We start from the raw sequence: 57,052 nt of genomic DNA, 5'->3' as shown, positions 1-57,052 counted from the left end.
CCCCCTAGCGTGCGCCGCATGGACATCAAGACGACCGAGAAGACCGGGCCCGCCGGGCAGGCGGAGCCCACCGAGCGGGACGAGAAGGACGGCGGGGCGGCGGAGGCCGCGACCACCGGGGGCCCCGCCGACGACCTCGCCGACGCCAAGGACGCGGATCTCGACGCCGATCCCGACGCGGATCTCGACGCCGAGGAGGGGGTCTTCGCCGGCAAGGAGACCGGCTCCGGCGTCGGTGCCGGTGCCGCCGCCGTCGTCTCCGCCGCCCTCGGCGCCGTCGCGCTCACCGGCACCTGGGCCGGCAAGGTCGTCTCCGAGCGCGAGACGCTCGTCGGGCAGATCAAGACCTCCGGCTCGGGCACCCCCACCCAGCAGATCAGCGAGATCTACGGTGACGCCTGGCACAGCACCGCCCTGGTGAACGGCGTCTTCGCCCTGATCGCCCTGATCGTCGCCGTCGCCGTGCTCGTCCTGCCCCGGCACCCCTCCTGGGTCCGCGCGGTCGCCGTCGCCGGCGCCGTCCTGGGCGGCCTCGGCCTCCTCCTGTCGGTCGGCACCTACTTCGACCTGTTCCTCTCGCTCCCGACCGCCGGCTCCTGAGCCCGCCCCGGGCGGCCGGGGCCGGCACGGGCGTGTGATCATCGACGCGTTGCGTTCCTCCGCCCGCGAGGTGATCTCCTTGACGAAGGTGGCACTGCGTTCCTACGCACTGTTGCCTCGGCAGTACGACGAACGGAAGGTGCTGGCCACCACGATCGATCCGCGTGGCCGGGCCCTCTGGCTGATCTGCCCCGACGCCCGTTTCCCCCGCAGGTGGGCGGGCCGGGACGTGCCGGTACCCGTCGCCCTGCCCTTCGACGCCCTCGTCGTGATCGACGACGGGGGCAGGGTCCGGGAGCGGACCCTGCACGGGGTGGCCGTGGATCCGGACGCCTTCGACGTCCTTCCGGACGGCGGGTTCGTCCTCTCCGGCGCCATGGGACCGAACGCGCCGTCCGGCCAGACCTTCGGCCCGGACGGCCGCCCCCGGCGCCGCTTCCCCCTGGGGACCCGCCTCACGCACCTGGTGGCGGACCACCGGACCGGCTTCTGGACCGGGTACGCCGACGAGGGGGTCTACGGCGGCGACCACGTCAGCGCGGGCGGACTGGTCCGCTGGGACGGCAGGGGCAACCGCGCGGGGGACGTACGCCCCCCGGAGCCCCACCACCATGTGGCGGAGATCGGCGCCCTCAACGTCTCCCGCTCCACCGCCCACGCCGTGTACCGGCCGGGCACCCCGCTCCTCGAAACGGGCCCCGGCGGGATGCTCCGCGTCCGCGCCCTGCCGGTCTCGGACCCCTTCGGCCTCGCGGTCGACGGCGACCGGCTGCTCCTGCTCGGGGGAGCCGAGCGGGGCACGGGCGCCGCGGCCCGGGCGCAGGCCGTCCACCACCTCCGGCTGACGGACGACGGAGCCGTCCTCGTCGGCCGCGAGGAACTCGCCTTCCCGAACGGCGACCCCGTCAGTCGCTACGCCCGCCCCGTCTGCCGGGGCCCGAACATCTTCCTGCGCACCCTCCGCACGCTGCGGCAGTGGTGGGTCCTGACCCTGCCCCCGGGCGCCTCGCCGATCACGCCCTAAGGCCCCCCGCGTCCCGAACATAGGGCACTCGCCCGATGCGGCCGGGCCCCCTGGGGGACGACCGTGAAGGCGTCGCGAGAAGCGACGCCGACACCGGATCGTCCAGGGAGCACACGATGTTCGAGTACGAGATCGACCGCATGAACCACGCCCAGCTCGTCCGCGAGGCCGCCGCCCGGCGCCTGTCCCGCGAGGCCGCCGAGTCCGCCGGCCGGGAGGCGCGCCGCTCCGGCCGCCGGAACGGGGGCCGGAACGCGGAGAGCCCGGTGGACGACGGCGGCCCCGACCGCTTCGCCCGGGCCGCGTGACCTCCGCGTGACGCCCGCTCCGCGCACGGCGCGCGACCCCGGTGCGGGCCACGGCCCCCGTACGGCATGCGACCTCGGTACGGCACCCGGCCCCCGTACGGCACCCGACCGCCGTACGGTCCCCGGCCCCCGTACGGCGCGCGATCCCGGTGCGGCCGGTGTCCTCGGCACCACCCCCGTCCCCCGTACGACCGCCCCCATAGGCGCCTGTGCGATGCTCGGCCCCGTGGAGAACAGGTCCGTCAGCCCCGTCTTCGTCGGCCGGGCCGGCGAACTCACCGCCCTCACCGAGGCGCTCTCCCGCGCGACCGCGGGAGAGCCACAGGCCCTGCTCATCGGCGGTGAGGCGGGCGTCGGGAAGACCCGGCTCATCGAGGAGTTCACCGGCACGGCCCGCGACCGGGGCGCCGTCGTCGCCCTCGGCGGCTGCGTCGAGCTCGGCGCCGACGGACTGCCCTTCGCGCCCTTCTCCGCCGCCCTGCGCGCGCTCCGCCGCCGGCTCCCCGACGAGCTGACCGCCGCCGCCGACGGACAGCACGGCGAACTCGCCCGGCTGCTGCCCGAGCTGGGCGACCCCGGCGGCCACGACCCCGCCGACGAGGACTCCACCGCCCGCCTCTTCGAGCTGACCGTACGGCTCCTGGAACGGCTCGCCGCCGACCGCACGCTCGTGCTCGTCCTGGAGGACCTGCACTGGGCCGACACCTCCACCCGCCACCTCTTCACCTACCTGCTGCGCACCCTGCGGCGCGGCCGGATCGTGGTCGTCGCCAGCTACCGCGCCGACGACATCCACCGCCGCCACCCGCTGCGCCCCCTCCTCGCCGAGCTCGACCGGCTCCGCACCCTCCGCCGCATCGAACTGCCCCGCTTCACCCGCACCGAGGTGCACCGCCAGCTCACCGGCATCCTCGCCGCCGAACCCGACCCGGGCCTCGTCGAGGAGGTCTTCGAACGCTCCGACGGCAACGCCTTCTTCGTCGAGGAGCTGGTCGTCTCCCACGAGGCCGGCTGCGCCCCCGGGCGGCTCGGCGACTCCCTGCGCGACCTCCTCCTCGTCCGGGTCGAGGCCCTGCCCGAGGACGCCCAGCGGGTCGTCAGGATCGTCGCCGAGGGCGGTTCCACCGTCGAGTACGGGCTCCTCGCCGCCGTCGCCCGGCTCGCCGAGGACGACCTCATCGAGGCGCTGCGGGCCGCCGTCGGCGCCAACATCCTGCTCGCCGTCCCCGACGGCGACGGCTACCGCTTCCGGCACTCCCTCGTCCGCGAGGCCGTCAGCGACGACCTGCTGCCCGGCGAGCGCTCCCGCCTCAACCGCCGCTACGCCGAGGCCCTGGAGGCCGACCCCGCGCTCGTCCGGGCCGACGAGCGCGCCACCCGGCTCGCCACGTACTGGTACCACGCCCACGACCCGGCCAAGGCCCTGCCCGCCGTCCTGCGCGCCTCCGTCGCCACCCGCAAGCGCCACGCCTACGCCGAGCAGCTCCGGCTCCTCGAACGGGCCATGGAGCTCTGGGACGAGGCCCCCGCCGAGGTCCGGGCCTCGCTGCGCCCCATCGACTACGCCGAGTCCTACCCGCCCTGCGGCTGCGACCCCGACACCACCCCCCTGCGCCACCTCGACCTGCTCGCCGAGGCCGCCGTCGCCGCCCGGCTCAGCGGCGCACGCGAACGCGCCCTCAAGATCGGGAAGACGGCGCTGCGGATCCTCGGCGGCGAGGAGGAGCGCGACCCCCTGCGCGCCGCCTGGTTCTGGACCGAGAAGGCCCGCCTCCAGTCCAACCTGGGCCGGGGCGACGGACGCGAGGAGATCGCCCGCGCCCAGGAGCTCGTCAAGGGCCTGCCGCCCTCCGCCGTCCACGCCGTCGTCCTCGTCGGCGCCGCCGGCTGGGGCATGCTCCGCGACCCCGGCCCCGACGCCCTCACCGCCGCCGAACGCGCCGTCGAGTATGCCCGCCTCGTCAAGGCCGAGTCGATCGAGCTCAACGCCCGTCTGACCCTCGGCACCATCAGGGTCGCGGCCGGCGACGTGGAGGCCGGCCTCGCCGAGATGCACGCGGTACGGGAACGGACCGGCGCCCTCGGCCAGTTCACCGAGACCGCGCGCGCCCACATCAACATCTCCTCCGCCCTGGAGTTCCTCGGCCGCTCCCACGAGGCCGTCGAGGTCGCCGAGGGGGGCATCCGCCTCGCCCGCAGGTACGGGCTCGTCGACAGCGTCGGCTGGGCCGAGGCCAACCGGGCCGAGTCCCTCTTCTCCCTGGGCCGGTGGGACGAGGTCCGGGAGGCCGCCGAGCGGCTGCTGCGCTCGGCCACCAGCACCAAGCCCCGGGGCTCGGCCTCGCTGCGGCTCGCCCAGCTCGCCGCCGCCCGGGGCGAACCGGGGGCCGCCGCCCGCCACCTCGCCGACGCCCGCGCCGTCTACGGCACCCGCGACCCGATCCCGCAGTACACCCTGCCCATGGCCCAGGTCGCGGTCGCCGTGGCCGCCGCCGAGGGACGCGTCGCCGACGTCCGGACCGAGCTGGCCGCCGCCGAGCGGGGCGGCTTCCCGCCCGGCACCCACCGCTACGGCTGGCCGCTCGTCCTCACCGCCGTCACCGCCGAGGCCGACAGCCGGGGGCTGCCCGCCGCCGACGAGGGCCGCGCGGAGGCGCTCGCCCTGGTCCGCCGCTGCCTGCGCGCCCTGGCCGCCCCGGTCCCCGTCTGGGCCGCGTACGCCCGGCAGGCCTCCGAGGAGCTGGCCCGCGCCGAGGACCGCGAGACCGCCGCCCGCTGGGCCGGGGTCGTCGCCGGTTTCGAGCCGCTGGACCGCCCGGCCCAGCTCGCCCGCGCCCGCTACCGCCTCGCCGACGCCCTGCTCACCGAGGGCGGCCGGCGCGAGGAGGCCGCCGCCCTGCTGCGCGAGGCCCGCGCCGCCGCCGAACTGCTCGGCGCCCGCCCGCTCCGCGAGGACGTGGACCTGCTCGCCGCCCGCGCCCGGCTCTCCCTCGCTCCCGAGGAGCGGCCCCCGGCACCGGCGGAGCCCGGGGACGACGCCTTCGGCCTGACCCCCCGCGAGCAGGACGTGCTGCGCCTGGTCGCGGCCGGCCGCACCAACCGCCAGATCGCCGAGGAGCTGTTCATCTCACCCAAGACGGCCAGCGTCCACGTCTCCCACATCCTCGCCAAGCTCGGGGTCGCCGGCCGCGGCGAGGCCGCCGCCCTCGCCCACCGCCTGCACCTCGTCGCCGCGCCCCGCTGACCCGCCGCCGGGATCCCCCTCCGCGCGGGGGACCCGTATCGTCACCCGCCCCGACCGCAGGTCTATCGGGCCGCGCCCCGGATCCGCGTCCCCCTGGTCCTCCCGGGTCAGGGCGAGGCGCTGCCGCTCCTCCTCGGTGTGCCGGCGCCCCGGCGCGAAGAGCTCCGCCATCGGATCGAACACGGTCCCGCCCTCCTCACTCCGCCCGGAGGCGGAGGATCCTGTCGTCGCCGGGCCCGGGCGTCCCCCGGGTGTCGGTCTCGCTCGTCACCAGCCAGAGCCGGTCGCCGCCCGTCGCGAGCACGGTCCGCAGCCGTCCGTACTCGCCTTCGAGGAACGCCTCGGGCTCCCCGGAGCGTTCCGCGCCGGAGAGCGGGATCCGCCACAGCCGCTCCCCCCGCAGCCCGGCCATCCAGATCGCGCCCCGCGCGTACGCGATCCCGCTGGGGGAGGCCTCCGAGGTCGGCCACTGGGCCACCGGGTCCGTGAACCCCTCCTTCCCCGCCCGTCCCTCGGCCTCCGGCCAGCCGTAGTTCCGCCCGGCCTCGACCAGGTTCAGCTCGTCCCAGGTGTTCTGCCCGAACTCGGCCGCCCACAGGCGCCCGTCCGCGTCCCAGGCGATCCCCTGCACGTTCCGGTGGCCGTACGAGTAGACCGGCGAGCCCGGGAAGGGATTGCCCGGCGCCGGCTTCCCCTCGGGCGTCATCCGCAGGACCTTCCCGCCCAGCGACTCCCGGTCCTGCGCCAGACCGGTGTCACCGGTCTCGCCGGTCCCCGCGTACAGCATCCCGTCGGGGCCGAACGCGATCCGCCCGCCGTTGTGCGTGAACCCCTTGGGGATGCCGGTCAGGACCGGCTCCGGCGGGCCGAGCCGGTCGCCGGCCCCGCCCCCGTACCGCATGCGCACGATCCTGTTGTCCGAGGACGCCGTCAGGTACGCGTACACCCAGCCGTCCCGGACCGCGAGGCCGAGCAGGCCGCCCTCGCCGGCCGGCACGACCCCCGGCACCTCCCCGAGCGGCGTCTTCGCACCGGTCCGTCCATTGATCCTGGTGACCGCCCGCTCGTCCCGCGAGGAGACGAGCAGGTCGCCGCCGGGCAGCTCCGCGAGCCCCCAGGGCGACTCCAGGCCCTCGGTCAGCGTCCCCGCCACCGTCACCCGGCCGCCGGCCGGGGGAGCGGCGGCGGTCCCGGAGGCCGATGCCGACGGGGGCGTACGGGGGCGCTCCTCCGCGCTCCCCGAGGACGCGCTCCCCGGGGAGCAGCCCGCCGCCAGGACCAGCGCGGCGACGCCCCCCAGGGCCTTCACGACGACAGGACGTTTCATGGCGCGCTCCCCTTCGGAGGGTCCGGCGGGCTCGACGGGTCGAACGGCATCCCTACCCCTGAGAACACCTCCCGGCCCGGCGGGGTTCCCGGCAGGGCCACCGACGGGTCCCCCACGGGGGAGTCCGGGAGGACCGGGACGGCCGGTCCAGGGGAGTCCGCATCCGGTCCCGGGCCACCCGGTCCCGGAGCCCGCGTCCGGTGCGTCCGGGCCGCTCAGTCCCAGGATCCCCGGGGCGCCGGGAGCGTCGCGATCTCCGTCAGGTCCTCCGGCGTCAGCCGCAGCGAGGCCGCCGCCGCGTTCTCCACCGCCCACCGCTCCCGCTTCGTCCCCGGCACCGGCACCACGTGCCGCCCCCGGCCGAGCACCCACGCCAGGGCCACCTGCGCCGGGGTGACGTCCGCCCCGTGCCGCGCGGCCACCCGCCGCAGGCCCGCCACGAGCGGCTGGTTCGCCGCCATCATCTCCGCCGTGAACCGGGGGTGCCGGGCCCGCGGGTCGTCCGGCTCGAAGCCGCCGCCCGGGGTCAGCGTCCCGGTCAGGAACCCGCTGCCCAGCGGCATCGCCGCCAGGAAGCCGACGCCCCGGGCCGTGCACCAGGGCAGCAGCCGCGCCAGCGCCTCCTGCGACCACACCGACAGCTCGGCCTCCACCGCCGCCACCGGGAACACCTGCTGGATCCGTTCGAGCTGCCGGATCGTTCCCTCGTAACCGTCGCGGACCGTGCCCCGGCGCCCGGTCCGGGCGCCGACGGCGCAGAGCCCGAGCGCCCGCACCTTGCCCGCCGACACCAGCTCGGCCATCGCGCCCCAGGTCTCCTCGACCGGCACCTCGGGGTCCGCCCGGTGCAGCTGGTACAGGTCGATGACGTCGGTCTGGAGCCGCCGCAGCGAGGCGTCGCAGGCCCGACGCACGTACCCCGGGCGCCCGTTGGCCACCACGTGCTGGTCGCCGACGAGCAGTCCGCACTTCGTCGAGACGAACGCCTCGGCCCGACGCTCCTTCAACACCCGTCCCATCAGCAGCTCGTTGGTGAACGGGCCGTACATGTCGGCGGTGTCGAGCAGGCTCACCCCGGCGTCGAGGGCCGCGTGCACGGTCCGCAGCGAGCGGTCCCCGCGCTGTTGCGAACGGCTGTACGCCCAGCTCATCGGCATGCACCCCAGGCCGATCGCACCCACGTCGAGCGCCGTCGCCCCGATAGTCCTGCGCTCCACCTGCCGGTACCCCTCCCTGTGCCGCCCCCCAAAGTAACCAATGGGGCGCGGGGTTCTTCGCATAGCCTCCCGGACATGAGATGCGAAGACACGACCGCTGACGTGTGGCTTCCGATTCCCGCGGCCGAGATCGAAGATCTTCCCGAGCCGGGCGAGTCGGGCCTGAACTACCTTTTCTGGGACGGCGGGCCGGAGTTCCCGGCCGATCCCGCGCACTGCGCCTTCTACGTCGTCCCGTACATGAAGGGCTCCGAGATCGCCGTCCGGCCGCTCGCCGGGATGACCTCGGTCCGGGTCGTGCAGACCCTGTCCGCCGGCATCGACCACGTCACCCCCGGCATCGGCTCGCTGCGGCCGGGCGTCGCCCTGTGCAACGCCAAGGGCGTGCACGAGGCCAGCACCGCCGAGCTCACGCTCGCCCTGATCCTGGCCTCGCTGCGCGGCATCCCCGGGTTCGTGCGCGGCCAGGACGCCGAGGAGTGGCGGGACGGCTTCTACCCGGCGCTCGCCGACAAGTCCGTCCTGATCGTCGGGTACGGCTCGATCGGCGCCGCGATCGAGGACCGGCTCGCACCCTTCGAGTGCGCGCGGGTGGTGCGCGTCGCACGCTCCGCACGCACCACAGGGCGCGGCCCGGTCCACGCCCTGGCCGACCTGCCGGCCCTCCTGCCGGAGGCGGACGTCGTCGTCCTCTCCACCCCGCTCACGCCCGCCACCAGGCACCTCGCCGACGCCGGGTTCCTCGCGCGGCTGAAGGACGGGGCACTCCTGGTGAACGTCGCCCGGGGGCCCGTCGTCGACACGAACGCGCTGCTCAAGGAGGTCGAGAGCGGCAGGATCACGGCGGCGCTCGACGTCACGGACCCGGAACCGCTGCCGGCCGGACACCCTTTGTGGCACGCTCCCGGTGTCCTGATCAGCCCCCACGTGGGGGGTTCCACCTCGGCCTTCATGCCGAGGGCGAAGCGGCTGGTCGCGGGACAGCTGCGGCGGTTCGCGGCGGGCGACGACCTGGCCAACGTCCTCCTCACCACCGGCTGAGCCCCGTCCGGACGCGGCGGCCGGACGCCGCCGCGGGGCGTCGCCGGGCGCGGTCGGACGGCGCACGCCCGGCGCACACCGGACACAACTCCCCTGGTCGTCACGGAGAGTACTGCGACCCTGTCCCTGAGTGACCAACCTGGTGTATCGTCCCGGAGCGGGGGACTGCGTCGAGTACGGGCTGACGCCGGGGAGCGAAGTGACGGGACATCAGATTCCGAGGGGGGCGACGGGTGGAGCACGGCCTGAGGACCGACGATCCGACGCGACGGCACCGCCGTCCGCCGGCCTTCCGGCCCTCGCCGCCGGCCTCGTGTGCTCGGTGCCGGACCAGGCCGCGCCGCACCGGTCGCCCGGCCCCCCGGGGCCGACGGACACCGGCGGGCGCGCGGTGGCCGGGGGCGTCGCGCCCCCGGGCCGCGGCCCCGCCCCCGGCCGCCGCGACTGCGACGGGCACGCCCCCGGGGGTGCCGACGAGCCGCCCGCCCGGCCGCACGACGCGGCCGCGTGCGGGAGCCCGGCGCCGGAGGGCCCGGTGAGCGCGCCCGGGGCCGTCCTCGTGCGCCGCCCCGTCGGCGACGGCGATCCGGGGCCCCCGCCCCCCGGGCGCCCCGGCGCCGGGGCGGTCCTCGCCCAGATCGCCCTGGGGCTCCTCTGCGCGGGCTACACGACCGGCGCCTCCCTCGGCTGGGGCTCGCCGGAACTGGCGCTCTTCATGGGCGACTTCGGACTGAGCGCCGCCGCCCTCACCGCCGCGGTCTCCTGCTACCTCTACGCCCGGGCCCACCGCGGCAGCGCCCGCCCCGCCTGGCTGCTCTTCGCCTTCTCCTCGTTCATGGCCGCCGCGGGGAACGCGGTGTGGGGCTGGTACGAGGTCGTCCTGCGCGCCGAGGTGCCGGACTTCTCCGTCGCCAACCTCTTCTTCCTGCTCTTCGCGCCGCCCGCCATCGTCGGTCTCCTGGTCCTGGCGAAGAAGCCCGCCAACCGGGCCGGCTGGGTCTGCCTGGCGCTCGACACCTGGCTCATCGGCGGCTCCCTGCTCACCCTCTCCTGGAGCCTGGCCCTCGCCCGCACCGCCCACTTCGGGGGCGAGTCCGTCGCCCGCGCCGCGCTCTCCCTCGCGTACCCCCTGCTCGACATCGTCCTCGTCAGCATGGTGCTCGTCCTGCACTTCCGGCGCTCGCAGGCCAACCGCTCCGCGACCAACACCGCGATCGCCGCCCTCGCCCTCACCGTCCTGTGCGACGCACTGTTCACCTCGCCGCTGCTCCGCGAGAACTACGCCTCGGGACAGCTCCTCGACGCCGGCTGGTTCGCCGGCTCCCTGCTGCTGGCCTACGCGCCCTGGGGGGTGCGCCGGCTCCCGGACGGCGCGGCCGCCGCGCGCGGCCCGGGGCTCCACAGCCGCCCGGTCGCCGGCTCGCTCGCCGCCCTCACCCCGTACCTCGCCGCCGCCGTCTGCACCCTCGGCATCCTCTACAACGTGGTCGAGGGTCGCCGGGTCGACCGCGTCGTCGTCCTCACCGGCTGCGCGGTGGTGCTCGCCCTCGTCGTGCGGCAGGGCATCATGCTCCTCGACAACATCGCCCTCACCCACGAGCTGGCCCACAAGGAGAACCACTTCCGGTCGCTCGTGCAGGGCTCCAGCGACGTCATCATGATCGCCGCGCCCAACGGCAGGCTGCACTACGTCAGCCCGGCCGCCTCCGGGGTGTACGGGCGGGACGCCGACGAGCTGATCGGCACCGAGCTCGCCGCCCTCATCCACCCCGACGACCTCGGCGCCGTCGTCCACGAGGTGCGGCGGTTCCTGGCCGCCCCGCCCGCCGACGAGCCCACCACCCGGATCGAGTGCCGCTTCCGCTCGGGCCGCGGGGGGGACTGGCTGAACGTCGAGTCGACCGTCAGCCGGCACCAGGGCGGCCTGATCTTCAACAGCCGGGACGTCACCGAACGCGTCCGCCTCCAGGCCCAGCTCCAGCACAACGCCGAGCACGACCCGCTCACCGACCTGCCCAACCGGGCGCTCTTCACCCGGCGGGTCCGGCAGGCCCTCGGCGGCCGCCGCTCCTCCGACCCCGGCACCGCCGTGCTCTTCATCGACCTCGACGGCTTCAAGGGGGTCAACGACCGCCTCGGCCACCAGGCCGGCGACGAGCTCCTCGTCCAGGCCGCCCGCCGCCTCCAGGACTCCGTACGGGCCGGCGACACGGCCGCCCGGCTCGGCGGCGACGAGTTCGCCGCCCTCATCCTCGGCGACGGCGGCAGCGACCGGACGGCCCGCAGGAACCAGGTCCACGAGATCGCCGACCGGCTCCGGCTCACGCTCTCCCGGCCGTACCGCCTGGACGGCGGCCAGGAGGTGCGGGTCGCCGCCTCCATCGGCGTCGCCTTCGCCGAGCCCGGCGTCGACGCCGGCGACCTGCTGCGCAACGCCGACCTCGCCATGTACCGCGCCAAGGCCGCCGGCAAGGACCGCGTCGAGCTCTACGCCCCCCAGATGCAGGCCGAGGTCGTCCGGCGGACGGAGCTGGCCGCCCGGCTGCGCACCGCCCTCCACGACGGCGAGTTCGCCCTGCTCCACCAGCCGGTCGTCGACCTCGCCACCGGCCGGATCGCCGCCGTCAGCGCCCAGGCCCGCTGGCGCTCCGCCCAGGGGATCCTCTTCACCCCCGCCGAGTACCTCCGCGTCACCGACGACGGCGACCGCACCGCCGAGCTCGGCCGCTGGCTCCTCGAAGAGGCCGTGGAGCAGGCCGCCGAGCGGGCGGGAATCGGCCATCGCACGCCGGTCTCCATCCGTCTCTCCGCCCGGCGCCTCCTGGACCGCTCGCTGCCGCTCGGCTCCGTCGAGTCCCTGCTCACCCGGCACGGCCTGCCGTCCGGCTCGCTGATCGTCGAGCTCGCCGACAGCGACCCCCGGATCCCGCTCGACGAGCTGGAGCAGCGCCTGGCGGTCCTGCGCAGGCTCGGAGTGCGGATCGCGCTCGACGGCTTCGGCAGCGGACACGTGGCGGTCAACGCCCTGCGGCGGCTCCCCGTCGACATGCTGAAGCTGGACCGGGAGCTCGTCGAGGGCGTGGTCGAGTCCGCCCGGCTCCGCAAGATCACCCGCGGTGTGCTCCGCATCGCCGGCGAGCTCGGCATGCGGACGGTCGCCGACGGCGTGGACGTGCCGGAGCAGGTCGTCGCCCTGCGGGCCATGGGCTGCACCCACGCCCAGGGCATGGCCTTCTCGGGTCCGCTCGACGAGTACCGGCTGCGCAGGGCCCTGGTCAGGGACGAGTACCCGCTGCCCGGAGCGGTCCCCGTGCGTGTCGGAAACCACCCCCCGATCCGCTCACATAATGAGACGCCCGTCCCACCCACTTGACAGTGCAGCGGGCTGAGGGAGAGGGTCAGTGCCATGCGCACCCGAATTCTCGTACTTGGAAAGCGCGTCGGCTGAAGCAGGGCCACCGTAGGCCCGGCTTAGAACGCACCCGACGCGCTCCCCTCGCTTGCCTCACGGCACGAGGGGTTTTTTGTTGCACCGGCTCCCTTTGAAATCGCCGCAAACCTTCGTAAAACACCTCGCAAAAACCCTCTGCTTCGAGAAGAGATGCTGATGACCGAGCAGGCCACCGGGCACCATCCGCAGCCGCGGCCCCGTAACGGCGCGCTGCCCACCCCCGTCGAGCACGTCACGGGCGCGCAGTCCCTCATCCGCTCTCTCGAAGAGGTGGGCGCGGACACCATCTTCGGCCTGCCCGGCGGCTGCATCCTCCCGGCCTACGACCCGCTGATGGACTCGCAGAAGGTGCGCCACATCCTGGTCCGCCACGAGCAGGGCGCGGGCCACGCCGCCACCGGCTACGCCCAGGCGACCGGCAAGGTCGGCGTCTGCATGGTGACCAGCGGTCCCGGCGCGACCAACCTGGTCACCCCGATCGCCGACGCGCACATGGACTCCGTCCCGCTCGTCGCGATCACCGGCCAGGTCGCCTCCAAGGCCATCGGCACGGACGCCTTCCAGGAGGCGGACATCTGCGGCATCACGATGCCGATCACCAAGCACAACTTCCTGGTCACCAAGGCCGAGGACATCCCGCGGACGATCGCCGAGGCCTTCCACATCGCCTCCACCGGCCGCCCCGGCCCGGTCCTGGTCGACATCGCCAAGGACGCCCTCCAGGCGAAGACCACCTTCTCCTGGCCGCCGCAGACCGACCTGCCCGGCTACCGCCCGGTCACCAAGCCGCACGCCAAGCAGATCCGCGAGGCCGCCAAGCTGATCAGCGCCGCCAAGCGGCCCGTCCTGTACGTCGGCGGCGGCGTCATCAAGTCCGGCGCCACCGCCGAGCTGAAGATCCTCGCCGAGCTCACCGGCGCCCCGGTCACCACCACCCTGATGGCCCTCGGCGCCTTCCCCGACAGCCACCCGCTGCACGTCGGCATGCCGGGCATGCACGGCTCCGTCACCGCCGTCACCGCGCTGCAGAAGGCCGACCTGATCGTCGCCCTCGGCGCCCGCTTCGACGACCGCGTCACCGGCAAGCTCGACAGCTTCGCCCCGTACGCCAAGGTCGTCCACGCGGACATCGACCCGGCCGAGATCGGCAAGAACCGCACCGCCGACGTCCCGATCGTCGGCGACGCCCGCGAGGTCATCGCCGACCTGGTCCAGGCCGTCCAGGCCGAGCACAGCGAGGGCAACAAGGGCGACTACGCCACCTGGTGGAGCGACCTGAACCGCTGGCGCGAGACCTACCCGCTCGGCTACGACCTGCCGGAGGACGGCAGCCTCTCGCCGCAGCAGGTCATCCAGCGCATCGGACAGCTCGCCCCCGAGGGCACGATCTTCACCGCGGGCGTCGGCCAGCACCAGATGTGGGCCGCCCACTTCATCGACTACGAGCAGCCGGCCACCTGGCTGAACTCCGGCGGCGCCGGGACGATGGGCTACGCCGTCCCCGCCGCGATGGGCGCCAAGGCCGGTCTGCCCGACCGCCCCGTCTGGGCCATCGACGGCGACGGCTGCTTCCAGATGACCAATCAGGAGCTCACCACCTGCGCCCTGAACAACATCCCGATCAAGGTCGCCATCATCAACAACGGCGCCCTCGGGATGGTCCGCCAGTGGCAGACCCTCTTCTACAACCAGCGCTACTCCAACACCGTCCTGCACTCCGGTCCCGACGAGCTGAAGGCGAACCGGGGCACCCGCGTCCCCGACTTCGTCAAGCTCTCCGAGGCCATGGGCTGTGTCGCCCTGCGCTGCGAGGACCCGGCCGACCTGGACAAGGTCATCGCCGAGGCCAACGCCATCAACGACCGGCCGGTCGTCGTCGACTTCATCGTCCACGAGGACGCCCAGGTCTGGCCGATGGTCGCCGCCGGCACCTCCAACGACGAGGTCATGGCCGCCCGGGGCGTCCGTCCCGACTTCGGCGACGGCGAAGACGACTGAGTACGCAGAGCGACAGCGAAAAGGAAGAGACCCCGACATGTCCACCAAGCACACGCTCTCCGTCCTCGTCGAGAACACGCCCGGCATCCTCGCCCGGATCGCCGCCCTGTTCTCCCGCCGCGGCTTCAACATCGACTCGCTCGCCGTCGGCGTCACCGAGCATCCCGACATCTCCCGCATCACCATCGTGGTCAACGTCGAGGGACTGCCCCTGGAGCAGGTGACCAAGCAGCTCAACAAGCTGGTCAACGTCCTGAAGATCGTCGAACTCGAGCCCAGCGCCGCGATCCAGCGCGAGCTCGTCCTGGTGAAGGTCCGCGCCGACAACGAGACCCGCTCCCAGATCGTCGAGATCGTCCAGCTCTTCCGCGCCAAGACCGTGGACGTCTCGCCCGAGGCCGTCACCATCGAGGCCACCGGTTCGAGTGACAAGCTGGACGCCATGCTCAAGATGCTGGAGCAGTTCGGCGTCAAGGAGCTCGTCCAGTCCGGCACGATCGCCATAGGGCGTGGCGCCCGGTCCATCACCGACCGGTCCCTGCGGTCCCTCGACCGTTCCGCCTGAGCCCCGACCGGTCCGTCTGACGAGACCGCACGTCCTTCCTTCCCCCGCCCGCCGTACGGTGGGACGCAACACCAGCACACCAAGGAGAATCCCAGTGGCCGAGCTGTTCTACGACGCCGACGCCGACCTGTCCATCATCCAGGGCCGCAAGGTCGCGGTGATCGGTTACGGCAGCCAGGGGCACGCCCACGCGCTGTCGCTCCGTGACTCGGGTGTCGACGTCCGCGTCGGTCTGCACGAGGGCTCCAAGTCCAAGGCCAAGGCCGAGGAGCAGGGCCTGCGCGTGGTCACGCCCGCCGAGGCCGCCGCCGAGGCCGACGTCATCATGATCCTCATCCCGGACCCGATCCAGGCCCAGGTCTACGAGGAGTCCATCGCCCCGAACCTGAACGACGGCGACGCCCTCTTCTTCGCGCACGGCTTCAACGTCCGCTTCGGCTTCATCAAGCCCCCGGCCGGCGTCGACGTCGCCCTGGTCGCCCCGAAGGGCCCGGGCCACCTGGTCCGCCGCCAGTACGAGGAGGGCCGCGGCGTCCCCGCGATCGCCGCCGTCGAGCAGGACGCGACCGGCAACGCCTTCGCCCTGGCGCTCTCGTACGCCAAGGCCATCGGCGGCACCCGCGCCGGCGTCATCAAGACCACCTTCACCGAGGAGACCGAGACCGACCTCTTCGGCGAGCAGGCCGTCCTCTGCGGCGGTGCCTCGGCGCTGGTCAAGGCCGGCTTCGAGACCCTGGTCGAGGCCGGCTACCAGCCGGAGATCGCCTACTTCGAGTGCCTGCACGAGCTGAAGCTCATCGTCGACCTCATGTACGAGGGCGGCCTGGAGAAGATGCGCTGGTCGGTCTCCGAGACCGCCGAGTGGGGCGACTACGTCACCGGCCCCCGCATCATCACCGACGCCACCAAGGCCGAGATGAAGAAGGTCCTCACCGACATCCAGGACGGCACCTTCGCCAAGAACTGGATGGACGAGTACCACGGCGGCCTGAAGAAGTACAACGAGTACAAGAACCAGGACGAGCAGCACCTCCTGGAGACCACCGGCAAGGAGCTGCGCAAGCTCATGAGCTGGGTGAACGACGAGGAGGCGTAAGCCCTCCGGAACGGGGCCGGACACGTCGTCCGGCCCCGTTCCACGTGGTTGGACACGCCGTCCAACCACGGAAGGGTGATCCTTCCAACGAGGCGCATGAACCGTGCCTTCGCACCACTACACTGCTCAACAACATACGCGTCAGGCCCACAGCGTCGTGCGCTTTCACGCGGCAAGCCCCCTCCACCGCCTGCGGCCGTCGGGACGGCCGTCCGCACTGGACCTGTGAGGACTCACGTGAGCTCGAAACCTGTCGTACTCATCGCTGAAGAGCTGTCGCCCGCCACCGTCGACGCGCTGGGCCCGGACTTCGAGATCCGGCACTGCAACGGCGCCGACCGCGCCGAGCTGATCCCCGCCATCGCGGACGTGGACGCGATCCTGGTCCGCTCCGCCACCAAGGTCGACGCCGAGGCCATCGCCGCCGCGCAGAAGCTGCGCGTGGTCGCCCGCGCCGGCGTCGGTCTGGACAACGTCGACGTCTCCGCCGCCACCAAGGCCGGCGTGATGGTCGTCAACGCCCCGACGTCCAACATCGTCACCGCCGCCGAGCTCGCCTGCGGCCTCCTCGTCGCCACCGCGCGCAACATCCCGCAGGCCAACACGGCGCTGAAGAACGGCGAGTGGAAGCGCTCCAAGTACACCGGCGTCGAGCTGAGCGAGAAGACCCTCGGCGTCGTCGGCCTCGGCCGCATCGGCGTCCTGGTCGCCCAGCGCATGTCCGCCTTCGGCATGAAGATCGTCGCGTACGACCCCTACGTGCAGCCGGCCCGCGCCGCCCAGATGGGGGTGAAGCTGCTGACCCTGGACGAGCTCCTGGAGGTCGCGGACTTCATCACCGTCCACCTGCCGAAGACCCCGGAGACCCTCGGTCTCATCGGCGACGAGGCGCTGCACAAGGTCAAGCCCTCCGTCCGCATCGTCAACGCCGCGCGCGGCGGGATCGTGGACGAGGAGGCGCTGTACTCGGCGCTCAAGGAGGGCCGGGTCGCCGGCGCCGGCCTCGACGTGTACGCCAAGGAGCCCTGCACGGACTCCCCGCTCTTCGAGCTCGACCAGGTCGTCTGCACCCCGCACCTCGGCGCCTCCACGGACGAGGCCCAGGAAAAGGCCGGCATCGCCGTCGCCCGCTCGGTGCGCCTGGCGCTCGCCGGCGAGCTGGTTCCGGACGCGGTCAACGTCCAGGGCGGCGTCATCGCCGAGGACGTCAAGCCCGGTCTGCCGCTCGCCGAGAAGCTCGGCCGGATCTTCACCGCCCTCGCGGGCGAGGTCGCGGCCCGGCTCGACGTCGAGGTCTACGGCGAGATCACCCAGCACGACGTGAAGGTGCTCGAACTCTCCGCTCTCAAGGGCGTGTTCGAGGACGTGGTCGACGAGACCGTGTCGTACGTCAACGCCCCGCTGTTCGCGCAGGAGCGCGGCGTCGAGGTGCGCCTGACCACCAGCTCCGAGTCGCCCGACCACCGCAACGTGGTCACCGTGCGCGGCACCCTCGGCAGCGGCGAGGAGGTCTCGGTCTCCGGCACCCTGGCCGGCCCCAAGCACCTCCAGAAGATCGTCGCCGTCGGCGAGTACGACGTGGACCTGGCGCTCGCCGACCACATGGTCGTGCTGCGCTACGAGGACCGCCCGGGCGTCGTCGGCACGGTCGGCCGGATCCTCGGCGAGGCCGGTCTGAACATCGCCGGCATGCAGGTCTCCCGCGCGGAGGAGGGCGGCGAGGCGCTCGTCGTGCTCACCGTGGACGACACCGTCCCGGCGGCGGTGCTCTCGGAGATCTCGGCGGAGATCGGCGCCACCTCGGCCCGCTCGGTCAACCTGATCTGACGCGCGGCCCCGCGCCCCGCGCCCCGCACCCGGTCGTCGGCCGCTCGTCCCGTACGAGAGCCCGGCGGCCGGGCGCCGTGCTGTCACGGGCGCTTCAGTGCCAGGGGATGTGCTTCCAGGGGCTGCCCTCGTGTTCGGTGAGGACGCGGTGGCCGGTGACGTTGTCCTCGTACCAGGAGCCGTACTCCTCCTCGTCGAACCGCAGCACCCTGCCCAGCGCGTAGCCCGCCGAGAAGTCCTCCCAGGACGTGTACGCCGCCCTGCTCAGCGCACCCGCGTGGACGATGGCCCGTTCGGCCTCGTGCGGGGTGCAGAAGCGGGCCGAGAGCCCCCAGCGGGCCACGTTCACCGCCCGGCCGTAGTCGTACGCGACCGTCCTGCGCACCCGCCCCTCCGGGGGCAGCAGGCCGTCGGCCCGGAACCGGGCCTCAGGAACTGGATGGGACTGCCCGGGTTCACCACCAGGGGCCGGGGCGCCGCGTCGTTCCAGTGGAACGTGGCGATCCACCGGAGCGAGACGCAGTGGAACACCCAGTCCGGGTGCCACGGCGGCAACATCCCGCGCGTGATCACGGTGCGGTGACCCGGCTCCGGGTACGAGCGCCAGTGGACGCGCTCCGGATCGGCGTCGACCTCCGCCTTCGGCGCCAGGACGAACAGGTCCGTGCTCGCCAGCACTTGTGCCGCGGCGTCGGTGTCGTTGCGCACCGCGGCCTCGTACAGCCGGTGCTCGACCTCTGTCGGCGGGACCCAGCCGCCGAACGCTCCCCCTGTGCTCATGATCCGATCCTAAAAAACCTCTACAGCCGGGCCGACTTCAGGGACATGTGGAGCAGCAGCCGGTCCTCGCCGTCGTCCAGGTCCAGGCCGGTGAGCTGCTCCACCCGGGACAGCCGGTAGTAGAGGGTCTGCCGGTGGATGCCCAGGGCCGCCGCCGTGCGCCCCGCCTGGCCCGCGTGGTCGAGGTACGCCTCGGCCGTGCGGGCCAGTTCCGCGTGGGCGGGGGCCAGCAGCGGCGCGACGACCGGGTCGACCTCGGGGTGGTAGAGCGCCGCCAGGAGCCGGTACGGCCCGATCCCGGCCCACTCCGCGACCGGGCCCAGCTTCGGCTGCGCCGTCGCGGCACGGGCCGCCGTGCTCGCCTCCCGCCAGGCCGCCGGGAGCTCCGCGAGGCCCCGCCGCGGCGTGGCGATCCCGGCCGGGGCGTCCCCGCGCAGCCGCTCGGCGGCCGAGCGGGCGGGGGAGGGGTCCTCGGCCGTGCGCAGCCGTACGAGGAGGGCGAGGGAGGCGGCGTCCGGGAGCGCGGCGACCGCCGCCGCGCCGGGGACGGCCCGTACCGAGGGGGTCTCGCCCTGCCACGGAGTCACGCACACGACGGCGTGCAGGCCGTCCGCGCTGGGCCCCAGGGCCGCCCGCAGCGCCGCGACGGCCATGTCGTTCTGCCAGCCGCGCCCGGCGGTCAGGGCCGCGGCGAACTCCCGCGAGAGGTCCGCGCCCGCCCGCTCCTCGTCGGCGAGGAGGCCGCCGATCCGGGCGGCCACCTCCATGGCCGCCGTGAGCTGCTCGGGCGGCGGCCCCGGCTCGGCGTCGAGCAGCCACACGTACCCGAGGACGACACCCCGATGGCGTACGGGAAGGCAGATCCGGTCCCGGAAGACGCCCGCGTCCGGGGAGGCGGGGATGCGGACCGGGCCCTCCGCCCGGGTGATGCCGAAGCCCTCGAACCAGGCGCGGACCGCCGGGGTCGACCCCCGGGTCAGGATCGACCGGGTCCGGACCGGGTCCATCGCCGTGTCGTCGTCGCTGTCGTGGGCACCGAAGGCGATCAGCCCGAAGTCGCGGTTCTCCAGCGTCGCCGGGGCCCCGAGGAGTGCGGAGATCTCGTCCACCAGGTCTTGGTAATCGCCCTTCACCGACCCATTCTCGCACCCCCTCAGACAGATGTATGAGAGGCGGGCCACGGATGCGTGACAGCTGTAGGTGGCGGACGATCGGACCGATTCGTAGGTTTCACAGTGGTTATCCGTGCTGTTCCGGTTCGTTCGCTTCGGCGGCTTCATCCGGCTACGGCCCCGTTCTACCCTTGCCCCCTGGAGGTGCCCCGTGCTGGGTCCCGTGATCCTCGCCGCGTCGCGCAGCGACAAGATGCGCCGTTTCGTGTCGGCCGCGCCCGGGACCAAGCAGGTCGTGGCACGCTTCATCGCCGGCGAGACCGTGGACGACGTCGTCCCGATCGTGCGGGAGCTGAGCGAGCGCGGCCTGGAGGTCACCCTCGACGTCGTCGGCGAGGACATCACCACCGTCGAGCAGTCGTACGCCGCCCGGGACGCCTACCTGGAGCTCATCGGCCGCCTCAAGGAGCTGGGCCTCGGCGAGCGCGCCGAGATGTCCGTGAAGCTGTCGATGTTCGGCCAGTCGCTGAGGATCGAGGGGGGCGAGCCCGAAGGGCTCTCGGCCGAGGGTGGTGGGCGACGGGAGGGCGGCCACGAGCTGGCGCTCTCCAACGTCCGGCCGGTCGTCGAGGCCGCCGCCGAGATCGGCACCACCGTCACCCTGGACGCCGAGGACCACACCACCCTCGACTCGATGTTCGCCATCCACGAGGAGCTGCGGAAGGACTTCCCGCAGACCGGCTGCGTCATCCAGGCCTACCTCTTCCGCACCGAGGACGACGCCCGCCGCCTCGCCGCGAACGGCTCCCGCGTCCGGATCGTGAAGGGCGCCTACAAGGAGCCCGCCTCCGTCGCGATCCAGGAGAAGCCGGAGATCGACAAGGCGTACGTCCGGATCATGAAGATCCTGATGGAGGGCAAGGGCTACCCGATGATCGGGTCCCACGACCCGCGCCTGATCTCCGTCGGCCAGGAGCTGGCCCGCCGCGCCGGGCGCAAGCCGGACGAGTACGAGTTCCAGATGCTGTACGGCATCCGGAGCGAGGAGCAGAACCGCCTCGCCGCCGAGGGCCACCGCATGCGCGTCTACACCGCGTACGGCACCGACTGGTACGGCTACTTCATGCGCCGCCTGGCGGAGAAGCCGGCCAACCTCCTCTTCTTCGTCCGCTCCATCCTCACCAAGGGCTGAGCCCCACCACCCCTCCGAAGGAGTATCGAGACTCATGGACGCTGTGACCCAGGTCCCCACTCCCGTCAACGAGCCGGTGCACGGCTACGCCCCCGGCTCCCCCGAGCGCGCCCGTCTGGAGCTCAAGCTCAAGGAGCTGGCCGAGAACCCGCGCGAGCTGCCGATGACCATCGGCGGCGTGAAGCGCCTGGGCGGCGGCGAGGAGTTCGAGGTCGTCCAGCCGCACAACCACCGGTCCGTCATCGGCACCTTCCGCGGCGCCACCCGGCAGGACGCCCAGGACGCGATCGACGCCGCCCTGGCCGCCGCCCCGGCCTGGCGCGCGATGTCCTTCGACGACCGCGCCGCGATCATCCTGCGCGCCGCCGAGCTGCTCGCCGGCCCGTGGCGCGAGACGCTGGCCGCGTCCACCATGCTCGGCCAGTCCAAGACCGCCCAGCAGGCCGAGATCGACACCCCGTGCGAGCTCGTCGACTTCTGGCGCTTCAACGTGGCGTACGCCCGTCAGATCCTGGCCGAGCAGCCCCCGGCCAACTCGCCGGGCGTCTGGAACCGTCTGGACCACCGCCCGCTCGAAGGCTTCGTCTACGCGATCACGCCGTTCAACTTCACGGCCATCGCGGGCAACCTGCCCACCGCCCCCGCCCTCATGGGCAACGTGGTGGTCTGGAAGCCGTCCCCGACGCAGACCCACGCCGCCGTGCTCCTCATGGAGCTCCTGGAGGAGGCCGGCCTGCCCAAGGGCGTCATCAACCTGGTGACCGGCGACGGCATCGCCGTCTCCGAGGTGGCCCTGAACCACCGCGACCTGGCCGGCATCCACTTCACCGGCTCGACCAAGACCTTCCAGCACCTGTGGAAGACGGTCGGCAACAACATCGAGAACTACCGCTCGTACCCGCGGATCGTCGGCGAGACCGGCGGCAAGGACTTCGTCGTCGCCCACCCCAGCGCCGACCGCGCCGTCCTGAAGACCGCGCTGACCCGCGGCTCCTTCGAGTACCAGGGCCAGAAGTGTTCCGCGTCCTCGCGCGCCTACGTCCCGGCCTCGATCTGGAACGACGGCTTCAAGGAGGAGTTCGCGGCCGAGGTCGACGGCATCACCATGGGTGACGTCACCGACCTGTCGCACTTCATCGGCGCCGTCATCGACGACCGCTCGTTCGCCAAGAACAAGGCGGCGATCGACCGCGCCAAGTCCGACCCGAGCTGCACGATCGTCGCGGGCGGCACCTACGACGACTCGGTCGGTTACTTCGTCCGCCCGACCGTCATCGAGTGCACCGACCCGGAGAACGAGGTCTTCACGACCGAGTACTTCGGCCCGATCCTCGCGATCCACGTGTACGACGACAGCTCTGCCGAGAAGTACGACGAGATGCTGACCCAGATGGAGTCGGTCTCGGACTACGCGCTCACCGGTTCGGTCATCGCGAACGACCGCGCCGCCGCCGCGTACACGATGGAGAAGCTCCGCTACGCCGCGGGCAACTTCTACATCAACGACAAGTCGACCGGCGCCGTCGTCGGCCAGCAGCCCTTCGGCGGCGGCCGCGCCTCCGGCACCGACGACAAGGCCGGCGCCCCGCAGAACCTGATGCGCTGGACGCTGACCCGCGCGATCAAGGAGACGCTGGTCCCGCCGACCGAGTACGGCTACCCGCACATGGGCTGACGCCCACCGGCCGCGCGAGCGGCCCCTGCCCCCGGGCAGACACCCTGCCCCCTTCGGGCAGACCCCTGACACCGCTCCCGACCCCGGTCCCCCAACCGAGGTCGGGGGCGGTTTCCATTCGAGAGGCTTACGCTGCTGGGAGGGGGTCGGTGAGGAGGCACGACATGCCCGGTTCAACGACACTCGGCCCCGGCCACGGGGTCGACGCGATCGAGCACCTCGACGCGCTGCGGATGATGTCCCTGATGAAGGAGCTGCACCGGCTGCTGACCGGGCCGGGGCCCGACCGGCTCACGGACGCGCAGGTCGCGACCCTGCTCGCGGGTGAGGGCCACCATCGGGAAGGCTTCACCGACTGGGTGGAGCGCATGGCCCGCGACCTGGAGAAGGCTACGGCCTGACGAGGACGCGCCGCGCGAGGAAGTCGTCGATCAGCGAGGCGATCGCCGGCGCGTGGGTCTCCAGGGCGAAGTGGCCGGTGGGGAGGAGGTGGACCTCGGCGTCCGGGAGGTCGCGGCGGAAGGCCTCGGCGCCCGCCGGGACGAAGACCTGGTCGCCCTCGCCCCAGACGGCGAGGAGGGGGACCCGGGAGGTGCGGAAGTACTCCTGGAAGGCCGGGTAGAGGGCGAAGTTGGAGCCGTAGTCGGCGATCAGGGCCAGCTGGATGCCGTCCTGGCCCTCGCGGGCCATCAGGGCGGCGTCGTGGTGCCAGGCGTCGGGGCTGAGGAGGTCGCGGTACTCGGCGGGGACGCCCGTCTCGTACTGCCACCGGATGCCGTCCGGGGAGCGGATGGCGCGGACCGGCTCCTCCGTCTTCGGAGTGCGCTCCTCGATCAGGGCGAGGACCGGGGCCCAGGCCTCGGCGCCGAGGCCCTCCTCGTACGCGTTGCCGTTCTGGGTGACGATCGCGGTGATCCGTCCGGGGTGGGCGAGGGCGAGCCGGAGGCCGATGGGGGCGCCGTAGTCCTGGACGTAGAGCGCGAACCGGTCCAGGCCGACGGCCTCGGTGAACTCGGCCGTGAGCGAGGCCAGTTCGGCGAAGGTGTAGGGGAAGTCGTCGGCCGAGGGCGCGGCGCTGCGGCCGAAGCCCAGGTGGTCGGGGGCGATCAGGCGGTAGCGGTCGGCGAGCAGGGGGATCAGGTCGCGGAACATGTGCGAACTGGTGGGGAAGCCGTGCAGCAGGAGGAGGGCGGGGGCGTCGGCCGGGCCCGCCTCCCGGTAGGCGATCTCGTGTCCACGGACGGTGACGGTGCGGTGGTGGGTAGGCAGTACGGACATCATCTAACCCCTTAGAGTCGAGTGAACGGTTAGGTGTCGGCACGATGATTCCAGCAGGCCGGGAGTAACCTGTCAATTCACTTTCAAGGGTTAATGCGGTGTGGGAGGGTGAGACGCATGACCGTGAGGACCGCGCCCACCCATGAACTCGGAGCCGCCCGGCTCCGCTCCGTACGCGAGATGCTCGACCTCGCCTTCGACGGGAACTTCGACGACGAGGACTGGGACCACACCCTCGGCGGCCTCCACGCCTGGATCGAGGACGGGGAGGGGATCGCCGCCCACGGCGCCGTCGTCATGCGCCGGCTGCTCCACGGGGGGCGCTCGCACCGCGTCGGGTACGTGGAAGGCGTCGCCGTCCGGGCCGACCTGCGCCGCAAGGGACTCGGCGGGGCGGTCATGGCCGAGCTGGAGCGGGTGATCGACGGGGCGTACGCCTTCGGGGCGCTCGCCGCCTCGGACGCGGGCGCCGCCCTCTACCGGGGGCGCGGCTGGCAGGTCTGGGAGGGGCGCGTCGAGGCGTTCACGCCCGACGGGATCGTCCACCTCCCGGAGGAGGAGGGGGGCGTCTTCCTGCGCCCGGCGGGCGCGGGGCCCCTGCCGGACCCCGCCGCCCCGCTCGTCTTCGACTGGCGGGACGGCGATGTGACGTAAAAGGGGTGCGGCGATGTGACGTAGCGGGGCGCAGGGGCGTGACGGTGCGTCAGGCCCCGTCGCTCCCCGCCGCCGCGCGGTCCGCGTGGACGCGGCCCTTCTCCGTCTCCTTCTTCGCCGTGTACGTCATGCCGATCGCGTAGCCGAGGCCGAGCAGCGCGATCGTGTACCCCGGCAGCCCGAGGCCGGCCAGGGCCACCGCCAGGCAGCCGAGGACGGCGAGCGCCCAGACCGCCAGCATCGCCTTGCCCCGGCGGCTGAGGAACAGCCACCCGTGCGGGCGGGCCGGCAGCGCCTCCAGGCCTCCTCCGGGGCCCGCGGTCGCCGCCTTCGGGCGCTTGAAGTAGCCGTACGTCAGCCACTCGCCGCACAGCTCCCAGCCCTCCGGTTCGAGCTCCTCCAGGACCCGGGCGCGGCGGCGGTCCGTGATCACCTCGCGGCGGTACTCCCAGGCGAGCGCGGCCCCCGGCGCACGGCGGCAGACGAACCGGCCGAGCGCGTCCAGCGACTCCACCTCCCAGCCCTGGTCCCCGTGGACGGCCAGCATCCGGCGGTCGTTGAAGAAGTCCGCGGTCCACGTCCAGTGCTCCGCCGCCCCGTCCGGCTCCCCGGGCGCCGGGGCGAGCCCGCCGAGCCGGGCCGCGAACCGCGCGGCGGGCCCGAACTCCTCCTCCGGCGCGGACCCCGTCTCCGCGAGGTGCCCGCGCAGCTCGGCGGCGGTCCGGTCGATCTGCTCCTCGGACACGCCCGCCGCGCGCAGCGCGCCCGTCAGCTCCTCGAAGTAGGCGTCGGTGGTCATGGTGCTGCTCCCCCTGCGTGCAGTTGTGTCCGTACGGCCCGGTGGAACTCCGTCCAGGCCGCGCCCTCGGCCGCCAGGTGCGTCCGGCCCGGGTCGGTGAGCCGGTAGTAGCGGCGGCCCGGCCCGCGCTCGGCGGCGCGGAACTCGGCCTCGACCAGACCGGCTTCCTCCAGGCGGTTCAGCACGGGATAGAGCGTCCCGCCCTTGATCTCGCCGAGGCCCGCCCCGGCGAGCGCCTTCGCGATCTCGTACCCGTAGCTCTCGCCGTCGGTCAGACAGGAGAGGACGAGCAGGTCGAGGACTCCCTTGAGCCAGCTGGATCTGCGGTCTGCGGCCATGTGCCCATCACACCACTACCTAGGTAGGAAAACAACCTAGGTGGGTACGCCGAGTCAGACCGTGACGAGCATCTTCCCCAGGTTCTCGCCCCGCAGCATCCCCAGGAACGCGTCCACCACGTGCTCGAAGCCCTCCGCCACCGTCACGTCCAGCGGCAGCGAACCGTCGCGCAGGCGCGGGACGGCGAGGTCGTACAGCTCCTCCAGGGCGTCCATGTGGTTCCGGACCAGGAACCCTTCGAGCCGGATGCTCTTCCCGACCAGGTCGAAGAGGTTGCGCGGGGCCGGCGGGGGAGCGGAGAGCGAGTGGTACTGGGCCACGGCGCCCACCCAGGCGATCCGGCCGTGCTCGCGCAGCGAGCCGATCGCGGCCTCCAGGTGCTCGCCGCCCACCCCGTCGAGCACCGCGTCGAGCCCGTCGGGCGCGGCCTTCGCGAGCGACTCCGCCACCGGCCCGTCGTGGTGGTCGAAGGCCGCGTCGAAGCCGACCTCCTCCGTCAGGTACGCCACCTTGCGCGCCGAACCCGCGCTGCCCACCAGACGGCCCGCGCCGAGCAGCCGGGCGAGCCGCCCCGCCGCCGTGCCCACCCCGCCGGCCGCCGCCGAGACGAACAGGTCCTCGCCCGCCCGGAGCCGCGCGATCCGGGTCAGGCCCACGTAGGCCGACAGGCCCGTACCGCCGAGCAGGCTCAGGTGCGCGGCGAGCGGGACGCCGGGACCGAGGTCCGGGACCCGGCGCACCTCGTCCGGCGCCACCACGGCATGGGTGCGCCAGCCCCTGCGGTGCAGGACGAGGTCGCCCGGGCGCAGCGACGGGTCGCGCGAGTCGAGCACCCGGCCCAGGGCGCGGCCCTCCATCGGGGAGCCCAGGGTCCACAGTTCGTCCGTGTCCATCGCCTCGCGGTGGTACGGGTCGACCGAGAGCTGGAGGTTCCCGACGAGCGCGGTGCCCGGCCCCGGGACCGGCAGCGGTTCCTCCGTGAAGGAGAACAGGCCGGGGGTCGGGAAGCCGGCGGGACGGGCGGTCTGCCGGACGGTGATCATGGTGTCGTTCGTCATGCCGCCGACCGTAGGAGGCGGCCGGCGGCCCGGGCAGGGGGTAGCGTCGATGGCTCCGGCGGATCCATGAAAGTCGCTCATGGACGCAGGTGGGGGCGGATGCGCCGGCTCCGCGACGAGGTTGCGTGCGCAGGCGCGCAGGCGCGCAGCCACGTAGGTGCGCAGCCACGTAGCCACGCAGCCACGTAGGCACGTAGCCACGTAGCCACGTAGGCACGCAGATACGCAGATACGCACGAAGGGGAGGCGCCGCGCATGAACGGGTCCGGGAGCAAGGCCGTCGATCTGGCCCCGCACGAGCTGCGCGTCCTCGTCGCCGTCGGGCGCGAGCGCGGCTTCTCGGCCGCCGCCGTCGCCCTCGGCACGACCCAGTCCGCCGTCTCGCACTCGGTGCGCGGCAGCGAACGCAAGCTGGGCGCCGTCCTCTTCGAGCGCGGCCGGACCGGCGCCACCCCGACCCCGGCCGGGGAGCGGGCCCTCGCGTACGCCCGGCGGGTGCTGCGGCTCCTGGAGGTGATGGCCGCCGAGGTGCGCGGCGCGGAGGCGGGCGCCCCGGCCGTCCCCGCCGGACCGCTGCGGATCGCGGCCTTCCGCAGCGCCGCCCTCCACCTGCTGCCCCGCGCCCTGGGGCGGCTCGCGGCGCGGCACCCGGAGGTGGTGCCCGAGGTGCGGATCGTGCGGGAGGTGGGGCGCGGCACGGCCGGCGAAGTCCTCGACGGGCGGGCCGACCTGGGGATCGCGACGCTCGGCACCACCTCGCCGGTGCCGCCGGAGCTGGTCGGCGGCGTCCTCCTGGAGGAGGGGTACGCCCTGGTGCACCCGGCCGGGCACCCGGCGCCGCGCACGCTCCCGCTGATCGACTGGACGGAGAACTGCACCTCGTACACCCGGGAGTGGTGGGCCGGGCAGGAGTGGCTGCCGCCCGCGACCGTGGAGGCCGAGGACGACGGGACGGTGCTCTCGATGGTGGGCACCGGTTTCGGGATGGCCGTGATGCCGGAGCTCTCCCTGGTCGGGGCGCCGCCCTCGGTGCGGATCACCGATCTCGGACCGGACCGCCCGACGCGTTCGGTGGGCTACGTCACCACCCCCGAACTGGCCTCTTCTCCCGCCGTGCGGGCCCTGATCCGGGAGCTGCGGGCCGTCGCGGGGTGACCCTCGGTGTCCCGCCGTCTCAGATAGTAGGAAGTCCGAGTAATTGTGGAGACAGATGCGGTGGCCTGCCCTAGCTTTGTAGGAGCCGAACGTCTCGCTCCATCAGCGAATGGCGGTCGAGAGCGCGACGCCCCGTGCAGGCAACCCCTGCGGCGGCGCTCCCCGCCCCTTCCGGCGCCTTCGATCACCACTGATCTCAAGGAGTCGATTCCCCATGGCCGCTCAGACCGCCCGCCGCGTCCGCCACTCCGCCACTCGTCCCGCCGACGAGGCCCGTCAGAACGCCGCCGCCGCCCTCCAGCGCGCCCTCGACCGCCGTGACAACGGCGGCTCCACCGGCCACTGATCCGCCCCGCCCCTCCAGGGGGCTGCCCCTTCGGACGTTCGTCCACATGGTGGACGTTACGTGTCAGACGATGGGACGACCAGTAGGGTGCCGACATGTCTCACAGCATCGATCTCGCAGTCATCCCCGGCGACGGCATCGGCCAGGAGGTCGTGGCCCAGGGCCTCAAGGTCCTCTCGGCCGTCCTTCCCCAGGACGTGAAGCTGGAGACCGAGGAGTACGACTTCGGCGCCACGCGCTACCACGCCACCGGTGAGACCCTCACCGACGCCGACCTGGACTCCCTCAAGAAGCACGACGCCATCCTGCTCGGCGCCATCGGCGACCCGTCGGTGCCCTCCGGCGTCCTGGAGCGCGGCTTCCTCCTGAAGCTCCGCTTCGCCTTCGACCACCACGTGAACCTGCGTCCCTCGAAGCTGCTCCCCGGCGTGGCGACCCCGCTCGCCGGACAGCCCGAGATCGACTTCGTCGTGGTCCGCGAGGGCACCGAGGGCCCGTACACGGGCAACGGCGGCACCATCCGCAAGGGCACCCCGCACGAGGTCGCCACCGAGGTCTCGGTCAACACCGCCTTCGGCGTCGAGCGCGTGGTCCGGGACGCCTTCGCCCGCGCCCAGGCCCGCCCGCGCAAGAAGCTCACGCTGGTCCACAAGAACAACGTGCTGACCTTCGCCGGCCACCTCTGGACGGACACCTTCCACCGGGTGGCCGCCGAGTTCCCCGAGGTCGCCACCGACTACCTGCACGTCGACGCCGCGACGATCTTCCTCGTCACCGACCCGGCCCGCTTCGACGTGATCGTCACCGACAACCTCTTCGGCGACATCATCACCGACCTCGCCGCGGCCGTCTCCGGCGGCATCGGCGTCGCCGCCTCGGGCAACATCAACCCCAGCGGCGACTTCCCGTCCATGTTCGAGCCGGTCCACGGCTCCGCGCCGGACATCGCGGGCCAGGGCAAGGCCGACCCCACGGCCACCGTCCTCTCCGTCGCCCTCCTGCTGCGCCACCTCGGGTACGAGTCCGAGGCCGTCCGGGTCGAGGAGGCCGTCGCGGCCGACCTCACCGAGCGGGGTGACGCCGTCCGCACCACGGACCAGATCGGCGACGCGCTCGCCGCGCGAGTAGCGAGCTGACCCGCGCCGACTGACACACGACATCAGCCGCCGGGTCGCACAGCGCCCGGCGGCTGTTCCACGCGCGGCCGCGGGGTGCGCACCCCGAAAGAACCCCGGACCGCGCCAGCCTGTTTCACGCACCGGTCCCCGCGCGCGATAATCGAACGCGGGGCCGCCGTATGCGGGCACCGTCGGACGTCCACTCCGTCAGGGACAAGCCGTCTCCGACAGCGGCGTACGCGCGCGGTCCTCTCCCCACGACCGGTGAAGGACACGCACTCATGACGACGCCCACGATCGAGCTCAAGCCCTCCTCCAGCCCGCTGTCCGACGCGGAGCGCGAGGCGATCCTGGCCAACCCGGGATTCGGCCGCCACTTCACCGACCACATGGTCACCATCCGGTGGACCGACGGCCGCGGCTGGCACGACGCCCAGCTCGTCCCGTACGGCCCGCTCGCGCTCGACCCGGCCACCAACGTCCTGCACTACGCGCAGGAGATCTTCGAGGGCCTGAAGGCCTACCGCCGCCCCGACGGCTCGGTCGCCAGCTTCCGTCCCGACGCCAACGCCCGCCGCTTCCAGGCCTCGGCCCGCCGTCTCGCCATGCCCGAGCTGCCGGTCGAGACCTTCGTCGAGGCCTGTGACGTCCTCGTCCAGCACGACAAGGCGTGGGTCCCGGAGCACGGCGGCGAGGCCTCGCTCTACCTGCGCCCGTTCATGATCGCGACCGAGGTCGGCCTGGGCGTCCGCCCGGCGAACGAGTACCTCTTCGTGGTCATCGCCTCCCCGGCCGGCCCGTACTTCCCCGGCGGCGTGAAGCCCGTCTCCATCTGGCTCTCGGAGAACCGCGTCCGCGCCGTCCCCGGCGGCGTCGGCGACGCCAAGACCGGCGGCAACTACGCGGCCTCCCTGCTCGCGCAGGCCGAGGCGGCGGCCAAGGGCTGCGACCAGGTCGCCTACCTCGACGCCGTCGAGCACAAGTGGGTCGAGGAGCTCGGCGGCATGAACCTGTACTTCGTGTACGGAAACAAGATCGTCACCCCCGTCCTCACCGGCTCGCTGCTCGCCGGCATCACCCGCGACTCGCTGCTCAAGCTGGCCGCCGACCTGGGACTGGAGGCCGAGGAGGGCCGCGTCTCCATCGACCAGTGGCAGGCCGACAGCGAGAACGGCACCCTGACCGAGGTCTTCGCCTGCGGCACCGCCGCCGTCATCACCCCGGTCGGCACCGTCAAGTCCGAGCGCGGCGAGTGGACCCAGTCGGGCGGGGAGCCCGGCGAGGTCACCATGAAGCTGCGCGAGGCGCTCCTCGCCGTCCAGACCGGCAAGGCCGAGGACAACCACGGCTGGATGCACGAGCTGGGCTAGCCGCTACGGCTCCACCCGCGCCGGGGTCTCCGGGGCCGTCACGGTCCCGGGGGCCCCGTTCGGCGTCAGTACGGCGTACAGCGCGCCGCCCACGATCCCCGAGAGGACGAAGCTGCAGTCGATCCCGCCCGTCAGGGCGAGCAGCGGCCCCTCGTAGAGCGGCGTCGACACCGCGGCCAGGCCGACCGCCGCGCCGATCGCCCAGGAGGCGGTGGCGCGCGGGTGCCAGCCCGCCGCGTACCAGTAGATCCCGCCGCGCGAGCGCCGGTTGTAGACCTGGAGCGCCTCCGGGTCGTAGACGCCCCCGCAGCGCGCGTGCCCGATCAGGGTGATCACCGCCCACGGGGTGCCGATCGCGGTGAGCAGCAGCACGAACGAGGTCATCGTCGTCTGCGCGTCCGAGGCGAAGTGGCCCAGGAAGACGAAGGCGGTGGCCACCGCCGCGACCACGAGGGTGGCGCGCGCCCGGGTGGTCCGGGGCAGGATCGCGTCCAGGTCGAGCCCCATGGAGTACAGCATCAGACCGGCGTTGCCGACGGTGCCGGCCGTGGCCGCGACGAGCAGCGGCACCAGGTACCAGCCGGGCGAGGCGGCGACGAGCGGGCCGGCGTAGTCGAGCGCCCCGCGGGCCGCGAGCGCCGTGTACGTGCCGAAGAGCTGCGGGACGAGCAGGCCCACGACCAGGCCCAGACAGGTCGCCCGCCACACGGTCCCGGCGTCGTACCGCTCGGGGGAGACGTACCGCGTGTAGTCGCCGAGCAGGGTGATGAAGGCGACCGGCCCGCTGAGCCCCGCCGCCACCGCCGAGAGCAGCCAGGTCGGCCAGAAGGAGCCCAGGAGGTACGGGGTGTCCGGCACCGCCGCCGTCGTGAAGTCCCCGGCGTACGCGGCCAGGCCGACGGCGAGGAGCGCGGTCATGCCGACCGCGAGCACCTTGCTCAGCCGCAGCAGCAGCCGGTAGCCGTACACCGCGGCGACCACCGTGCAGGCGGCGAGCAGCGCGTAGACGACGGCGTGGGCGGCGCCGCCCGTGGGCAGGCCGGTCAGCCGGGCGAGGGTCCCCACCACGACGTCGCCGCCGATCCAGAGGGTCAGGGCGGTGTAGCCGAGCGAGAGCAGCAGCCCCACCACCGAGCCGACGAGCCGGCCGCGGACGCCGAAGAAGGCGCCGGAGGAGGTGGAGAGGTTGGTCGCGGTGCGCAGGGAGACCAGCGCGAGCGGGGCGGTGACCGCGACGCCGACGAGGGTGCCGGTGACGACGGAGGTCACCGAGGCCCACAGGCCCAGGCCGAAGGAGACGGGGAGCCAGCCGAAGACGATCACCCCCAGGCAGAGGTTGGAGCCGAGCAGGATCGAGACGAGGTCGCGGGGGCCGCTGGTGCGTTCGGCCTCGGGGACGGTGTCGACTCCGCGCTGTTCTATCGGCATGGGGTCTCCCGGGGAGCTGAGAGGGGGCGAGGGAAGCTGGTGGACGACTTTTAGAGTGACGCTCAATGTGACCTGTGCCCGTACCTCGCGTCAATGCTTGGAACCACGCGTCTCGGCATTTAGAGTGGCGCTCAAACGGGAGGTGTTCGGGACGTGCGACTGACCCCCGCGGAACGCGATCGGCTCCGGGCCGGAGCGATGGGCCCGCAGGACGTCCCGCACGGCCTCGGCGCGACCGGGATCACCTCCTCCGGCACGCGGGGGACGGGAAGGTCCGGCGAGACCGTACGCCGGACCTTCGCCACGGCCGGGCCGGCCGTCGGCCCGGCGATCGCCCACGGCCCCGCGTACGGGGTCGTGGGCGATCCGAACACCGCCACCGGCACCTGTGGACCGGCTCGCCCCCGGAACGCGGTCCGGCGCCCACGGCGCCGCCGCGCCGACGACCGGACCGGCCTCGTCCCCCTCGACCGCCCCTACTTCCTCTAGGACCCGCTGACCATGACGTACCGCATGCCCGCCGAATGGACGCCCCACGAGCGCACCTGGATGGCCTGGCCCAGCCCCAACCCCACCTTCACCGACGACGAGGAGCTGGCCGCCGCCCGCGCCGCCTGGGCCTCGGTGGCCCGCGCCGTCCGCCGCTTCGAGCCGGTGACGATGGTCGTCGCCCCCGGCGACGCGGAGGGCGCCCGCGCGCTCCTCGGCGAGGACGTCGAGCTGGTCGAGCGCGACCTCGACGACGCCTGGATGCGGGACATCGGCCCGACCTTCGTCACGAACGGCACCGAACTGGCCGCCGTGGACTGGGTGTTCAACGGCTGGGGCGCCCAGGACTGGGCCCGCTGGGAGCACGACTCCAAGATCGCCCGCCACGTCGCGGACACGGCCGGCGTCCCCGTGCTCTCCTCCCCGCTCGTCAACGAGGGCGGCGCGATCCACGTCGACGGCGAGGGCACCGTCCTCCTCACCGACACCGTCCAGCTCGGCTCCGGCCGCAACCCGGAGTGGACCCGCGAGCAGGTCGAGACCGAGATCCACGCCAGGCTCGGGACCACGAAGGCGATCTGGCTCCCGCACGGCCTCACCGCCGACTACGGGATGTACGGCACCCAGGGCCACGTCGACATCGTCGCCGCCTTCGCCCGCCCCGGCACGGTCCTCGTCCACAGCCAGCAGGACCCGGCCCACCCCGACTACGAGCGCTCCCGGATGCACGCGGGCATCCTGCGCGCCGCCACCGACGCCCAGGGCCGCCCCCTGGAGGTCATCGAGGTCCCGGCCCCCACCGTCCTCAAGGACGAGGAGGGCGACTGGGTCGACTACTCGTACATCAACCACTACCTCTGCGACGGCGCCGTGATCCTCTGCGCCTTCGACGACCCCCACGACGAACTCGCCGCCGAGATCTTCCGCCGCCTCTTCCCCGACCGCGAGGTCGTCCTGGTCGACGCGCGCACGATCTTCGCGGCCGGCGGCGGCATCCACTGCATCACCCAGCAGCAGCCGAAGGTCTGACGGCCGGACCTCCCGGACCCGTCATCGGGTAGAACGTACGAGTGAGTCAGAGCAGCAGCCCCCCGTCCCACCCCCGTCGCCGCAACCAGGCCGCACCGCCCCGCGAGGAGGTGCTCGCCGCCGCCATGGGGACCATCGCCGAGCGCGGGCTCGACGGGCTCACCATGGCCGGGCTCGGGCGGCAGGTCGGGATGAGCAGCGGGCACCTGCTGTACTACTTCCGCACCAAGGACGAACTGCTGCTCCAGACCCTGGAGTGGAGCGAGGGACGGCTCGGGGCCCGGCGCGGCGCCCTGCTCTCCCGGCCCGGCAGCGCCCGCGAACGGCTCGACGGATACGTGGACGTGTACGTGCCCGAAGGGCCGCGCGACCCGCACTGGACGCTCTGGCTGGAGGTCTGGAACCGCTCGCAGAACGCCGACGACGACGCCCGCGCGCGCCAGGCCGCCATCGAGGGGGCCTGGCACCGGGACCTGGTCGCGATCCTGGCCGAAGGGGTCTCGCGCGGCGAGTTCCGGCCGGTCGACCCGGACCGCTTCGCCACCCGGACGCGCGCCCTGCTCGACGGCTTCAGCGTGCACGTCGCCGTCGGCATTCCGGGCACGGGCAGGGGCCAAGTCCTCGAACACGTACGGGAGTTCGTCGAGCAGGAGCTGATCGCGCGACCGTAACGCACGCAAGTACACAGGATCGTTGCCCGCTGCACCCTTGTTGGCCGGGCCGGTGCTCCGGCACGGTTCCTGCCCATGGGACGAGAGCACTGGAAGAAGATCTGGGTCGGCTCCGCCGGCAACATGGTCGAGTGGTTCGACTGGTTCGTGTACGCGAGCTTCGCCACCTACTTCGCGGGGGCGTTCTTCCCCGAGGGCAACGACACCGCCAAACTCATGAACACCGCCGGCATCTTCGCCGTCGGCTTCTTCATGCGCCCGGTCGGCGGCTGGCTCCTCGGCCGCGTCGGCGACCGCAAGGGCCGCAAGGCGGCGCTCACCCTCACCGTCACCCTGATGTCCGCCTCCGCCGTCCTGATCGCCGTCGCCCCCACCTACGCCGTCGCCGGATACGGCGGCGCCGCCGTCCTCCTGGTCGCCCGCCTCCTCCAGGGCCTCTCCGTCGGCGGCGAGTACGCGGCCAGCGCCACCTACCTCACCGAGGCCTCCGCACCCGAGCACCGGGGCTTCGCCTCCAGCTTCCAGTACGTGTCGATGACCGCCGGCCAGGTCCTCGGCCTCGGCCTGCTCCTGGTCCTCCAGCAGACCCTGTCCGACGCGGCCCTGCACTCCTGGGGCTGGCGCGTCCCCTTCGTCGTCGGCGCCCTCGGCGCGGCCGTCGTCTTCTACCTGCGCCGCACCATGCTGGAGACCGAGGTCTACGAGGAGTCCGCGGGCGACGGCGTCGAGCAGGGACAGCAGGGCACCCTCAAGGCCCTCTGGGCGCACCGCCGCGAGGCCTTCCTCGTCGTCGCGCTCACCATGGGCGGGACCGTGGCGTACTACACGTACACCACCTACCTCACCAAGTACCTCTCCAACTCCGCCGGGCTCCCCAAGCAGACCGCCACCCTGGTCTCCTTCTGCGCCCTGATCGTCTTCGCCTGCCTCCAGCCGCTCGCCGGACGGCTCTCCGACCGGATCGGGCGCCGCCCCCTGCTCATCACCTTCGCGGTCGGCTCCACCCTCCTCACCGTGCCGATCATGGCGATGCTCAAGCACGCGGGCTCCTTCTGGCCGGCCCTCGGCCTCTCCCTCCTCGCGCTCCTCGTCGTCACCGGCTACACCTCCATCAACGCCTGCGTGAAGGCCGAGCTCTTCCCGACCGGCGTCCGCGCCCTCGGCGTCGCCCTGCCGTACGCCGTCGCCAACGCCCTCTTCGGCGGCACCGCCGAGTACGTGGCCCTCTGGTTCAAGGACGCGGGCATCGAGTCGGGCTTCTCCTGGTACGTCGCCGGCTGCGCGGCCGTCTCCCTGGTCGTCTACCTCACGATGCGCGAGACCCGCGACATCGACCTCGGCCGGGTGGGGAAGGGCGCCGGCGCGGAGACCGGCGCCGGACGGAAACCGGACAGCCTGCCCGTATCGTGAGACCCCCGCCCCACGGGGCGGTCACCTGTGCCAGACTTCCGGCGTGCCTGCTACCACGATGATTATCGGCAGCGGCGCGCCGGTCCGCAGTGACCGCTGAGACGTGGAACGACCCCCACGCAGGCGGACACCGTGCCCCAGACCCGCGCGCAGACCTCTCGCACCCGCGAGGGGTTTTTTCGTTTTCCGGCCTCACCCACGCCGGAGACGGACGCGGCGCGAGAATGGGGGCAAGTGGAGCCAGACCTTCCGGAGCCACATCCGACAGGAGCCATGACAGCCATGACCACGGAGAACGCCGAGGCCTCACCCCTCGACGACAGTTTCCACGTCTTCGACACGACGCTGCGCGACGGGGCGCAGCGCGAGGGCATCAACCTCACCGTCGCGGACAAGCTGACCATCGCCCGGCACCTCGACGACTTCGGCGTCGGCTTCATCGAGGGCGGCTGGCCCGGCGCCAACCCCCGCGACACGGAGTTCTTCGCCCGCGCCCGCCAGGAGATCGCGTTCAAGAACGCGCGGCTCGTCGCCTTCGGCGCCACCCGCAGGGCCGGCGGCACCGCCGCCGAGGACCCGCAGGTCAAGGCCCTCCTCGACTCCGGCGCCCCGGTCGTCACCCTGGTCGCCAAGTCGCACGACCGGCACGTCGAACTGGCCCTGCGCACCACCCTCGAAGAGAACCTGGAGATGGTCCGCGACACCGTCTCCCACCTGCGCGAGCAGGGCCGTCGCGTCTTCGTCGACTGCGAGCACTTCTTCGACGGCTACAAGGCCAACCCGGACTACGCCAAGGCCGTCGTCCGCGCCGCCCACGAGGCCGGCGCCGACGTCGTCGTCCTCTGCGACACCAACGGCGGCATGCTCCCCGCCCAGATCCAGGCCGTCGTCGCCACCGTCATCGCCGACACCGGCGCCCGGCTCGGCATCCACGCCCAGGACGACACCGGCTGCGCCGTCGCCAACACCCTCGCCGCCGTCGACGCGGGCGCCACCCACGTCCAGTGCACCGCCAACGGCTACGGCGAGCGGGTCGGCAACGCCAACCTCTTCCCCGTCGTCGCGGCCCTGGAGCTCAAGTACGACCAGCGGGTGCTGCCCGAGGGCGCCCTCGCCGAGATGACCCGGATCTCGCACGCCATCGCCGAGGTCGTCAACCTCACGCCCTCCACCCACCAGCCGTACGTGGGCGTCTCCGCCTTCGCCCACAAGGCCGGACTGCACGCCTCCGCGATCAAGGTCGACCCCGACCTCTACCAGCACATCGACCCCGAGCGGGTCGGCAACACCATGCGGATGCTGGTCTCCGACATGGCCGGCCGCGCCTCCATCGAGCTCAAGGGCAAGGAGCTCGGCGTCGACCTGGGCGGCGACCGGGCACTGGTCTCCCGGGTCGTCGAGCGGGTCAAGGAGCGCGAGCTCCGGGGCTACACGTACGAGGCCGCCGACGCCTCCTTCGAGCTGCTCCTGCGCGAGGAGGCCGAGGGCCGGGCCCGCCGCTACTTCCGCACGGAGTCCTGGCGGGCGATCGTCGAGGACCGCCCCGACGGCACCCACGCCAACGAGGCCACCGTCAAGCTCTGGGCCAAGGGCGAGCGGATCGTCGCCACCGCCGAGGGCAACGGCCCGGTCAACGCCCTCGACCGGGCGATCCGGGTCGGCCTGGAGCGGATCTACCCGCAGCTCGCCAAGTTCGAGCTGACCGACTACAAGGTCCGCATCCTGGAGGGCCGCCACGGCACCGAGTCCACCACCCGGGTCCTGGTCACCACCAGCGACGGCCACGGCGAGTGGTCCACGGTCGGCGTCGGCGAGAACGTCATCGCCGCCTCCTGGCAGGCCCTGGAGGACGCCTTCACCTACGGCCTGCTGCGGGCGGGAGTCGACCCCGCCGAATAGTCGCCTTTGGTCTTTTATGTTCTGTTCGACGCCGTTCGGGTAGCGTCGACATATGAGGACCAGGCCGCCAGGGGGTGTCCGGAAAGTAGCGTCGTCTGCCCGCCAGGGCAGGGCCGGCGGTGCCCGGTGCGTGCGATCGCAAGGCGGAGGAGGGAGTCATGGCGTGCCACGGCGACCGACGACAACGCGGCTGGGGGCGCCCCCGTGTCCGAAGGACTACGGGGGAGTGCGTGTCGGCACCGCCGGTCAGACGGCACTTTCCGGACACCCCCTGGCCCGCCTCGCGGCTCTCGGCGGGTTGATACTGCTGCTGCTCCTGGTCCTGGTGCCCACCGCGGGTGCCAGGGCCACGGGCGTGTCCGACGCGGCCGCCGCCCTGAGGCAGGGCCCGGTCTACGTCGACCCCGGCGCCGCCGACCAGCTGTCGAAGGCCGACGCGGACGCCCTCGCGCGGAAGATCGAGGACGCGGACAAGCCCCTCTTCGTGGCCGTGCTGCCCGCGAACGCCCAGTTCCCGCCGCAGGGGCTCCTCGACAACCTGCGGGCCCAGACCGGCGCCACCGGTCTGTACGCCGTACGCCTCGGCGACCGGTTCGACGCCGGGGTCGACCCCTCCGTGATGTCCCCGGCGGCCGTCCAAAACCTCGCCGCCTCCGTCCGCACGCCGGGCGCCGACGCGGCCACCGAGCTGAACGCCTTCGTGGACCAGGCCCTGCCCGCCCTGCGCGGCTCCGCCCCGAACTCCTGGGGCTCCGCCGGATCCGACTCCGGGGCCCCGGTCGCCGGACTCGCCGTCCTCGGCGGCGTCGTCGTCGCGGGCGGCGCGGGCGCCTACGCCGTCGTCCGCCGCAACCGGCTCCGCAAGGAGGCCGAGGAGCGGGCCGCCCTGGACAAGCTCCGGGTCGTCGTCGACGAGGACATCACCGCCTTCGGCGAGGAGCTCGAACGCCTCGACTTCCACCCCGCCGAGGCCGGCGCCGACGACACCATGCGCGGCGATTACGAACACGCCCTCGACGCCTACGACCGGGCCAAGTCCCTCATGGGCTCCGCCGCCCGCCCGCACGACGTGCGCGGGGTGACGGAGGCCCTGGAGGACGGCCGCTTCTCCCTCGCCGTCCTGGCCGCCCGCCGCGAGCGCCGCCCGCTGCCCGAGCGGCGCGCCCCCTGCTTCTTCGACCCGCGCCACGGCCCCTCCACCGAGGACCGCCGCTGGACCCCGGCCGGCGGGACCGCCCGCGAGGTCCCGGTCTGCGCCGCCGACGCGGCCCGCCTGGACGACGGCCTCGACCCCCTCGCCCGCACGGTCGACACCGACTCCGGCCGCCGCCCCTACTGGGAGGCGGGGCCCGCCTACGGCCCCTGGGCCGGCGGCTACTTCGGCGGCGGCCTGCTCCCCGGCCTCCTCATGGGCACCGTCCTCGGCTCCGTGCTCTCCACCCCGGCCTACGCCTCCGAGTACGGCGGCGGCGACTTCCAGGGCGGCGACTTCTCCTCCGGGGACTTCGGGTCCGGCGACTCCGGCGGCTTCGACGGCGGGGGCGGCTTCGGCGGCGGGGACTTCGGCGGGGGCGGCGGCTTCGACGGCGGAGGCGGCTTCTAGGACGCGCCCCCGGGGCCCCGGCCCCGGATCCCGGGCCCCGGTCTCAGACCAGCGGCTTCACCGACATCAGCAGATGGCGGTGGGCCGGGTCCGGGCCGTCGGTGAGCAGGGCCCGCTGGCCGGGACCCAGGAGGTGGAAGCGGACCTCCGGGCTGTCCAGGGACGCCAGGGCGTCCAGGAGGTAGCCGGGATTGAAGGCGACCGCCAGGGAGTCCGCCCCGGTGAAGGAGGCCGGCAGCCGCTGGGACGCCACGTCGTCCTCGTACCCCGCCCGCAGGTGCAGGCCCTCGGCGGAGAAGGCCAGCCGGACCGGGCTGTCGCCCTCCGCGACGACCGCGACCCGCTTCACGGCCTCGGTCAGCGGCACCCGGTCGGTGACCGCGAGGGCGTGCGCGCCGAGGTCGAAGAGCTTGTCGTGGCGGGGGAGCCGGCCGTCGAGCAGCCGGGTGGTGGTGCGCATGCCGCCGCTCTCGAAGCCCAGGGAGCCGGAGTCGAGCGCGAGCCGGGCCGGACCCGCGCCGGCGAGGGAGCGGGCGATCTCGGTGAGGCGCCGGGCCGGGACGACCACGTCGGCGTCCGCCGCGTCCGCGTCGGCCCCGGGCTTCCACTCCAGGGTGCGGACCGCGTACCGGTAGCGGTCGGTGGCGGCCAGGGTCATGACCGTCCCGTCCAGGGAGAGCCGTATCCCGGTGAGGACGGGCAGCGAGTCGTCCCGGCCCGCCGCCACCGCCACCTGGCCGACCGCCGCCGCGAAGGCGTCCCCGTCGACCAGACCGAGCACCTCGGGCAGCGGCGGTGGCGCCGGGTGGTCGTCGAGCGGCAGCAGCGAGAGGCCGAACCGGGCGTCGCCCGAGGTCACCGAGAGGCGGGCGCCCTCCACGGCGAGCTCGGCGCGGCCCCGGGGCAGCACCTTGCAGATGTCGAGCAGCCGCCGGCCCAGGACCAGCGCCCGGCCCGCCACGACCGTCCCGGCCTCCACCTCGATCTGCGCCGAGGCCTCGTGGTCGAGCCCCGAGACGCGCAGCCCGTCCCCCGTCGCCTCCAGGAGCAGGCCCCCGAGGACGGGCATCGGGGAGCGGGCCGGCAGGACGCGCGCGGCCCAGGCCACGGCATCGGTCAACACGGCGCTGTCGATACGGAATTCCATGCCGCCGACGCTAACGGCCCCCACTGACAACGCCTCCGACCTGCGGGTTCGGGTCCGGCCCCCGCTTCCCCGACTCCGTTGTCAGTGGGGGCCGTTAACGTCGTCGAAGACGACCGGTACGACCCACGGACACCGCCGCGGCGGCGGCGCGCAGGGTGAGGAGACGCGATGAACGACGTCCATGTCCACGGCACGGTGGAGCCCGGTTTCGAGCCCGTGCGGGAGGTGTTCGCGGAGATCGCCGCGAACGAGGCGCGGGACGGCGGCGCGCAGCTCGCCGTCCACCACCGGGGCCGCCTCGTCGTCGACCTCTGGGGCGGTGACGGCGTCGACGGGGACTCCCTGCTCGCCCTCTACTCGTCCTCCAAGGGCGCCATGGCCCTGGTCGCCGCCCTCCTCGTGCAGGACGGCGTCCTGGACCTCGACCGCACGGTCGCCTCCTGGTGGCCCGAGTTCGCCGCCGGGGGCAAGGGGGAGACCACCCTGCGCCAGCTCCTCTCCCACCGCTCCGGCGTGATCGGCACGGACGAGGGCCTCTCCCTGGAGGAGCTGGCCGACGACCGCAGGACCGCCGCCCGCCTCGCGGGCGGCCGCCCCTACTGGGAGCCGGGCACCGGCCACGGCTACCACGGCCTCGTCATCGGCGCCCTGGTCGGCGAGGTGGTCCTGCGGGCCACCGGCCGGACGATCCAGGAGCTGTTCGAGGAGCGGGTCCGCGCCCCGTACGCCCTCGACTACTACCTGGGCCTGCCCGAGGAGCTCGAACCCCGCTTCCGCCCGGCCCTGCCCCTGGTCCCCACCGCCGAGGAGAAGGCGTTCCTCGCCGCGAACCCCATCGCGCCCGACAGCCTGGCGGCCGTCGCCTTCGGTCTCCGCGCCGATCCGCCGCTGGACATGGTCGAGTACGGCAACAGCCGTGCCGTGCACGCCCGGGCGCCGCTCTCCGGCGGCGGCGTCGGCTCGGCCCGGGGCCTGTCCCGGATGTACGCGGCGATCGCGGGCGAGCTGGACGGCCGTCCCCCGCTCCTCGCCCCCGGCACCCTCGCCGAGTTCGCCCGGATCCACTCCGAGGGCACCGACCTCGTCACGGGCTCGCGGAACGCCTTCGGCCTCGGCTTCGTCCCGCTCGCCACCCGCTATCCGTCGCTGGGCGCCGGAGCCGTCGGCCACAGCGGCGCCCCCGGCTCCCAGGCCTTCGCCGACCCGGCCGCCGGCCTCGCCTACAGCTACGCCCGCCGCCGCTTCGCCTTCATGGCGGGTCCGGGCGCGCCGGAGAACGACCGGCTGGTCCCGGCGGTGGTGGAGGCGGCGGCGAAGACGGCCTGACGCCCGCGGATTCCCGACCCGGGCCCGGACCCCGACCCGATCCCCGACCCCGACCCGGGCCCGGGCCCGGAAACGCCGAGGGCCCGCCGTCCGCCGGGGGGAGGCGGACGAGCGGGCGCGCTCGTGGGGGCCGTACGGCCGGGAAGGGATCAGGCGGCGTTCTTGATCGCGGAGATGTCGAAGGTCAGCTTGACCTTGTCGCTGACCATGACGCCACCGGTCTCCAGGGCCGCGTTCCAGGTCAGGCCCCACTCGGAGCGCAGGATCTCGGCGGAGCCCTCGAAGCCGACGCGCTCGTTGCCGTAGACGTCCGTCGCGGTGCCGTTGAACTCCAGGTCGATGGAGAGCGGGCGGGTGACGTCCTTGATGGTCAGGTCGCCGGTGATCCGGTACTTGTCGCCGCCGAGCTGCTCGGCCCGGGTGGAGCGGAAGGACATCAGCGGGAACTGCTCGGCGTCGAAGAAGTCGCCGCCGCGCAGGTGGGCGTCGCGGTCGGCGATGCCGGTGTCGACGGAGGCGATCCTCACGTCGATCGAGGCGGTGGAGGCGCCGGGGTCCGTCCCGTCCAGCTTCAGCGTGCCCTCGTGCTCGGCGAAGCCGCCGCGGACGTTGGTGACCATGGCGTGGCGGACGGTGAAGCCGATGCTGCTGTGGGCGGGGTCGATGGTGTAGTCGCCGGTCAGGGCGGCCAGGGCCGGGTCCACCGGGAGGGTGGCGACGGCGGTGGCGGACTCGGTGTTCTTGCGGCCGAAGAGACCCATGACTGCTCCTTGCTCGGGATTGGTTGAACCTTCAACGAGAACGACTGTAGCCCTATTCCGTTCAACATTCAACATCTGTGGAGGATGTTCCTGGGACGTGGCCTTCCGCAACCGCAACCGCAACCGCAACCGCAACCACGACCACGGCCACGACGGCCGCCGACCCCGCCGGCAACCCGGAGGAAAGCCCACGAACCCCCCTCGCCGTCCACTTGGACTAACCGAAGGGGGTTCTTGGACTGGAGGGGCCCGCGCGGCGCGATCTCGTTGACGGTGCCGCCGGGCCGGGGCCAACTGGTGCGCATGCCCCTCCCTCACTCGCCACGAGGCCGCAGGATCCGTGCGGCCTGCGCGCTCGCCGTCGCCTCCTCCGCCGTGTTCGCCCTGGCCGGGCCCGCCGACGCCCGGAGCCCGCTCACGGGGACCGCCACGGGTGCCACCGCGGACACCGCCACCCCGGAAGCCGTCCTCTCCTCCCGGCAGCTCTCCGTCGCCGTCGCCCGGGACTTCCCCCGCGTCCTCTCGTACACCGACCGCGCGAGCGGGGCCCGGATCCTCGGCAGCACGGCCCCGGTCACCCAGGTGGTCCTCAACGGCACCGCCCGCACCGTCCGGGCCAAGGGCGACCCCGTCCTGAAGCCGGCCTCCGCCGCGTACACCCTCGTCTTCCCCGACCTGCCCGGCGTCGAGATCGACGCGCGGCTCGGCGTCGAGGGCCGGACCACCACCTTCCGGATCACCGCCGTCCGCGACACCGGGGACTTCCGGGTCGGGACGATCGACATACCCGGCCACGACCTGGTCTCCGTCGGCTCCTCGGACACCGGCGGCGCCTCGACCGCCTTCACCCGCCTCGACCCGGACTCCACCCGCACCGCCGACGTCTTCGCGCGGGTCACCGACGCCACCCCGGCCGACGCGAACCCCGTCGGCGCCACCTACGCGATCGTCGGCACCGGCCGCCTCGCCGCCGCCGTCGAGTCCAACTCCAGCTACGACAAACCCTCCGGCGCCTCCGCCCGCGACGGCTCCCGCTTCTGGCACCAGGCCCGCAAGAACGGCGCCGAGACCCGCGTCGGCGTCTGGTCCGGCCAGTGGACCCACCGCGGCGAGGGCGCCCCGAAGCCCGAGAGCGGCGACGACCTGCCCTGGGCGAAGGTCGTCGTCACCCCCGACGCCAACGCCGACGGCGCCGTCGACTGGCAGGACGGCGCCATCGCCTTCCGCACGATCGGGATCAAGGCCCCCGGCAGCGAGCAGACCCCCGGCCGGGTCGTCGCCCACATCCCGTTCAACTTCGCCTCCCAGGCCACCCATCCCTTCCTGCGCACCCTCGACGACGTCAAGCGGATCTCGCTCGCCACCGACGGACTCGGCCAGTTCGCGCTGCTCAAGGGGTACGGCTCCGAGGGCCACGACTCCGCCCACCCCGACTACGGCGGCAACTACAACAAGCGCGCCGGCGGCCTCGCCGACCTCAACACCCTCCTCAGGGAGGGCAGGAAGTGGAACGCAGGCTTCGGCGTCCACGTGAACGCCACCGAGTCGTACCCCGAGGCCAAGAACTTCAGCGAGACCCTCGTCGACAGGACGAAGCCCGGCTGGAACTGGCTCAACCAGAGCTACTACATCGACCAGCGCCGGGACATCAACAGCGGCGACCTCGCCCGCCGCTTCCAGCAGCTCCGCGACGAGACCGACCCCAACCTCTCCGCGCTCTACATCGACGTCTACTACACGCACGGCTGGATCGCCGACAAGACGATGCGGGCCGTCCAGGCGCAGGGCTGGAACGTCGCCACCGAGTGGGCGGACAAGTTCGAGCGCTCCTCGCTCTGGTCCCACTGGGCCAACGACCTCGACTACGGCGGCGCCACCAACAAGGGCCTCAACTCCCAGATTATCCGCTTCATCCGCAACGGCGAGAAGGACGTCTGGAACGACCACCCGGTCCTCGGCCAGACCGCCCTCGTCGACTTCGAGGGCTGGACCGGCGAGACCGACTGGAACGCCTTCACCGCCAACGTCTGGCAGCGGAACCTGCCCGCCAAGTACCTCCAGCGGCAGACGATCACCCGCTGGAACGGCGACGACATCACCTTCACCGGCGGCGTCCGCGGCACCGTCGAGGACGGCCGCCGCACCTTCTACGAGAACGGCCGCAAGGTCCTCGACGGCGAGAAGTACCTGCTCCCCTGGGACGGCGGCAAGAAGCTCTACCACTACAACAAGTCCGGCGGCACGAGCACGTGGCAGGTCCCGGCCGGAACCCGCTCGTACACCGTGTACGAGCTCACCGACAACGGGCGCGTGAAGACCGCCACCGTGCGGCCCATCGGCGGCAAGGTCACTCTGGAGGCCGCCGCCGGACAGGCCTACGTCCTCCACCCCGACAAGGCCCCCGCCCAGGCCGACCCGCAGTGGGGCCGGGGCACCCCGGTGAAGGACCCCGGCTTCAACGACGCGGGGCTCGCCGGCTGGACGAAGACCGGCACCGTCGCCCGCGACACCGACGAGCGGGGCCGCAACAGCGCGAAGCTCACCGGCACCGCCGCCGCCTCGGTCGGCCAGCGGATCACCGGCCTCACCCCCGGCGAGCGGTACACCGCCTCCGCCCTGATCGAGGTCGAGCCCGGGAAGACCCGCCCCACCACGCTCTCCGTCGGCGGCGCGTCCGTCACCGTCGAGCGCTCCCCGCTCCAGAACCGGATCGCGGCCTCCGACTGGAACGGCACCCGCCTCCAGCGCGCCAAGGTCACCTTCACCGCGCCGCGCGGCGCCGCCGCCCTGAAGATCGAGGCCGCGGGCGGCAGCGCCGCCGCCGTCCGGATCGACGACGTCCGGATCGTCGCCGACGACCCGGCCACCAAGGCCGGGACCACGGCGTACGAGGACTTCGAGGCCGTCGACCAGGGCTGGGGCCCCTTCCTCAAGGGCGACTCCGGCGGTACGAACGACCCGCGCACCCACATCGCCCAGCTCCACGCCCCTTACACCCAGGCCGGCTGGAACGGGAAGCTCGTCGACGACGTCATCGGCGGCGCCGAGTCCCTCAAGTCGCACGACGAGAACAGCGGCCTCGTCTACCGGACCGCGCCCTGGACCGTCCCGATGAAGGACGGCCACCGGTACCGCGTGGAGTACGCCTACCAGTCCAGCCACGCGGGCGCGTACGAGTGGGTCACCGGCTACGACCGCACGAGCGGCACCGGAGCGGCCGTCGAGACCCGGCGCACCCCGATCGGACAGCAGCGGACCACCGGGCACTTCACCGAGACCGTCACGGCGGGCTGCGGCGACACCTGGACCGGGCTGCGCAAGCGCGCCGACGCCCCCGACGGCGCCGACTTCGTCCTGGACGGCTTCACCGTGACCGACCTCGGCCCGGCCCCCGAGCGCGCCGCCTGCGGCACCCTCGCCGTCGGCGCGTCCGAGACCCTGGAGCCCGGCCGTCCGAACCGGGTCACCGTCGCCTTCGGCAACGACGAGGCCGCCGAGGCCACCGGCGCGCGGGCCGTCCTCGCCCTGCCCGAGGGCTGGACCGCCGAACCGGCCGCGCCCGTCGACCTCGGCACGGTCGCGTCGGGCGCGAAGGCCACCGCCACCTGGCAGGTGACCCCGCCGGTGGACGCGGCCCACCGGTCGTACCCGCTGAACGCCTCCCTCGCCTACGAGGTCGGCGGGAGCGAGCGGAGGCTGACCGCCGCCGCCACCGTCCGCACCCTGCCCCCGCCGCCCACCGCCGACACCTGGGCGAGCGACCACGACTGGACCTCGGCGACCAGCGGCTGGGGACCCGTCGAGCGGGACCTCTCCAACGGCGGGACCGCCGCCGGCGACGGCTCCCCGCTGAGGATCGGGGGAGTGGCGTACGCCAAGGGCCTGGGCACCCACGCCCCCGCCACCGTCCGCTACTACCTCGGCGGCCGGTGCGCCTCCTTCACCGCCGAGGTCGGCGTGGACGACGCCCAGACCGGCCGGGGCAGCGTCCGGTTCACCGTCCTCGCCGACGGCGCGGAGAAGGCGAAGTCCCCGGTCCTCAAGGCCGTGGACCCGGCCTGGTCCCTCACCGCCGACGTCACCGGCGCGGCCTACGTCGACCTGGTGGTCGACGACGGCGGCGACGGCAACGGCAACGACCACGCGGACTGGGGCGGCGCCCGCTTCCACTGCGGCGGCTGAGCCCGTACAGCGCCTTCCTGAAGGGGAAGGCGTTGTAGGGAAGTGAAGAACGCGGGCGGCACCCCGGTACGCTGGGTGCCGCCCGCGGACGCGTGACCTTCACCGAGGTCTATGTCGAACCCCTACAAACACGAGGGGTGTCCGGCTGTTGACTCGGGACGTACGGGACACGGTTCTGTCCGCCCCCGCCAGGAATCGACACGCGAGACTGTACGGAGTCGACGGCAAGTTTTTCTTGTCCGACTTCGTAGGGTCGGTACATGACCGTTGTGGACCAGATCCCGAGCGAGCCCGCCGACGCCCGTGGCCGGGTGGCCGAGTTGCACGTCCTGCGCGAGCGGGCCCTGAGCGGCCCGGGCGAGCGGGCGACCCAGGCGCAGCACGCGAAGGGCAAGCTGACCGCCCGTGAGCGCATCGAGCTGCTGCTCGACGCGGGTTCCTTCAACGAGGTCGAGCAGCTGCGCCGGCACCGCGCGCAGGGTTTCGGCCTGGAGGCGAAGAAGCCGTACACCGACGGTGTCATCACCGGCTGGGGCACGGTCGAGGGCCGTACGGTCTTCGTCTACGCGCACGACTTCCGGATCTTCGGCGGCGCGCTGGGCGAGGCCCACGCCACCAAGATCCACAAGATCATGGACATGGCCATCGCGGCCGGTGCCCCGCTGGTCTCCCTCAACGACGGCGCCGGCGCCCGCATCCAGGAGGGCGTCTCCGCGCTCGCCGGCTACGGCGGCATCTTCCAGCGCAACACCCGCGCGAGCGGGGTGATCCCGCAGATCAGCGTGATGCTCGGCCCGTGCGCCGGCGGCGCGGCCTACAGCCCGGCCCTGACCGACTTCGTCTTCATGGTCCGCGAGACCTCGCAGATGTTCATCACCGGCCCGGACGTCGTCAAGGCGGTCACCGGCGAGGAGATCACCCAGAACGGCCTGGGCGGCGCGGACGTGCACGCCGAGACCAGCGGCGTGGCGCACTTCGCGTACGACGACGAGGAGACCTGCATCGCGGAGGTCCGCTACCTCCTGTCGATGCTCCCGCAGAACAACCGCGAGAACCCGCCGGCCGTTCCCTCCGAGGACCCGGCCGACCGCCGCTCCGACGTGCTGCTCGACCTGGTCCCGGCCGACGGCAACCGCCCCTACGACATGCACCAGGTCATCGAGGAGCTCGTCGACGACGGCGACTACCTGGAGATCCACGAGCGCTGGGCCCGCAACATCATCTGCGCCCTCGCCCGCCTGGACGGCCAGGTCGTCGGCATCGTCGCCAACCAGCCGCAGACCCTGGCCGGCGTCCTGGACATCGAGGCCTCCGAGAAGGCGGCCCGGTTCGTGCAGATGTGCGACGCCTTCAACATCCCGATCATCACCCTTCTGGACGTCCCCGGCTTCCTTCCCGGGGTCGACCAGGAGCACGGTGGGATCATCCGGCACGGCGCCAAGCTGCTCTACGCCTACTGCAACGCGACCGTGCCCCGGATCAGTCTGATCCTGCGCAAGGCGTACGGCGGCGCGTACATCGTGATGGACTCCCAGTCCATCGGCGCCGACCTGACGTACGCCTGGCCCACCAACGAGATCGCCGTCATGGGCGCCGAAGGCGCCGCCAACGTGATCTTCCGCAAGCAGATCGCCGAGGCCGAGGACCCCGAGGCCATGCGCATCCGCATGGTCAAGGAGTACAAGGCCGAACTGATGCACCCCTACTACGCCGCGGAGCGCGGCCTGGTCGACGACGTCATCGACCCCGCCGACACCCGCCAGACCCTCATCCGGTCCCTGGCCATGCTCCGCACCAAGCACGCCGACCTGCCCTCCCGCAAGCACGGCAACCCGCCGCAGTAAGAGGAGCCCCCTTCCCATGAGCACTCCCGCCAATCTCCTGCGCGTCGAGAAGGGTCACGCCGACCCCGAGGAGCTCGCCGCCATCACCGCGGTCCTCCTCGCCCGCGCCGCCGCCCAGCCGTCCGCCGACACCGCCGGCGCCCACCGGGGCCGCAGCGCGGCCGGCTGGCGCCGTCTGGAGCGCGAGCACGGCTTCCGCGCCCCGCACAGCTGGCGCTAGCCGGCACGGAGCACCAGAAGCACCCAGAAGGGCCGGAACCCGGTGGAGACCGGGTTCCGGCCCTTCGTGCGCCCGTACGCCGCCGGAGGGCCCGTACGCACGCCGAAGGCCGCGCCCCCCTTCCGGGGAGCGCGGCCTTCGGGACGAGCGGGGGAGAACGGAACGCCGGGGGACAGCTACCGCAGCCGGGCCATGAGGGCGTGCTCGACGAGGGTGATGAGCGCGCTCTTGGCGTCGGCGCGGTGGCGGGCGTCGGTGGTGATGATGGGGGTGTCGGGGCCGATCTGGAGGGCCTCGCGGACTTCCTCGGGCTGGTAGGGCTGGTTGCCGTCGAAGCCGTTGAGGGCGATGACGAACGGCAGGCCCGAGTTCTCGAAGTAGTCGACGGCGGGGAAGCAGTCGGCGAGCCGGCGGGTGTCGACGAGGACGACGGCGCCGATGGCGCCGCGGACGAGGTCGTCCCACATGAACCAGAAGCGGTCCTGTCCGGGGGTGCCGAACAGGTACAGGATCAGGTCCTGGTCGAGGGTGATGCGGCCGAAGTCCATGGCGACGGTCGTCGTCGTCTTGTCGCCGGTGTGGGTGAGGTCGTCGATGCCCGCCGAGGCGGACGTCATGACGGCTTCGGTACGCAGCGGATTGATCTCCGAGACCGCGCCGACGAACGTGGTCTTGCCCACGCCGAAGCCACCCGCCACCACGATCTTCGCGCTGGTGGTTGAACGGGCCGCGCCGCCGCTAGAGCTTGCGAAGTCCACTGAGCACCCTTTCGAGCAGTGTCACGTCTGGCTGACCGCCGGCGGCCTCGTCGCCGCCGGGCTGGTGGATGGCGACGAGTCCGGCCTCGGCCAGGTCGGCGACGAGGATTCGGGCGACGCCGAGGGGGATGGAGAGAAGTGCCGAGATCTCGGCGACCGACTTGATCTCGAAGCAGAGCCGGCAGATCCGCTGGTGCTCGGGCAACTGCCCCTGCAGCCGGGACGGATCGGCCGTCGTACTGACCAACGCCTCGATGGCGAGCTGGTAACGCGGCCTGGTCCGGCCGCCGGTCATCGCGTACGGACGCACCAGCGGGTTGTGCCCGCCCGAACCGCCCGAGGCGGACGGGCCGCGCGAGGCGGACGGTCCGGCGGGCGCCGCCGGGGCGTGCGGCTGCCGATAGGGCTGCGACGCGCCCTGCCCGCTCGGTGCGGAGGGAAAGTTGAACCGGTTCTGCGCGGTGTCGCCCAGCGGTGCCTGGTGCGCGTCATAACCGTTGTAAGGGCTCCCGCCCGGGGGTGTTCCCACGTTTCCTCCTCCGACTGCCTCGCGGTCCATGTCCCTTGGAGCCGCGCCACCGCACCTTACGGGGCGGTGGCGCGAAACGCACTGTCCGTCTGTTGGTTGAGAACTGTTAGTTAAGAAGACTGCCCTGGAGTTCCGCCCGGAGGTCGGGGGTCAGGACGGTGCCCGCGCGGTCCACGAGCAGGGCCATCTCGTAGCCCACGAGACCGATGTCCGCCTCGGGGTGGGCGAGCACGGCCAGCGAGGAGCCGTCCGAGATCGACATGATGAAGAGGAAGCCGCGCTCCATCTCCACCACGGTCTGGTTGACCGCACCGCCCTCGAAGATCCGGGACGCGCCCGCGGTCAGCGAGGTCAGTCCGGAGGCGACGGCCGCCAGCTGGTCGGCGCGGTCCCGGGGGAAGCCCTCGGACATCGCCAGCAGGAGTCCGTCGGCGGAGACCACCACCGTGTGGGACACCCCGGGGGTGTTGTCCACGAAGTTGGTGATCAACCAGTTCAGATTCTGCGCCGCCTGGCTCATGCTCACACTAACGCTCCTGGTTGTAGGTACTGCCCGGGCCGAGGCCCGATCCGTTCGTGTCCGTTCCCGCGTTGCGTCCCTGCTGAACGCCCCGGCGCAGGTTGCTCAACCTGCCCCGTACGTCCTCGGGTGCGCGGGAGACCTGGGGGCCGCCCTGCGGGGTCTGCTCAGCCGTTCCCTCGACCAGGTTGGCCTTCGGGACGCGTCGGGGGAGACCGGACGAGGTGACCCCGCCCGCCTTCGGGTCCTTGAGCTTTCCGGCCCGCTGCCAGCGCTCGTCGTTGGTCGAGCGCCATTCTTCGGTGCCGTCGGCTTCGCTCTGCTGCTGTTCCGGCTGCGCGGGCCCGGCCGGCTGCGGCGTCCGCTGCGTCGGCGGAGCGACGCTGCCGCGGCGCGGCAGTCCGGCGTCGGTCAGCGCGTGGCCGGCGTCCGGGGCGGGATTCGGAGTCGGACCCGGACGGTCGAAGCCTACGCGGTCGGCGGCCTGTTCGGGAGCGGCCTGAGCAGATTCCGGTTCCGCGCGGTACTCCTGCGCGTAACCGCCCTGGTAGGCGTTCTGATCCGGCCACTGTGCCTGGTGGGACTGGGGATCGAACGCATTGTCGTACTGCTGGTGTTCGGTTACGGGAGTGTCGTACGAGGCTTCCGCATAGCCCTGCTGCGGGTAGGCCTCGTAGCCCTGCTGCTGCCCCCCGTAGCCCCCGGCGTAGCCGTCCTGCTGCGGGTAGCCGGCCGCGTACTCCTGGCCGTACTCCTGGGCCTGCTGCGGGTGCTGCCCGTACTCCTGCGCGGGGGCGTACTCCTCCGCCGCGTACTCCTGGCCCTGCTGCCCCTGGGCGTACTCCTGGCCCCGGGCGGCCTCCTGGCCGTACTCCTGCCGCTGCTCCGCCTCGTCGCGGAAGAGCGGGCGGTCGCCGTTCTGCGCCCGGTCCTCCAGGGCGGCGCGGCGCCCCTCGCGCCGCAGCGAGCGGTCGACCGGGTCGAGGCTCTGCTGCTCCCCGTCCGGCTGCTGCTCGTAGCGCGAGTCGTCGAAGCCGAGGTCGGCCGCGGTCAGCATCGGCTGCGCCGGGGCGCTCCCGAAGGCGTTCTGCGGCTGCTGCGGCTGCTGCTGCTCGGGGATGATCTGGGAGACGGTGAAGTCGCCCTGGATCGGCTGCTCGCCGCCACCGCCGTGCGTGATCGCGTCCGGCAGCATGACGAGCGAGGTCGTCCCGGCCTGCTCGCCCGAGGGGCGGAGCTGGACCCGGATGCCGTGCCGGTCGGCGAGCCGGCCGACCACGAAGAGGCCCATGCGCTGCGAGACGGCGGCGTCCACGGTCGGCGGGTTGGCCAGCTTGTGGTTGATGTCCGCGAAGTCCTCGGCGGTGAGGCCGATGCCCTTGTCGTGGATCTCGACCATCACGCGGCCGTCGGGGAGACGGGTCGCGGTGACGCGGACCTTGGTCTGCGGGGAGGAGAACGTGGTGGCGTTCTCCAGGAGCTCGGCGAGCAGGTGCACGAGGTCGGTCACGGCCTGGCCGTGGATCTCGGCCTCCGGGACGCCCGCCAGCTCGATGCGCTCGTACTGCTCCACCTCGGAGGAGGCGGCGCGCATGACGTCGACCAGCGGGACCGGCTGGTCCCAGCGGCGGCCGGGCTCCTCGCCGGCGAGGACGAGGAGGTTCTCGCCGTTGCGGCGCATGCGGGTCGCCAGGTGGTCCAGCTTGAAGAGGTTCTCCAGCTGGTCCGGGTCGGCCTCGTTGTTCTCCAGGTCGGTGATGAGGGTCAGCTGGCCCTCGATCAGCGACTGGTTGCGGCGCGAGAGGTTGGTGAAGATCGCGTTGACGTTGCCCCGGAGCATGGCCTGCTCGGCGGCGAGCCGGACGGCCTCGCGGTGGACCTGGTCGAACGCGCGGGCGACCTCGCCGATCTCGTCCTGGGAGTCGATCGGGATCGGCTGGACGCGGGTGTCGACCCGGCCCGGCTCGGTGCGGGAGAGCTGGTCGACCAGCATCGGCAGGCGCTGCTCGGCGATGCCGAAGGCGGCGGTCCGCAGGGTCAGCATCGAGCGGCTCATCTGCCGGGCCATCATGCCGGCGAAGACGAAGGCGGCGAGCAGCGCGACGACGACGATGGCGCCGTTCAGCCAGGCGTCGGACTTGGCGTCGTCGGAGATCTTGACGGCCTCGTTCACGGCCTTGTCGACGAGGGTCTTCTCGACCTCGCTGTAGCCCTCGAACTTGGCGGTGGCGATCGCCATCCAGCTCTCGGAGGTGATGCCCCTGGCCTTCAGGGCCCTGATGCCCTCGGGAGTCTTGGCCGTGCCGATCGCGGCGGCCACGCCGGAGTAGACGGAGCCGTCCTTGCCCTTGGGCAGCTCGACGTCGGCGGCCTGCATCTGCTTGGCGCCCTCGGCGGCCTTGCCGGCCATGACCTTCTTGAGGAGTTCGACGTCCTCGGGCATGCCGCCGGAGCTGAACTCGCCGAGGGCGATCTGCTCCAGGTAGTTGTACGAGTTGAACGCCACGGACTGCTGGGCGAAGACGTCCTCTTTGCTGCTGGGCCGGACGAGCAGCTGGGTGCCGATGGACCGCTGGAGGGACTCGGCGCCCTTGGCGAGCTGAATGGCGTAGACGCTGCGGCCGTACGCGGTGACGTTGCCGGTGCCCAGGCCGAGCTCGTTGGAGAACTCGCTCAGGTAGTGCTGGACGCCCGTGTACGCGAGCTGGGTGTTCACCGGGTCGTAGGAGCGGGCGTACGCGTCCTTGCGGAGCGCCGCGAGCTTCGGCTCCTCGTCCTTGAACAGGCGCAGCCGGCGCTCCAGGCCCTGGCCCGAGGGCATGTTCTTGACGGCCTCGTCGAACTTCAGACGGGCGGCGTCGGTCGCGGCGTAGGCCCGGACGACCTCGTCGGCCTTGCGGTCCTCGTCGTTCTTGACGACCAGGAGCGGGGCGGCGGTGAGGTCCCGCTCGTTGAGCAGCGCGGTGCTGTACTCCGAGGCGGCGCGCACGATGAGCGCCGTCTTCTCGGCGTCCTGCGCCTCCTGCCAGGTGTCGATCGACCCCTTGACCTGGAAGCCGCCCATGACGAGGCCGACGAGCGCGGGTATGAGGAGGATCGCGTTCAGCCGGGTGGGCACCCGCCAGTTGCGGGGCGACAGCTTGCTGGAGCTCCCCTCGGCCGCCTGGACGGGCGGCGGAGGGGTCACGGGCACGTCCGCGGGCGACACCGCCGTGCGCGACGGCGGCGTGAAGTTGCCCCGCGTCTCCTGCTCCGCGGAGCTTTCCTTGCTTCGCCTCACTCGACCAACAACCTCTCGGCGTCGGCACCTACGTTGTGCCGGTGTTTCGTTCAGGGCCGTACTACTCGGGAGTTCATGAATTGCAGCACGTGAAGGGGGTCCCTTCCAAACACTGGGACACCGCTACTTTCAGTGGTCCGGACCGCGAATAAAACGGGCATAAAGAGCGAGCCCCGCCAAAAAGCGGGGCTCATGTGAGCGCAGTGACACCGATCGGATGCGTCGGGTGTCCGAGGCGCCCCAATTCTCTGTCGAAACGTTATGAACACCGGGGCGGTCGTGTCGAACGACACAGACCGCCCCCGGCGGCGGCGCGGGACAACGGCCCGGCCCGTCCTCCTACTTGAGCCGGGCCATGAGGGCGTGCTCGACGAGGGTGATGAGCGCGCTCTTGGCGTCGGCGCGGTGGCGGGCGTCGGTGGTGATGATGGGGGTGTCGGGACCGATCTGCAGGGCCTCACGCACCTCCTCCGGCTGATAGGGCTGGTTGCCGTCGAAGCCGTTGAGGGCGATGACGAACGGCAGGCCCGAGTTCTCGAAGTAGTCCACCGCCGGGAAACAGTCCGCGAGGCGGCGGGTGTCCACGAGGACGACGGCGCCGATGGCGCCCCGCACCAGGTCGTCCCACATGAACCAGAAGCGGTCCTGGCCCGGCGTGCCGAACAGGTACAGGATCAGGTCCTGGTCGAGCGTGATGCGGCCGAAGTCCATGGCCACGGTCGTCGTCGTCTTGCCACCCGTGTGCGTGAGGTCGTCGATGCCCGCCGAGGCGGACGTCATCACGGCCTCGGTACGCAGCGGATTGATCTCCGAGACCGCGCCGACGAACGTGGTCTTGCCCACGCCGAAGCCACCCGCCACCACGATCTTCGCGCTGGTGGTCGACCGGGCCGCACCGCCGCTAGAGCTTGCGAAGTCCACTGAGCACCCTTTCGAGCAGAGTCACGTCCGGCGTGCCGCCGGTCTCTCCGTTGCCCGGCTGGTGGATCGCCACCATGCCGGCCTCCGCCAGGTCGGCGACGAGGATCCTGGCGACGCCGAGCGGCATCGACAGGAGGGCCGACACCTCGGCCACCGACTTGACCTCGCGGCACAGGTGGCAGATCCGCTGGTGCTCGGGGAGCAGCGTGGCGAGGTGCGCCGGGTCGGCCGTGGTGCTGACCAGCGCCTCGATGGCGAGCTGGTAGCGCGGCCGGGTCCGGCCGCCGGTCATCGCGTACGGACGCACCAGCGGCTGGTCGCCCTCGTGCCCGTACTCGTCGACTGAGGCGCCGTACGGATCGTGAGAGGCGGGGGGCGGGGTCATGAATCCTCCGGGCGTGACAGCAAGACTTCTGCCGTCTGATGGGGCCGGTGGGGGGCCGGGTGGGGCGGCCGGACGGTGAACGGTTTCCAGGGCGGTACGGAGGGGCGTACCGCCCTGTCGGTCATTCGGTGCGGGGTCGTCGGGAGGTCCGGGTGGGGATCCCGTCGCTAGTGGAGCAGGCTGCCCTGGAGCTCCGCGCGGAGGTCCGGGGTGAGCACGCTGCCGGCCCGGTCGACCAGCAGCGTCATCTCGTAGCCCACGAGGCCGATGTCGCACTCGGGGTGGGCGAGCACGGCCAGCGAGGAGCCGTCCGAGACCTGCATGAGGAAGAGGAAGCCGCGCTCCATCTCCACGACGGTCTGCGCGACCGGACCACCCTCGAAGATCCGGGACGCGCCCGCGGTCAGCGAGGTCAGTCCGGATGCGACCGCCGCCAGCTGGTCGGCGCGGTCGCGGGGAAATCCTTCGGACATCGCCAGCAGGAGTCCGTCGGCGGAGACCACCACCGTGTGGGACACCCCGGGGGTGTTGTCCACGAAGTTGGTGATCAACCAGTTCAGATTCTGCGCCGCCTGGCTCATCGCGTTCAACTAACGCTCCTGCTGATGGTTCGGACCGAGGTGGTGATTACCCGTGGTCGAGTTACCTGCCTGACGGCCCTGCTGAATGCCGCGGCGCAGATTGGTGAGCCGGCCGCGGACGTCGTCGGGTGCACGCGAGACCTGGGGGCCGGCCGTGTTGGCCTGCTCCTGCGCGGTCCCGGGTACGAGGTTGGCCTTCGGCACGCGCCGGGGGAGGCCGGAGGTGGTGACGCCGCCGGCCGCGGGCTTGCGGACCCGCTCGGCCTGGCGCACCAGCTCGTCGTTGGGCGAGGTCCGCCAGGCGGCCCCGCCGTTCTGGCGGCCGTCGGCACCCTGGTCGCCGCCCTGGCGGGGGGCCGGGGCGGACGCGCGCGGCACGACCGGGGCCTGCCCCGTCTGCGCCGGGTCCTGGGCCTGGGCCTGCTGGGCCTGTTCCTGGTGGAACCAGTTGGTCTCCAGCGTGTCGTACAGCGGCGTGCGGCCGTCGCCCGCGCCGCTCGCCGGCGGCAGGGCCTCCGGACGGCGCGGCTGCTGGAGCTGCGGCTGCTGGGGCTGCTGCGGCTGCTGGCGGCCCGGCTCGGCCGGACGCGGGGCGCCGAAGTCGTTCCCGCCGGTCCGCTGGCGCGGCGCCGGGGGCTGCGGGGCCTGCGGCTGCGGCGCGAAGGGCTGCTGCCGGCCGAACTGCTGCTGCTGGCCGCCCTGGTAGCCCTGCGGGGGCTGGGGCTGCTGGGGCTGCTGCGGAGCCTGCTGCTGCCGGCCCTGCTGCGGGGCGCCGAAGTCGGGGCGGGCGAACTGGCCGGTGGCACCGGGGCCCTGCTGCGGAGCGCCGAAGTCCGGGCGCGGGAACTGCGCCGTGGACGCCGGGTCCTGCGCACCGCCCTGGTAGCCCTGCGGGATCTGGGGCTGCTGCGGCTGCTGCGGAGCCTGCTGCTGCCGGCCCTGCTGCGGGGCGCCGAAGTCGGGGCCCGGGAACTGGCCGGTGGCACCGGGAGCCTGCGGGGCCGCGAACCGGCCCGTCGTCTCCGGGTCCTCGTGACCGCGCGGGGCGTCCAGCGGGGACATCTCCTGCTGCGGACGGCGCACCGGCTGCTGCTGCGCCTGCTCGTTGCCCCAGCTCGCGGCCTGCGGACGCTGCTGCTGCGGGTTCCCGCCCGGCAGCTCGGCACGCGGGAAGTCGTACCCGCCCTGCGGCGCCTGCTGCTGCGCGCCGGGACCGGCCTGCGGGGCGCCCTGGCTGCCCCACACGTCCGTACGGGAGGGGATGGCGCTCGCGGCGCCGCCGATGAGGCCGCCACCGCCCGGGCGCGGGGCCTCGGGGGCCTGGGGCGCCTGCGGGTTCTGGGGGACCTGCGGCAGCCGGCCGGTCTGCTCCTGCTGCGCGTTCTGCGGCTGCGGGGTGCGGGACTGCGGCGCGCCCTGCGGGCCGCCGGCGAGCGGGGCGCCGTCGCGGGCGGGCAGCGCGGCCCGGGGGCCGCTTCCCGCGCCGACCTGGCCG

General features: G+C 73.0%; 47 protein-coding genes and 2 pseudogenes. 28 read left to right on the top strand and 21 right to left on the bottom strand.

The annotated features are described in order from the left end of the window. The first annotated feature begins 18 nt into the window (after positions 1–18). The 4 genes from ACWGSR_RS31335 (at position 19) to ACWGSR_RS31320 (ending at position 5,176) form a co-directional block, all read left to right on the top strand. On the top strand, positions 19–600 hold the full coding sequence (locus ACWGSR_RS31335; protein WP_453571541.1) for a hypothetical protein: 582 nt from the start codon (positions 19–21) through the stop codon (positions 598–600). Positions 601–679: 79 nt separating this feature from the next. Beyond that, the gene (locus ACWGSR_RS31330) at positions 680–1,624 is read left to right on the top strand and encodes a hypothetical protein (protein WP_453571538.1); all 945 of its coding nucleotides are present in this window, start codon (positions 680–682) and stop codon (positions 1,622–1,624) included. Positions 1,625–1,740: 116 nt separating this feature from the next. After that, a complete protein-coding gene (locus ACWGSR_RS31325; RefSeq protein ID WP_453571535.1) occupies positions 1,741–1,932 on the top strand; it encodes a hypothetical protein in 192 nt (63 codons plus the stop codon). A 214-nt stretch (positions 1,933–2,146) separates the two neighbouring features. Next, on the top strand, positions 2,147–5,176 hold the full coding sequence (locus ACWGSR_RS31320) for a helix-turn-helix transcriptional regulator (RefSeq protein WP_453571568.1): 3,030 nt from the start codon (positions 2,147–2,149) through the stop codon (positions 5,174–5,176). Here the strand turns inward: ACWGSR_RS31320 and ACWGSR_RS31315 are convergent. The 3 genes from ACWGSR_RS31315 to ACWGSR_RS31305 form a co-directional block, all read right to left on the bottom strand. After that, positions 5,060–5,347 (bottom strand): DUF6191 domain-containing protein, encoded by a 288-nt coding sequence (locus ACWGSR_RS31315; protein ID WP_453571565.1) that lies wholly within the window; start codon positions 5,345–5,347, stop codon positions 5,060–5,062. The two genes, ACWGSR_RS31320 and ACWGSR_RS31315, sit on opposite strands and share 117 nt — an antisense overlap. Positions 5,348–5,372: 25 nt before the next feature. After that, the gene (locus tag ACWGSR_RS31310; RefSeq protein WP_453571532.1) at positions 5,373–6,503 is read right to left on the bottom strand and encodes a PQQ-dependent sugar dehydrogenase; all 1,131 of its coding nucleotides are present in this window, start codon (positions 6,501–6,503) and stop codon (positions 5,373–5,375) included. A gap of 215 nt (positions 6,504–6,718) precedes the next feature. Next, entirely contained in the window at positions 6,719–7,720 is a 1,002-nt protein-coding gene (locus ACWGSR_RS31305; protein WP_453571530.1) for an aldo/keto reductase, read from the bottom strand. A 75-nt stretch (positions 7,721–7,795) separates the two neighbouring features. Here ACWGSR_RS31305 and ACWGSR_RS31300 point away from each other — a divergent pair, with 75 nt between their 5' ends. From ACWGSR_RS31300 to serA, 6 genes are all read left to right on the top strand, one after another. Next, the gene (locus ACWGSR_RS31300; RefSeq protein WP_453571527.1) at positions 7,796–8,761 is read left to right on the top strand and encodes a 2-hydroxyacid dehydrogenase; all 966 of its coding nucleotides are present in this window, start codon (positions 7,796–7,798) and stop codon (positions 8,759–8,761) included. Positions 8,762–9,398: 637 nt separating this feature from the next. Beyond that, positions 9,399–12,134: a putative bifunctional diguanylate cyclase/phosphodiesterase gene (locus ACWGSR_RS31295; protein ID WP_453571562.1), complete on the top strand. Its 2,736-nt coding sequence runs from the start codon at positions 9,399–9,401 to the stop codon at positions 12,132–12,134. Between the two features lie 228 nt (positions 12,135–12,362). Next, complete coding sequence (locus tag ACWGSR_RS31290) at positions 12,363–14,210, top strand: acetolactate synthase large subunit (RefSeq protein ID WP_453571524.1); 1,848 nt, start codon at positions 12,363–12,365, stop codon at positions 14,208–14,210. A 37-nt stretch (positions 14,211–14,247) separates the two neighbouring features. After that, positions 14,248–14,775, top strand: coding sequence for an acetolactate synthase small subunit (gene ilvN, locus ACWGSR_RS31285; RefSeq protein WP_125663775.1), 528 nt, complete (start codon positions 14,248–14,250; stop codon positions 14,773–14,775). A 94-nt stretch (positions 14,776–14,869) separates the two neighbouring features. Further along, positions 14,870–15,871 (top strand): ketol-acid reductoisomerase, encoded by a 1,002-nt coding sequence (gene ilvC / locus ACWGSR_RS31280; RefSeq protein WP_453571521.1) that lies wholly within the window; start codon positions 14,870–14,872, stop codon positions 15,869–15,871. 237 nt (positions 15,872–16,108) lie between these two features. Beyond that, positions 16,109–17,698, top strand: a complete 1,590-nt coding sequence (serA, locus tag ACWGSR_RS31275; protein WP_376234592.1) for a phosphoglycerate dehydrogenase — start codon at positions 16,109–16,111, stop codon at positions 17,696–17,698. 94 nt (positions 17,699–17,792) lie between these two features. Here the strand turns inward: serA and ACWGSR_RS31270 are convergent, their stop codons facing one another. From ACWGSR_RS31270 to ACWGSR_RS31260, 3 genes are read right to left on the bottom strand one after another with little or no spacing between them, the layout of a single operon-like run. Further along, the gene (locus ACWGSR_RS31270) at positions 17,793–18,083 is read right to left on the bottom strand and encodes a DUF1266 domain-containing protein (protein ID WP_453571518.1); all 291 of its coding nucleotides are present in this window, start codon (positions 18,081–18,083) and stop codon (positions 17,793–17,795) included. Continuing rightward, complete coding sequence (locus tag ACWGSR_RS31265) at positions 18,044–18,478, bottom strand: hypothetical protein (RefSeq protein WP_453571516.1); 435 nt, start codon at positions 18,476–18,478, stop codon at positions 18,044–18,046. The genes ACWGSR_RS31270 and ACWGSR_RS31265 overlap by 40 nt, the downstream gene beginning before the upstream one ends. 20 nt (positions 18,479–18,498) lie before the next feature. Continuing rightward, positions 18,499–19,611, bottom strand: coding sequence for a PucR family transcriptional regulator (locus ACWGSR_RS31260; RefSeq protein ID WP_453571514.1), 1,113 nt, complete (start codon positions 19,609–19,611; stop codon positions 18,499–18,501). A 190-nt stretch (positions 19,612–19,801) separates the two neighbouring features. On the opposite strand from ACWGSR_RS31260, the gene ACWGSR_RS31255 reads away from it, so the two are divergent. The 3 genes from ACWGSR_RS31255 to ACWGSR_RS31245 all read left to right on the top strand — a co-directional run bounded on the left by ACWGSR_RS31255 (position 19,802) and on the right by ACWGSR_RS31245 (position 22,858). Next, complete coding sequence (locus ACWGSR_RS31255; protein ID WP_453571511.1) at positions 19,802–20,782, top strand: proline dehydrogenase family protein; 981 nt, start codon at positions 19,802–19,804, stop codon at positions 20,780–20,782. A 34-nt stretch (positions 20,783–20,816) separates the two neighbouring features. Beyond that, positions 20,817–22,457 (top strand): L-glutamate gamma-semialdehyde dehydrogenase, encoded by a 1,641-nt coding sequence (gene pruA / locus ACWGSR_RS31250; RefSeq protein WP_376234599.1) that lies wholly within the window; start codon positions 20,817–20,819, stop codon positions 22,455–22,457. Positions 22,458–22,621: 164 nt separating this feature from the next. Beyond that, entirely contained in the window at positions 22,622–22,858 is a 237-nt protein-coding gene (locus ACWGSR_RS31245) for a hypothetical protein (RefSeq protein WP_376234746.1), read from the top strand. Here ACWGSR_RS31245 and ACWGSR_RS31240 read toward each other — a convergent pair. Further along, positions 22,848–23,735: an alpha/beta fold hydrolase gene (locus ACWGSR_RS31240; protein ID WP_453571508.1), complete on the bottom strand. Its 888-nt coding sequence runs from the start codon at positions 23,733–23,735 to the stop codon at positions 22,848–22,850. The genes ACWGSR_RS31245 and ACWGSR_RS31240 overlap by 11 nt on opposite strands. A 117-nt stretch (positions 23,736–23,852) precedes the next feature. Between ACWGSR_RS31240 and ACWGSR_RS31235 the strand changes: the two genes are divergently transcribed. After that, entirely contained in the window at positions 23,853–24,389 is a 537-nt protein-coding gene (locus ACWGSR_RS31235) for a GNAT family N-acetyltransferase (protein WP_376234752.1), read from the top strand. Between the two features lie 49 nt (positions 24,390–24,438). Here the strand turns inward: ACWGSR_RS31235 and ACWGSR_RS31230 are convergent, their stop codons facing one another. The 3 genes from ACWGSR_RS31230 to ACWGSR_RS31220 are packed head-to-tail and all read right to left on the bottom strand — an operon-like array spanning position 24,439 to position 26,585. Further along, positions 24,439–25,188 (bottom strand): hypothetical protein, encoded by a 750-nt coding sequence (locus ACWGSR_RS31230; RefSeq protein WP_453571505.1) that lies wholly within the window; start codon positions 25,186–25,188, stop codon positions 24,439–24,441. Further along, a complete protein-coding gene (locus ACWGSR_RS31225; protein WP_376234757.1) occupies positions 25,185–25,526 on the bottom strand; it encodes a PadR family transcriptional regulator in 342 nt (113 codons plus the stop codon). Before ACWGSR_RS31225 ends, ACWGSR_RS31230 begins: the two co-directional genes overlap by 4 nt. A gap of 54 nt (positions 25,527–25,580) precedes the next feature. Continuing rightward, entirely contained in the window at positions 25,581–26,585 is a 1,005-nt protein-coding gene (locus tag ACWGSR_RS31220; RefSeq protein ID WP_453571502.1) for a zinc-binding dehydrogenase, read from the bottom strand. Between the two features lie 255 nt (positions 26,586–26,840). Here ACWGSR_RS31220 and ACWGSR_RS31215 point away from each other — a divergent pair, with 255 nt between their 5' ends. From ACWGSR_RS31215 to ACWGSR_RS31200, 4 genes are all read left to right on the top strand, one after another. Continuing rightward, complete coding sequence (locus ACWGSR_RS31215) at positions 26,841–27,740, top strand: LysR family transcriptional regulator (RefSeq protein ID WP_376234762.1); 900 nt, start codon at positions 26,841–26,843, stop codon at positions 27,738–27,740. 214 nt (positions 27,741–27,954) lie between these two features. Continuing rightward, positions 27,955–28,086 carry a hypothetical protein gene (locus tag ACWGSR_RS31210; protein WP_453571499.1) on the top strand — a complete coding sequence of 44 codons (132 nt, stop codon included), beginning with the start codon at positions 27,955–27,957 and terminating at the stop codon, positions 28,084–28,086. Positions 28,087–28,181: 95 nt separating this feature from the next. Beyond that, positions 28,182–29,222 (top strand): 3-isopropylmalate dehydrogenase, encoded by a 1,041-nt coding sequence (locus ACWGSR_RS31205; RefSeq protein WP_453571496.1) that lies wholly within the window; start codon positions 28,182–28,184, stop codon positions 29,220–29,222. 263 nt (positions 29,223–29,485) lie between these two features. Beyond that, positions 29,486–30,574 (top strand): branched-chain amino acid aminotransferase, encoded by a 1,089-nt coding sequence (locus tag ACWGSR_RS31200; RefSeq protein WP_453571493.1) that lies wholly within the window; start codon positions 29,486–29,488, stop codon positions 30,572–30,574. 3 nt (positions 30,575–30,577) lie between these two features. Here ACWGSR_RS31200 and ACWGSR_RS31195 read toward each other — a convergent pair whose 3' ends face one another. Further along, entirely contained in the window at positions 30,578–32,002 is a 1,425-nt protein-coding gene (locus ACWGSR_RS31195) for a cytosine permease (protein ID WP_453571490.1), read from the bottom strand. Between the two features lie 174 nt (positions 32,003–32,176). Between ACWGSR_RS31195 and ACWGSR_RS31190 the strand changes: the two are divergent. The 6 genes and pseudogenes from ACWGSR_RS31190 to ACWGSR_RS31165 form a co-directional block, all read left to right on the top strand. Beyond that, a pseudogene (locus tag ACWGSR_RS31190) lies at positions 32,177–32,435 on the top strand (urease subunit alpha); the annotation flags it as partial. Positions 32,436–32,503: 68 nt separating this feature from the next. Beyond that, entirely contained in the window at positions 32,504–33,520 is a 1,017-nt protein-coding gene (locus ACWGSR_RS31185) for an agmatine deiminase family protein (RefSeq protein WP_376234772.1), read from the top strand. A 125-nt stretch (positions 33,521–33,645) separates the two neighbouring features. Beyond that, complete coding sequence (locus ACWGSR_RS31180; RefSeq protein ID WP_376234801.1) at positions 33,646–34,191, top strand: TetR/AcrR family transcriptional regulator; 546 nt, start codon at positions 33,646–33,648, stop codon at positions 34,189–34,191. Between the two features lie 75 nt (positions 34,192–34,266). Further along, entirely contained in the window at positions 34,267–35,601 is a 1,335-nt protein-coding gene (locus ACWGSR_RS31175) for an MFS transporter (protein WP_453571487.1), read from the top strand. Positions 35,602–35,883: 282 nt separating this feature from the next. Next, on the top strand, positions 35,884–37,500 hold the full coding sequence (gene cimA, locus ACWGSR_RS31170; protein WP_376234777.1) for a citramalate synthase: 1,617 nt from the start codon (positions 35,884–35,886) through the stop codon (positions 37,498–37,500). Between the two features lie 226 nt (positions 37,501–37,726). Continuing rightward, on the top strand, positions 37,727–39,103 hold the full coding sequence (locus ACWGSR_RS31165) for a hypothetical protein (RefSeq protein ID WP_453571484.1): 1,377 nt from the start codon (positions 37,727–37,729) through the stop codon (positions 39,101–39,103). A gap of 43 nt (positions 39,104–39,146) precedes the next feature. Here the strand turns inward: ACWGSR_RS31165 and dnaN are convergent, their stop codons facing one another. After that, positions 39,147–40,250 (bottom strand): DNA polymerase III subunit beta, encoded by a 1,104-nt coding sequence (gene dnaN / locus ACWGSR_RS31160; protein WP_453571481.1) that lies wholly within the window; start codon positions 40,248–40,250, stop codon positions 39,147–39,149. Positions 40,251–40,418: 168 nt separating this feature from the next. Here dnaN and ACWGSR_RS31155 point away from each other — a divergent pair, with 168 nt between their 5' ends. After that, positions 40,419–41,576: a serine hydrolase domain-containing protein gene (locus tag ACWGSR_RS31155; RefSeq protein ID WP_453571478.1), complete on the top strand. Its 1,158-nt coding sequence runs from the start codon at positions 40,419–40,421 to the stop codon at positions 41,574–41,576. A 149-nt stretch (positions 41,577–41,725) separates the two neighbouring features. Here ACWGSR_RS31155 and ACWGSR_RS31150 read toward each other — a convergent pair whose 3' ends face one another. Beyond that, on the bottom strand, positions 41,726–42,337 hold the full coding sequence (locus tag ACWGSR_RS31150) for a YceI family protein (protein ID WP_366372185.1): 612 nt from the start codon (positions 42,335–42,337) through the stop codon (positions 41,726–41,728). Positions 42,338–42,640: 303 nt separating this feature from the next. Here ACWGSR_RS31150 and ACWGSR_RS31145 point away from each other — a divergent pair, with 303 nt between their 5' ends. The 3 genes from ACWGSR_RS31145 (at position 42,641) to ACWGSR_RS31135 (ending at position 48,583) form a co-directional block, all read left to right on the top strand. Next, a complete protein-coding gene (locus ACWGSR_RS31145) occupies positions 42,641–46,519 on the top strand; it encodes an endo-alpha-N-acetylgalactosaminidase family protein (protein ID WP_453571475.1) in 3,879 nt (1,292 codons plus the stop codon). Positions 46,520–46,779: 260 nt separating this feature from the next. Next, complete coding sequence (locus tag ACWGSR_RS31140) at positions 46,780–48,363, top strand: acyl-CoA carboxylase subunit beta (RefSeq protein ID WP_453571472.1); 1,584 nt, start codon at positions 46,780–46,782, stop codon at positions 48,361–48,363. 16 nt (positions 48,364–48,379) lie between these two features. Beyond that, the gene (locus ACWGSR_RS31135) at positions 48,380–48,583 is read left to right on the top strand and encodes an acyl-CoA carboxylase subunit epsilon (protein WP_161374056.1); all 204 of its coding nucleotides are present in this window, start codon (positions 48,380–48,382) and stop codon (positions 48,581–48,583) included. 176 nt (positions 48,584–48,759) lie between these two features. On the opposite strand, the gene ACWGSR_RS31130 is transcribed toward ACWGSR_RS31135, so the two are convergent. From ACWGSR_RS31130 to ACWGSR_RS31095, 8 genes and pseudogenes are all read right to left on the bottom strand, one after another. Beyond that, positions 48,760–49,341, bottom strand: coding sequence for a GTP-binding protein (locus ACWGSR_RS31130; RefSeq protein ID WP_015036414.1), 582 nt, complete (start codon positions 49,339–49,341; stop codon positions 48,760–48,762). Beyond that, on the bottom strand, positions 49,322–49,870 hold the full coding sequence (locus ACWGSR_RS31125; RefSeq protein ID WP_078968047.1) for a DUF742 domain-containing protein: 549 nt from the start codon (positions 49,868–49,870) through the stop codon (positions 49,322–49,324). Before ACWGSR_RS31125 ends, ACWGSR_RS31130 begins: the two co-directional genes overlap by 20 nt. 106 nt (positions 49,871–49,976) lie before the next feature. Beyond that, positions 49,977–50,390 carry a roadblock/LC7 domain-containing protein gene (locus ACWGSR_RS31120; RefSeq protein WP_026057603.1) on the bottom strand — a complete coding sequence of 138 codons (414 nt, stop codon included), beginning with the start codon at positions 50,388–50,390 and terminating at the stop codon, positions 49,977–49,979. 7 nt (positions 50,391–50,397) lie between these two features. Next, a complete protein-coding gene (locus tag ACWGSR_RS31115) occupies positions 50,398–53,670 on the bottom strand; it encodes a nitrate- and nitrite sensing domain-containing protein (protein ID WP_453571467.1) in 3,273 nt (1,090 codons plus the stop codon). Positions 53,671–54,009: 339 nt separating this feature from the next. Further along, positions 54,010–54,591, bottom strand: coding sequence for a GTP-binding protein (locus ACWGSR_RS31110; RefSeq protein ID WP_116158662.1), 582 nt, complete (start codon positions 54,589–54,591; stop codon positions 54,010–54,012). Further along, the gene (locus ACWGSR_RS31105; protein ID WP_017235980.1) at positions 54,572–54,976 is read right to left on the bottom strand and encodes a DUF742 domain-containing protein; all 405 of its coding nucleotides are present in this window, start codon (positions 54,974–54,976) and stop codon (positions 54,572–54,574) included. Before ACWGSR_RS31105 ends, ACWGSR_RS31110 begins: the two co-directional genes overlap by 20 nt. A gap of 167 nt (positions 54,977–55,143) precedes the next feature. After that, positions 55,144–55,557, bottom strand: a complete 414-nt coding sequence (locus tag ACWGSR_RS31100) for a roadblock/LC7 domain-containing protein (protein ID WP_053644606.1) — start codon at positions 55,555–55,557, stop codon at positions 55,144–55,146. Positions 55,558–55,566: 9 nt separating this feature from the next. Next, a pseudogene (locus ACWGSR_RS31095) lies at positions 55,567–57,052 on the bottom strand (histidine kinase); the annotation flags it as partial.

This window comes from Streptomyces sp. NPDC055632 (assembly GCF_053618675.1).
Note: the sequence above shows the minus strand (reverse complement) of the source record. Positions and strands in the feature narration are given on the sequence as shown.

What these genes read in the sequence shown, in the direction of transcription:
- ACWGSR_RS31335 (WP_453571541.1), top strand. Translation starts at nt 19, where the DNA reads ATGGACATCAAGACGACCGAGAAGACCGGGCCCGCCGGGCAGGCGGAG.
- ACWGSR_RS31325 (WP_453571535.1), top strand. Translation starts at nt 1,741, where the DNA reads ATGTTCGAGTACGAGATCGACCGCATGAACCACGCCCAGCTCGTCCGC.
- ACWGSR_RS31320 (WP_453571568.1), top strand. Translation starts at nt 2,147, where the DNA reads ATGCTCGGCCCCGTGGAGAACAGGTCCGTCAGCCCCGTCTTCGTCGGC.
- ACWGSR_RS31315 (WP_453571565.1), bottom strand. Translation starts at nt 5,347, where the DNA reads ATGGCGGAGCTCTTCGCGCCGGGGCGCCGGCACACCGAGGAGGAGCGG.
- ACWGSR_RS31310 (WP_453571532.1), bottom strand. Translation starts at nt 6,503, where the DNA reads ATGAAACGTCCTGTCGTCGTGAAGGCCCTGGGGGGCGTCGCCGCGCTG.
- ACWGSR_RS31300 (WP_453571527.1), top strand. Translation starts at nt 7,796, where the DNA reads ATGAGATGCGAAGACACGACCGCTGACGTGTGGCTTCCGATTCCCGCG.
- ACWGSR_RS31290 (WP_453571524.1), top strand. Translation starts at nt 12,363, where the DNA reads ATGCTGATGACCGAGCAGGCCACCGGGCACCATCCGCAGCCGCGGCCC.
- ilvN (WP_125663775.1), top strand. Translation starts at nt 14,248, where the DNA reads ATGTCCACCAAGCACACGCTCTCCGTCCTCGTCGAGAACACGCCCGGC.
- ACWGSR_RS31265 (WP_453571516.1), bottom strand. Translation starts at nt 18,478, where the DNA reads ATGAGCACAGGGGGAGCGTTCGGCGGCTGGGTCCCGCCGACAGAGGTC.
- pruA (WP_376234599.1), top strand. Translation starts at nt 20,817, where the DNA reads ATGGACGCTGTGACCCAGGTCCCCACTCCCGTCAACGAGCCGGTGCAC.
- ACWGSR_RS31245 (WP_376234746.1), top strand. Translation starts at nt 22,622, where the DNA reads ATGCCCGGTTCAACGACACTCGGCCCCGGCCACGGGGTCGACGCGATC.
- ACWGSR_RS31240 (WP_453571508.1), bottom strand. Translation starts at nt 23,735, where the DNA reads ATGTCCGTACTGCCTACCCACCACCGCACCGTCACCGTCCGTGGACAC.
- ACWGSR_RS31235 (WP_376234752.1), top strand. Translation starts at nt 23,853, where the DNA reads ATGACCGTGAGGACCGCGCCCACCCATGAACTCGGAGCCGCCCGGCTC.
- ACWGSR_RS31230 (WP_453571505.1), bottom strand. Translation starts at nt 25,188, where the DNA reads ATGACCACCGACGCCTACTTCGAGGAGCTGACGGGCGCGCTGCGCGCG.
- ACWGSR_RS31225 (WP_376234757.1), bottom strand. Translation starts at nt 25,526, where the DNA reads ATGGCCGCAGACCGCAGATCCAGCTGGCTCAAGGGAGTCCTCGACCTG.
- ACWGSR_RS31220 (WP_453571502.1), bottom strand. Translation starts at nt 26,585, where the DNA reads ATGACGAACGACACCATGATCACCGTCCGGCAGACCGCCCGTCCCGCC.
- ACWGSR_RS31215 (WP_376234762.1), top strand. Translation starts at nt 26,841, where the DNA reads ATGAACGGGTCCGGGAGCAAGGCCGTCGATCTGGCCCCGCACGAGCTG.
- ACWGSR_RS31210 (WP_453571499.1), top strand. Translation starts at nt 27,955, where the DNA reads ATGGCCGCTCAGACCGCCCGCCGCGTCCGCCACTCCGCCACTCGTCCC.
- ACWGSR_RS31205 (WP_453571496.1), top strand. Translation starts at nt 28,182, where the DNA reads ATGTCTCACAGCATCGATCTCGCAGTCATCCCCGGCGACGGCATCGGC.
- ACWGSR_RS31200 (WP_453571493.1), top strand. Translation starts at nt 29,486, where the DNA reads ATGACGACGCCCACGATCGAGCTCAAGCCCTCCTCCAGCCCGCTGTCC.
- ACWGSR_RS31195 (WP_453571490.1), bottom strand. Translation starts at nt 32,002, where the DNA reads ATGCCGATAGAACAGCGCGGAGTCGACACCGTCCCCGAGGCCGAACGC.
- ACWGSR_RS31185 (WP_376234772.1), top strand. Translation starts at nt 32,504, where the DNA reads ATGACGTACCGCATGCCCGCCGAATGGACGCCCCACGAGCGCACCTGG.
- ACWGSR_RS31180 (WP_376234801.1), top strand. Translation starts at nt 33,646, where the DNA reads ATGGGGACCATCGCCGAGCGCGGGCTCGACGGGCTCACCATGGCCGGG.
- ACWGSR_RS31175 (WP_453571487.1), top strand. Translation starts at nt 34,267, where the DNA reads ATGGGACGAGAGCACTGGAAGAAGATCTGGGTCGGCTCCGCCGGCAAC.
- cimA (WP_376234777.1), top strand. Translation starts at nt 35,884, where the DNA reads ATGACCACGGAGAACGCCGAGGCCTCACCCCTCGACGACAGTTTCCAC.
- dnaN (WP_453571481.1), bottom strand. Translation starts at nt 40,250, where the DNA reads ATGGAATTCCGTATCGACAGCGCCGTGTTGACCGATGCCGTGGCCTGG.
- ACWGSR_RS31155 (WP_453571478.1), top strand. Translation starts at nt 40,419, where the DNA reads ATGAACGACGTCCATGTCCACGGCACGGTGGAGCCCGGTTTCGAGCCC.
- ACWGSR_RS31150 (WP_366372185.1), bottom strand. Translation starts at nt 42,337, where the DNA reads ATGGGTCTCTTCGGCCGCAAGAACACCGAGTCCGCCACCGCCGTCGCC.
- ACWGSR_RS31145 (WP_453571475.1), top strand. Translation starts at nt 42,641, where the DNA reads ATGCCCCTCCCTCACTCGCCACGAGGCCGCAGGATCCGTGCGGCCTGC.
- ACWGSR_RS31140 (WP_453571472.1), top strand. Translation starts at nt 46,780, where the DNA reads ATGACCGTTGTGGACCAGATCCCGAGCGAGCCCGCCGACGCCCGTGGC.
- ACWGSR_RS31135 (WP_161374056.1), top strand. Translation starts at nt 48,380, where the DNA reads ATGAGCACTCCCGCCAATCTCCTGCGCGTCGAGAAGGGTCACGCCGAC.
- ACWGSR_RS31120 (WP_026057603.1), bottom strand. Translation starts at nt 50,390, where the DNA reads ATGAGCCAGGCGGCGCAGAATCTGAACTGGTTGATCACCAACTTCGTG.
- ACWGSR_RS31105 (WP_017235980.1), bottom strand. Translation starts at nt 54,976, where the DNA reads ATGACCCCGCCCCCCGCCTCTCACGATCCGTACGGCGCCTCAGTCGAC.
- ACWGSR_RS31100 (WP_053644606.1), bottom strand. Translation starts at nt 55,557, where the DNA reads ATGAGCCAGGCGGCGCAGAATCTGAACTGGTTGATCACCAACTTCGTG.